The 56,267-nt window shown below is 65.1% G+C and carries 53 protein-coding genes, 1 tRNA gene and 1 pseudogene (1 of these 55 running past the window's edge); 17 read left to right on the plus strand and 38 right to left on the minus strand.

Translation table 11 applies throughout. The features are described from left to right. The 14 genes from BM118_RS38990 to rpoZ form a co-directional block, all read right to left on the minus strand. Positions 1-250 (minus strand): transposase (locus BM118_RS38990; RefSeq protein ID WP_143099596.1); only part of this gene is annotated, 250 nt, incomplete at its 3' end. 117 nt (positions 251-367) lie between these two features. Further along, on the minus strand, positions 368-1,912 hold the full coding sequence (locus BM118_RS38995; protein WP_092193202.1) for a GMC family oxidoreductase: 1,545 nt from the start codon (positions 1,910-1,912) through the stop codon (positions 368-370). A gap of 4 nt (positions 1,913-1,916) precedes the next feature. Continuing rightward, the gene (locus tag BM118_RS39000) at positions 1,917-3,467 is read right to left on the minus strand and encodes an ABC transporter substrate-binding protein (protein ID WP_092193204.1); all 1,551 of its coding nucleotides are present in this window, start codon (positions 3,465-3,467) and stop codon (positions 1,917-1,919) included. A 253-nt stretch (positions 3,468-3,720) separates the two neighbouring features. Beyond that, on the minus strand, positions 3,721-5,976 hold the full coding sequence (gene parC / locus BM118_RS39005) for a DNA topoisomerase IV subunit A (RefSeq protein ID WP_092193206.1): 2,256 nt from the start codon (positions 5,974-5,976) through the stop codon (positions 3,721-3,723). A 59-nt stretch (positions 5,977-6,035) separates the two neighbouring features. After that, positions 6,036-6,320, minus strand: coding sequence for a hypothetical protein (locus BM118_RS39010; protein WP_092193208.1), 285 nt, complete (start codon positions 6,318-6,320; stop codon positions 6,036-6,038). Between the two features lie 99 nt (positions 6,321-6,419). Continuing rightward, positions 6,420-7,172: a DNA repair protein RecO gene (gene recO, locus BM118_RS39015; RefSeq protein ID WP_092193210.1), complete on the minus strand. Its 753-nt coding sequence runs from the start codon at positions 7,170-7,172 to the stop codon at positions 6,420-6,422. A 169-nt stretch (positions 7,173-7,341) separates the two neighbouring features. Further along, positions 7,342-7,722, minus strand: coding sequence for a hypothetical protein (locus tag BM118_RS39020; RefSeq protein WP_027547161.1), 381 nt, complete (start codon positions 7,720-7,722; stop codon positions 7,342-7,344). Positions 7,723-7,743: 21 nt separating this feature from the next. Beyond that, positions 7,744-8,670, minus strand: a complete 927-nt coding sequence (era, locus tag BM118_RS39025; protein ID WP_092193311.1) for a GTPase Era — start codon at positions 8,668-8,670, stop codon at positions 7,744-7,746. Next, on the minus strand, positions 8,660-9,481 hold the full coding sequence (rnc, locus tag BM118_RS39030) for a ribonuclease III (protein WP_011087822.1): 822 nt from the start codon (positions 9,479-9,481) through the stop codon (positions 8,660-8,662). The genes era and rnc overlap by 11 nt, the downstream gene beginning before the upstream one ends. Next, positions 9,478-10,242, minus strand: a complete 765-nt coding sequence (lepB, locus tag BM118_RS39035) for a signal peptidase I (protein WP_092193212.1) — start codon at positions 10,240-10,242, stop codon at positions 9,478-9,480. The genes rnc and lepB overlap by 4 nt, the downstream gene beginning before the upstream one ends. Before the next feature lie 249 nt (positions 10,243-10,491). Then, positions 10,492-10,911, minus strand: coding sequence for a holo-ACP synthase (gene acpS / locus BM118_RS39040; protein ID WP_092193214.1), 420 nt, complete (start codon positions 10,909-10,911; stop codon positions 10,492-10,494). Continuing rightward, positions 10,908-11,660, minus strand: coding sequence for a pyridoxine 5'-phosphate synthase (locus BM118_RS39045; protein WP_092193216.1), 753 nt, complete (start codon positions 11,658-11,660; stop codon positions 10,908-10,910). Before BM118_RS39045 ends, acpS begins: the two co-directional genes overlap by 4 nt. 97 nt (positions 11,661-11,757) lie before the next feature. Next, positions 11,758-14,046 carry a RelA/SpoT family protein gene (locus BM118_RS39050; RefSeq protein ID WP_092193218.1) on the minus strand — a complete coding sequence of 763 codons (2,289 nt, stop codon included), beginning with the start codon at positions 14,044-14,046 and terminating at the stop codon, positions 11,758-11,760. Between the two features lie 209 nt (positions 14,047-14,255). Beyond that, positions 14,256-14,648 carry a DNA-directed RNA polymerase subunit omega gene (gene rpoZ, locus BM118_RS39055; RefSeq protein ID WP_008133017.1) on the minus strand — a complete coding sequence of 131 codons (393 nt, stop codon included), beginning with the start codon at positions 14,646-14,648 and terminating at the stop codon, positions 14,256-14,258. 326 nt (positions 14,649-14,974) lie between these two features. Between rpoZ and BM118_RS39060 the strand changes: the two genes are divergently transcribed. After that, complete coding sequence (locus BM118_RS39060; protein ID WP_092193220.1) at positions 14,975-15,619, plus strand: LabA-like NYN domain-containing protein; 645 nt, start codon at positions 14,975-14,977, stop codon at positions 15,617-15,619. Beyond that, positions 15,600-16,274, plus strand: coding sequence for a uracil-DNA glycosylase (locus BM118_RS39065; RefSeq protein ID WP_092193222.1), 675 nt, complete (start codon positions 15,600-15,602; stop codon positions 16,272-16,274). Before BM118_RS39060 ends, BM118_RS39065 begins: the two co-directional genes overlap by 20 nt. 8 nt (positions 16,275-16,282) lie before the next feature. Here the strand turns inward: BM118_RS39065 and BM118_RS39070 are convergent, their stop codons facing one another. The 4 genes from BM118_RS39070 to dapA are packed head-to-tail and all read right to left on the minus strand — an operon-like array spanning position 16,283 to position 18,766. Next, positions 16,283-16,864, minus strand: coding sequence for a peroxiredoxin (locus tag BM118_RS39070; protein WP_092193224.1), 582 nt, complete (start codon positions 16,862-16,864; stop codon positions 16,283-16,285). Between the two features lie 4 nt (positions 16,865-16,868). Beyond that, complete coding sequence (gene smpB / locus BM118_RS39075) at positions 16,869-17,342, minus strand: SsrA-binding protein SmpB (protein ID WP_092193226.1); 474 nt, start codon at positions 17,340-17,342, stop codon at positions 16,869-16,871. A gap of 59 nt (positions 17,343-17,401) precedes the next feature. Next, entirely contained in the window at positions 17,402-17,818 is a 417-nt protein-coding gene (gene mscL, locus BM118_RS39080; RefSeq protein WP_177235087.1) for a large conductance mechanosensitive channel protein MscL, read from the minus strand. A gap of 57 nt (positions 17,819-17,875) precedes the next feature. Further along, positions 17,876-18,766: a 4-hydroxy-tetrahydrodipicolinate synthase gene (gene dapA, locus BM118_RS39085; protein WP_177235081.1), complete on the minus strand. Its 891-nt coding sequence runs from the start codon at positions 18,764-18,766 to the stop codon at positions 17,876-17,878. Between the two features lie 281 nt (positions 18,767-19,047). On the opposite strand from dapA, the gene BM118_RS39090 reads away from it, so the two are divergent. Together BM118_RS39090 and BM118_RS39095 are read left to right on the plus strand one after the other, a co-directional pair. After that, on the plus strand, positions 19,048-21,447 hold the full coding sequence (locus tag BM118_RS39090; protein ID WP_177235088.1) for a transglycosylase SLT domain-containing protein: 2,400 nt from the start codon (positions 19,048-19,050) through the stop codon (positions 21,445-21,447). Positions 21,448-21,603: 156 nt separating this feature from the next. After that, entirely contained in the window at positions 21,604-21,882 is a 279-nt protein-coding gene (locus BM118_RS39095; protein ID WP_092193234.1) for a DUF3551 domain-containing protein, read from the plus strand. Between the two features lie 72 nt (positions 21,883-21,954). Here the strand turns inward: BM118_RS39095 and BM118_RS39100 are convergent, their stop codons facing one another. From BM118_RS39100 to BM118_RS39115, 4 genes are all read right to left on the minus strand, one after another. Continuing rightward, entirely contained in the window at positions 21,955-22,224 is a 270-nt protein-coding gene (locus BM118_RS39100) for a DUF3551 domain-containing protein (protein ID WP_092193236.1), read from the minus strand. A gap of 160 nt (positions 22,225-22,384) precedes the next feature. Further along, complete coding sequence (locus BM118_RS39105) at positions 22,385-23,902, minus strand: porin (protein WP_092193238.1); 1,518 nt, start codon at positions 23,900-23,902, stop codon at positions 22,385-22,387. Positions 23,903-24,473: 571 nt separating this feature from the next. Then, positions 24,474-27,086, minus strand: coding sequence for an O-linked N-acetylglucosamine transferase family protein (locus BM118_RS39110; RefSeq protein WP_177235082.1), 2,613 nt, complete (start codon positions 27,084-27,086; stop codon positions 24,474-24,476). A 380-nt stretch (positions 27,087-27,466) separates the two neighbouring features. Then, positions 27,467-27,560, minus strand: a tRNA-Ser gene (locus BM118_RS39115). A 344-nt stretch (positions 27,561-27,904) separates the two neighbouring features. On the opposite strand from BM118_RS39115, the gene BM118_RS39120 reads away from it, so the two are divergent. Beyond that, complete coding sequence (locus BM118_RS39120) at positions 27,905-29,926, plus strand: O-linked N-acetylglucosamine transferase, SPINDLY family protein (RefSeq protein WP_092193242.1); 2,022 nt, start codon at positions 27,905-27,907, stop codon at positions 29,924-29,926. A 54-nt stretch (positions 29,927-29,980) separates the two neighbouring features. Here BM118_RS39120 and BM118_RS39125 read toward each other — a convergent pair whose 3' ends face one another. Both BM118_RS39125 and gatB read right to left on the minus strand, forming a co-directional pair. Then, a complete protein-coding gene (locus BM118_RS39125; RefSeq protein WP_092193244.1) occupies positions 29,981-30,247 on the minus strand; it encodes a hypothetical protein in 267 nt (88 codons plus the stop codon). 1,566 nt (positions 30,248-31,813) lie between these two features. Then, positions 31,814-33,298 (minus strand): Asp-tRNA(Asn)/Glu-tRNA(Gln) amidotransferase subunit GatB, encoded by a 1,485-nt coding sequence (gene gatB, locus BM118_RS39145; protein ID WP_092193246.1) that lies wholly within the window; start codon positions 33,296-33,298, stop codon positions 31,814-31,816. A gap of 194 nt (positions 33,299-33,492) precedes the next feature. Between gatB and BM118_RS39150 the strand changes: the two genes are divergently transcribed. Then, entirely contained in the window at positions 33,493-34,932 is a 1,440-nt protein-coding gene (locus tag BM118_RS39150) for an FkbM family methyltransferase (protein WP_210189082.1), read from the plus strand. A 4-nt stretch (positions 34,933-34,936) separates the two neighbouring features. On the opposite strand, the gene BM118_RS39155 is transcribed toward BM118_RS39150, so the two are convergent. The 6 genes from BM118_RS39155 to BM118_RS39180 form a co-directional block, all read right to left on the minus strand. Then, positions 34,937-35,242: a hypothetical protein gene (locus BM118_RS39155; RefSeq protein WP_092193250.1), complete on the minus strand. Its 306-nt coding sequence runs from the start codon at positions 35,240-35,242 to the stop codon at positions 34,937-34,939. Beyond that, positions 35,233-36,708: an Asp-tRNA(Asn)/Glu-tRNA(Gln) amidotransferase subunit GatA gene (gatA, locus tag BM118_RS39160; RefSeq protein WP_092193252.1), complete on the minus strand. Its 1,476-nt coding sequence runs from the start codon at positions 36,706-36,708 to the stop codon at positions 35,233-35,235. The genes BM118_RS39155 and gatA overlap by 10 nt, the downstream gene beginning before the upstream one ends. After that, the gene (locus tag BM118_RS39165) at positions 36,705-36,917 is read right to left on the minus strand and encodes a hypothetical protein (protein ID WP_027547180.1); all 213 of its coding nucleotides are present in this window, start codon (positions 36,915-36,917) and stop codon (positions 36,705-36,707) included. The genes gatA and BM118_RS39165 overlap by 4 nt, the downstream gene beginning before the upstream one ends. 24 nt (positions 36,918-36,941) lie before the next feature. After that, complete coding sequence (gatC, locus tag BM118_RS39170; RefSeq protein WP_092193254.1) at positions 36,942-37,229, minus strand: Asp-tRNA(Asn)/Glu-tRNA(Gln) amidotransferase subunit GatC; 288 nt, start codon at positions 37,227-37,229, stop codon at positions 36,942-36,944. Positions 37,230-37,316: 87 nt separating this feature from the next. Beyond that, a complete protein-coding gene (locus tag BM118_RS39175) occupies positions 37,317-38,393 on the minus strand; it encodes an NAD(P)H-dependent flavin oxidoreductase (RefSeq protein ID WP_092193256.1) in 1,077 nt (358 codons plus the stop codon). Positions 38,394-38,496: 103 nt separating this feature from the next. Continuing rightward, on the minus strand, positions 38,497-39,522 hold the full coding sequence (locus tag BM118_RS39180; RefSeq protein WP_092193258.1) for an NAD(P)H-dependent flavin oxidoreductase: 1,026 nt from the start codon (positions 39,520-39,522) through the stop codon (positions 38,497-38,499). Positions 39,523-39,619: 97 nt separating this feature from the next. On the opposite strand from BM118_RS39180, the gene BM118_RS39185 reads away from it, so the two are divergent. Beyond that, on the plus strand, positions 39,620-40,510 hold the full coding sequence (locus BM118_RS39185) for a LysR family transcriptional regulator (RefSeq protein ID WP_092193260.1): 891 nt from the start codon (positions 39,620-39,622) through the stop codon (positions 40,508-40,510). Here the strand turns inward: BM118_RS39185 and BM118_RS39190 are convergent. After that, positions 40,497-40,712 carry a hypothetical protein gene (locus BM118_RS39190; protein ID WP_092193262.1) on the minus strand — a complete coding sequence of 72 codons (216 nt, stop codon included), beginning with the start codon at positions 40,710-40,712 and terminating at the stop codon, positions 40,497-40,499. The genes BM118_RS39185 and BM118_RS39190 overlap by 14 nt on opposite strands. A gap of 46 nt (positions 40,713-40,758) precedes the next feature. On the opposite strand from BM118_RS39190, the gene ruvX reads away from it, so the two are divergent. Next, positions 40,759-41,244, plus strand: coding sequence for a Holliday junction resolvase RuvX (gene ruvX / locus BM118_RS39195; protein ID WP_177235084.1), 486 nt, complete (start codon positions 40,759-40,761; stop codon positions 41,242-41,244). 4 nt (positions 41,245-41,248) lie between these two features. After that, entirely contained in the window at positions 41,249-42,172 is a 924-nt protein-coding gene (locus BM118_RS39200; RefSeq protein ID WP_092193266.1) for an AEC family transporter, read from the plus strand. Between the two features lie 132 nt (positions 42,173-42,304). Here the strand turns inward: BM118_RS39200 and BM118_RS39205 are convergent, their stop codons facing one another. From BM118_RS39205 to BM118_RS39215, 3 genes are all read right to left on the minus strand, one after another. Continuing rightward, the gene (locus tag BM118_RS39205; protein WP_092193268.1) at positions 42,305-43,075 is read right to left on the minus strand and encodes a CPBP family intramembrane glutamic endopeptidase; all 771 of its coding nucleotides are present in this window, start codon (positions 43,073-43,075) and stop codon (positions 42,305-42,307) included. A gap of 76 nt (positions 43,076-43,151) precedes the next feature. Next, entirely contained in the window at positions 43,152-44,795 is a 1,644-nt protein-coding gene (locus tag BM118_RS39210) for an acyl-CoA dehydrogenase family protein (protein WP_092193270.1), read from the minus strand. A 190-nt stretch (positions 44,796-44,985) separates the two neighbouring features. Beyond that, positions 44,986-45,735 carry a M15 family metallopeptidase gene (locus BM118_RS39215; protein WP_244550343.1) on the minus strand — a complete coding sequence of 250 codons (750 nt, stop codon included), beginning with the start codon at positions 45,733-45,735 and terminating at the stop codon, positions 44,986-44,988. 241 nt (positions 45,736-45,976) lie between these two features. Here BM118_RS39215 and BM118_RS39220 point away from each other — a divergent pair, with 241 nt between their 5' ends. From BM118_RS39220 to BM118_RS39235, 4 genes are all read left to right on the plus strand, one after another. Beyond that, complete coding sequence (locus BM118_RS39220) at positions 45,977-46,924, plus strand: aspartate carbamoyltransferase catalytic subunit (RefSeq protein ID WP_092193274.1); 948 nt, start codon at positions 45,977-45,979, stop codon at positions 46,922-46,924. Beyond that, complete coding sequence (locus BM118_RS39225; protein ID WP_092193276.1) at positions 46,924-48,231, plus strand: dihydroorotase; 1,308 nt, start codon at positions 46,924-46,926, stop codon at positions 48,229-48,231. Before BM118_RS39220 ends, BM118_RS39225 begins: the two co-directional genes overlap by 1 nt. Positions 48,232-48,335: 104 nt before the next feature. After that, positions 48,336-48,932: a glycerol-3-phosphate 1-O-acyltransferase PlsY gene (gene plsY, locus BM118_RS39230; protein WP_092193278.1), complete on the plus strand. Its 597-nt coding sequence runs from the start codon at positions 48,336-48,338 to the stop codon at positions 48,930-48,932. Positions 48,933-49,082: 150 nt separating this feature from the next. Next, positions 49,083-50,297 (plus strand): patatin-like phospholipase family protein, encoded by a 1,215-nt coding sequence (locus BM118_RS39235; RefSeq protein ID WP_092193280.1) that lies wholly within the window; start codon positions 49,083-49,085, stop codon positions 50,295-50,297. Here the strand turns inward: BM118_RS39235 and BM118_RS39240 are convergent. Then, positions 50,289-51,533, minus strand: coding sequence for an amidase (locus BM118_RS39240; protein ID WP_092193282.1), 1,245 nt, complete (start codon positions 51,531-51,533; stop codon positions 50,289-50,291). The genes BM118_RS39235 and BM118_RS39240 overlap by 9 nt on opposite strands. Positions 51,534-51,824: 291 nt before the next feature. On the opposite strand from BM118_RS39240, the gene BM118_RS39245 reads away from it, so the two are divergent. Beyond that, entirely contained in the window at positions 51,825-52,250 is a 426-nt protein-coding gene (locus BM118_RS39245; RefSeq protein ID WP_092193284.1) for a DoxX family protein, read from the plus strand. A 106-nt stretch (positions 52,251-52,356) separates the two neighbouring features. Further along, positions 52,357-53,468 (plus strand): annotated as a pseudogene (dprA, locus tag BM118_RS39250) (DNA-processing protein DprA). Between the two features lie 235 nt (positions 53,469-53,703). Here the strand turns inward: dprA and BM118_RS39255 are convergent. Continuing rightward, positions 53,704-54,126, minus strand: coding sequence for a winged helix-turn-helix transcriptional regulator (locus BM118_RS39255; protein WP_092193286.1), 423 nt, complete (start codon positions 54,124-54,126; stop codon positions 53,704-53,706). Between the two features lie 83 nt (positions 54,127-54,209). Here BM118_RS39255 and BM118_RS39260 point away from each other — a divergent pair, with 83 nt between their 5' ends. Next, entirely contained in the window at positions 54,210-54,818 is a 609-nt protein-coding gene (locus BM118_RS39260; RefSeq protein ID WP_092193288.1) for an FMN-dependent NADH-azoreductase, read from the plus strand. Between the two features lie 61 nt (positions 54,819-54,879). On the opposite strand, the gene BM118_RS39265 is transcribed toward BM118_RS39260, so the two are convergent. After that, a complete protein-coding gene (locus tag BM118_RS39265; RefSeq protein WP_092193291.1) occupies positions 54,880-55,062 on the minus strand; it encodes a hypothetical protein in 183 nt (60 codons plus the stop codon). 175 nt (positions 55,063-55,237) lie between these two features. Beyond that, positions 55,238-56,011 (minus strand): SDR family oxidoreductase, encoded by a 774-nt coding sequence (locus tag BM118_RS39270; protein ID WP_177235085.1) that lies wholly within the window; start codon positions 56,009-56,011, stop codon positions 55,238-55,240. A gap of 121 nt (positions 56,012-56,132) precedes the next feature. Between BM118_RS39270 and BM118_RS39275 the strand changes: the two genes are divergently transcribed. Further along, positions 56,133-56,267, plus strand: the beginning of a protein-coding gene (locus tag BM118_RS39275) for a winged helix-turn-helix transcriptional regulator (RefSeq protein WP_092193295.1). 336 nt of this gene lie beyond the right edge of the window; only the first 135 of its 471 coding nucleotides appear in the window; it begins with the start codon at positions 56,133-56,135; its stop codon lies beyond the right edge, outside the window.

Raw genomic sequence — 56,267 nt, forward strand, 5'->3', positions numbered from 1 at the left:
CGTAAAAATAGCCCTGAACCGTCGAGTATGGCGGGAACTCCTTCGGCAAGGCTCGCCACTGGCAGCCGCTCGACAGAATATAGAAGATCGCCTGCACGATCTCGCGCAGATTAACCTCCCGCGGCCGGCCCAATCGCCGTCGCGGCGGCATCTTCCGGGAGATCAACGCCCACTCTGCATCGGTCAGATCACTTGTGTAACGCAGTCCACTGCGCTGATACTTGATACGAGCGGCTTTGGTCCACGGCATGGTGTCCTCCCTCGAATCTTTGCAAATCCGAAGGAATCACAGGCCAGCTAAAGCCGCTCACCTTTTTCGGTCAGGCTCTCAGGATGACGGGATAAGTGGAATTTGACGCAGTAGAAACTATCGCATCATCATCCGCGCAATCGCTTCCCCGATCACCACCGTCGTGAAGTGGGTGTTGGCCCGGCAATCCGAGGGCATGATCGAGGCGTCGGCGACGCGCAAGCCCGCGATGCCCTTCACCGTGCCGTCGGGGTTGACGACACCGTCGGCATCGTTGACGCCGCTCATGCGACAACTGCCGGCGGCGTGCTGGATGTCTCCGGTCTCACGGCGCAGCAGCGCATCGAGCTCGTGATCCGGCAGCGCCGCGGCTTGCGGAAGCGTCAGATCGGTGTCGGTCAGCCTGATCCAGTCGGCAATGCCTGATAGCGCCGGCTGGGACGTGATCACGGCCAGTCGCTTCACCGCATCCATCATGCGCAGCATGTCGCGGGGATCGGCCAGCATGTTCTCCTCGACAACAGGATCGATCGCGGGATCGGTCGAGGCCAATTTGAGCGTGCCCCGCGAATACGCGTTGAACAGTCCGGCGCCGATCGCGCCGGGCACACCGATGCCGCGGTGGTTGAAGGCAATCAGGATCATGTCGCGCTTGCCGCCATTGGCGAGGCCGGACGAATAGGTCACGCAGCAATTGGTATGGCGGGTGTCCGGGTCGGCGGGACGCAGATTTTCGTGGAGCTGGATCGTGGCGCGAAACAGCGGATGGTCGAAGAAGTGGCGGCCGACCGGCAAATCGCGCTCGACCGCAATCCCCATCGCCTTCAACTCGTCGGCCGGGCCAATGCCCGAGCGCAGCAGGATCGCCGGGCTGTGGATCGCGCCAGCGCACAGCACGATCTGGCGCGCACCGATATCGCTCGTGCCCTGCCCCTCGATGTGGACGCGGACGCCGGTCGCACGGCCGTCGCTGATCAGCACGCGATCGACCAGCGCATGCCCGCGAATTTCCAGATTGGCGCGGCCGCGCGCGGGCTCGAGGTAGCCTTCATTGGTCGTGATGCGGCGGCTGTCGCGGCTGTTGATGGGATAGCAGGCGACGCCCTCGCCATCAGGGCCGTTGACATCTGCGCACCAGGGATAGCCGCTTGCCAGCGCGGCATCGCGCAAGCCGCGATCGATCGGTCCCCACTTCTCGGGTGGCGCGCGATAGACCGGCAGCGGTCCGCCGCGTCCATGTCCCTCGGCGTCGCCGAATTCCATGTCGTCCTCGATCACCGAGAACAGCGGCATCACCTCCTTCGCCGACCAGCCGGTGCAGCCATTGGCCGCCCATTCGTCGAACGCATCCGCAACGCCGCGGATGGCGATCTGGCCGTTCATCATCGACGAGCCGCCCAGCCCCTTGCCGCGCCAGTAGAAGCGCGGCTCCTGCCCGGCCACGCGGCGCGTCAGGAGATCAGGCCACTGCCATTTCTCCTGATACTCGCGCTTGTGGATGATCGGGATGGGATTCGGCGTCATCACCTCCCAGGGCGCCTCGTCGGCGCGCCAGTCGAGGCCCGCTTCGAGCAACAGGACGCGACGTGCGGGATCCTCGGAGAGCCGTGCCGCAACAGCGGCGCCGGCGGAGCCTCCGCCGACAACAATGACATCGTACATCGTGTTACTTCTCAACGTTCCAGAACACCGGGATGGCGGACGGTATCAGATTGCGAAGCGCCGCGCGAGAAAGCGCCGGCTGGGCGAACTGGCCCCACGGAATCCCGGGCGCCTGATCGTACATCACCGTCTGGATCTCGGCCGCGATCTTCTTGCGATCCTCCTCGGCGGGCGCCTTGGCGAAGGCTTCCATGAGTGGTGTGATGCGCGCATCGCATTGCCAGCCGGTGAAGTCGGCGCAATTGAAGGCGACCATGACGTTGGTCAGCGGCGAGCCGAGATCGAAGCCGCCGGCGTGAACGCCATAGACGCTCCAGCCCTCCTTCTTGGCGCGGCGCGCCAGCACGCTCGCCCAATCCATCACCTGGAGATCGACGTTGAAACCGGCCTGCTTCAGCCGCTCGGCCAGCACCTGTGCCGAGACGCGCGGGGCTTCGAGGTCGTTGGCCTCCATGACGACAACGGGCTCGCCGGCATATTTCGTCGCCTTCAGCGCGGCCTTCGCCGCTTCGATCGACGGCTTTGCGGCGGCTTCCGTGCCGGCCTTGCTGTCATAGGTGGTGCCGCATGTGAAGAAGGTCGCGCAGGGCGTGGCGTATTTGGCATCGAGACCGAGCGCATCCAGCACTTCGCGCTGGTCGACCAGCTTCCACAGCACGCGCCGGATCGCGGGATCGTCGAACGGTTTCGAAGCAGCGTTGAGGCGATAGGCGCCGGCGAACATGTTGCCGCCGGTGAAATTGACCAGTTTCACGCGGGAGTTCTTCTCGAGCGTCGGCAGCAGATCGAACGGCGCGTATTGCATGAAGTCGACCTCGCCGGCCTGGAGCGCGGACGCCGCGGTCGCACCGTCCGGAATGACGCGGATCTCGAGCGTGTCGACATTGACGCGCTTGCCGCCGGCGAGGAAGTCGGCGGGCTCGGACCGCGGCACATAGTCGGCGAATTTCTTCAGGATCATGCGGTCGCCGGTGCGGTGATCGGCCTTGCTGTAGATGAACGGGCCGGAGCCGACGATCTCGGTGATGCGCTGGTCGCCGGGCGTCTTGGCAATGCGCTCGGGCATCATGAAGGCGACCGGGCTGACGGGATTGCCGAGCGCGTCGATGACGAGGCCGGACGGCTCCTTCAGCGTCAACACGAACGTCTTGGCGTCCGTCGGCTCGAGCGAGGCCGTGATGGCGAAGATGCGGCGGCCGAGCGCGCTGCGGGTGCCCCAGCGGCGCAGTGACGCCACGCAATCGGCCGCCGTGACCGGCTGGCCGTCATGCCACTTCAAGCCGTCGCGCAGCGTGAAGCTGTAGGTCAGGCCGTCGGGCGAGACCTTCCAGTCCTGCACCATCTGCGGCTTGACGTCGCCCTTGGAATCCTTCGCGAACAGCGTGTCGAACACCATGTAGCCGAACGTGCGCGAAATATAGGCCGTGGAAAAATGCGGATCGAGCGTGACGATCTCCGCCTCGAGCACCGCAACGAGATTGCCCGCCGCATGCGCCGGCGCCGCAACCAGCGCGAGGGCAAACAGCGCCGGAATGAAAGACTTTGGTTTGAACATTGGTGCCTTTTGCTGCTTCTTGAGAGTTCGTTTGCAGCCGAAGAAAAAGCAATGTTCGTGCCCGATCAACGGAGACACTTATGCGCTCATGACTATCAGCCAAGCGTTTGCGCGCCACACCGTCAGTGTCATCGCCCGGCTTGACCGGGCGATCCAGTATTCCAGAGACGGCGGAGGGATACGGAGAAGCTGCGGCGTACTGGATGCCCCGCCTTCGCGGGGCATGACACCAGTGCTGTAGAAGTAGCCCGCCCTACTCGATCCCCCGGCTGAACTTGTTCGACTTCGGGAATCCCTTCGGCGGCAGGCGGCCGGCGTCGGCGCGGGTGCCCTGCCACTCGGCGAGCTCCTTCATGGTCGCGGAGAATTCGCGGCCCGCGGAGTCCTTCCAGGTCAGGCCTGCCTTGGCGTCGAACACGACGACGTCGGAGAGACCACCGTCCTTGTACTTCTGCAAGCGGACGCCGCGGCCGCGGGCCATCTCCGGCACCTGGTCGAGCGGGAACACCAGCATCTTGCGGTTCTCGCCGATGACCGCGACGGTGTTGCCGACCACCTCGGTGACCGTGCGTGCCTCGTTCGGCATGTCGACGTTGAGGACCTGCTTGCCCTTCTTGGTGGTGCCGACGCAGTCGTCCTCGTTGACGACAAAGCCCTGGCCCTCGTGGCTCGCGACCAGGAATTTGCGTCCACCCTTGTTGACGAACAGCGCGACGGGCGCCGCCTCCTGCTCGAGGTCGATGAACAGGCGGATCGGCTCGCCGTGACCGCGCCCGCCCGGAAGTTTCGCGACATCGAGCGAGTAGAACTTGCCGTTGGTGGCGAACAGCAGCAGCTTCGACGTCGTCTCCGCGAAGAACGCGAAGCCGAGCTTGTCGTCCTGCTTGAAGGCAAGGCCCGAGAGATCCTCGACATGCCCCTTCATGGTGCGGATCCAGCCCTTGTCGGAGACGACGACCGTCACCGGCTCGCGCTCGACGAAGGCCTCCTCGATCGCGGCGAGATCGTGCTCGGGCGCATCGGCAAAGGTGGTGCGGCGCTTGCCGAGCGGCGTCTTCGGCCCGAACATGTCGCGGACCTTGCCGACCTGCTCGCCGACCTTCTTCCACTGCTCGGCTTCCGAGGCGAGCACCGCATTGATGCCCTTGAGCTCGTTGCGCAGGTTCTTGTCCTCGGTGCGGATCTCCATTTCCTCGAGCTTGCGCAACGAGCGGAGCCGCATGTTGAGGATGGCTTCGGCCTGCACCTCGGTGAGCTTGAACGCCTTCATCAGCGCCGGCTTCGGCTCATCCTCGGTGCGGATGATCTTGATCACCTTGTCGATGTTCAGATAGGCGATCAGGAAGCCGCCGAGAACTTCCAGCCGATGCTCGATCTGCGCCTTGCGGTAGTTGCTGCGCCGGATCAGGACGTCGCGCAGATGGTCGAGCCATTCACGCAGGCACTCCGCGAGCCCCACGACCTTGGGGATGCGGCCCTTGATCAGCACGTTGAGGTTCAGCGGAATCTTGTTCTCGAGCTCGGTCAGCCGGAACAGCGATTCCATCATCAGCGCCGGATCGACGTTCTTCGACTTCGGCTCGATCACGATGCGGACGTCTTCGGCCGATTCGTCCCTGACGTCGCCGACCAGCGGCAGCTTCTTCTGGTCCTGGAGCTCGGCGATCTTCTCGATCAGGCGCGACTTCTGCACCAGGAAGGGGATCTCGGTGACGACGACGACCCAGGTGCCGCGCGCGCCCTCTTCCTGCTCCCACCTGGCGCGAACGCGGAACGAGCCGCGGCCGGTGGTGTAGGCTTCAGCGATGGCCTGCTTGGAATCGACGCAGATGCCGCCGGTCGGAAAGTCCGGGCCCTTGACCCACTTCAGCAGCGCCTTGGACTTCGCGTCGGGCTTCTCGATCAGATGCAGCGCGGCGTCGCACAGCTCGGCGGCGTTGTGCGGCGGGATCGAGGTCGCCATGCCGACCGCGATGCCCTGCGCGCCGTTGGCGAGCAGGTTCGGGAAGCCGCCGGGCAGAACGACCGGCTCCTTCGACTGGCCGTCGTAATTGGGGCGGAATTCGACGCCGTCCTCGTCGATGCCCTCGAGCAGAAGCCGCGCGACGTCGGTCATGCGCGCTTCGGTGTAGCGGTAGGCGGCGGGGTTATCGCCGTCGATATTGCCGAAATTGCCCTGGCCGTCGACCAGCGGGTAGCGCGAGGAGAAATCCTGCGCGAGGCGCACCATGGCGTCGTAGATCGCCTGGTCGCCGTGCGGATGGAACGAGCCCATCACGTCGCCGACGATCTTGGCGGATTTCTTGAAAGCCGTGCCGGGGTCGAGCCTGAGCAGGCGCATGCCGTAGAGGATGCGCCGGTGCACCGGCTTCAGGCCGTCGCGTGCGTCCGGCAGCGCACGATGCATGATGGTGGAGAGCGCATAGGCGAGATAGCGCTCTTCCAGCGCCTCACGCAGCGGCACCTCATGGATTTCGGCCGGTTCCGGCGGAATCAATCGTTTTCCCATGCCGCCCGGTTAAACCGTGGAAGCGAATCGGGCAAGGATGGATTGGTTCCGCGGGCGGCTTACTGCCCCGCCCAGCCTGCGGTCACAGTCTGGGTCGTATGGGGATTTTGGGCCTGAGTCGTGGTCGGCGCGTTGGTCAAGCAGCGCCGGGCAGCCTCGATCTCCGCTTCCGTCGCGCCCTTGGACCGGGCCCATGCCTCTGCGGCTGCTGCCGAATATTTGGCCACATAGAACCTGACGACCGTGCAGGAGGCACGGCGGACCAGTCCTGTTTGTTCGCCTGCGAGGGCGTCCGGCGCCAGCGCAATCAGCGCTGCCGACACAATAAGTCCCTTGATCAGCATCAGGTTATCCCCGGGTTGGAACCCCACGGGCCAATCCGGGAAACCCGGTTTGGTTCCGGGATATTTCGCCTGATCAGGCAATACAGAGCCGCGCTGACGTCATGGCGCCGGGATCGCCGCCCTCGCCTGCTGCCGCATCAAGGCGTTGATGAAGCCGGCCCGCGCGTCGGAATGGACTTGCCCGCGCGGCTCCAGCACGTGGCGCAGCAGGAACAATCCGGTCAACCGAAAGCCGTCCTGGAGATCCTGGTCGGTGAGCTCGCTCGCGGTTTCGCCCTGGCGCAGGAACGGCGGCAGGCGCAACAGCCGGTCGCGCCATGGCTCGCCCGCGCCCCGCGACACCGCACCACCGGATTTCGGCGAAACGTAGATCAGGTCCGTGGTCTCCCCGGTCACCGCGCAATTGTCCAGCGCGAGCCCGAAGCCGAGCTCGGCGAGCATCGCCAGCTCGAAATGGATCACGTGGACGGCGGCGCTGCCGATGTCGTCGAAATCGTCGAGCGAATGTTCGAGCCGCGCAAAGATCTCCTCGTGCGGATCGCGCTCGGGAAGAAGCCGCGCAATCGAGGCGAGATGGGTGATGCCGTAGACGCCGTGGGACGAGGCCAGCAGCGTGGCCGCACGCAGCTTCAGGCCCTCGACCGCGTAGGTGCCGAGATGCTCGTCGAGCCGCGCCCGCCACACCGCGCAGACGCTGTTGCCCGGTTGCAGCAAGGGCCGCATCCGCGAGCCGGCGCCGCCGCGGACGAGGCCGAGATGGCGGCCGTGTTCGCGCGTCAGCAGCTCGACGATGGCGCTGCTCTCGCCATGCCGCCGCACCCCCAGCACGATGCCTTCGTCGGTCCATTCCATGGGATGAAGCTTACAGGATTTCAGCGCCGATCGCACTCACTCGTGCCCCGGACAAAACGCGGCGCACAAGCGACGCGTTGCCGAGCCGGGGCCCATCGCTCCGCACCGACTGGGTCCCGGCTCTGCGGCGCAGCGCTCACGCGCCGCACCTTGTCCGGGACACCAGAACTCACGCGTTGAACCAGCCCTGCGCGTCGCCGCTGAAGGAGAAATACAGGCCCATCGTCGTCAGCACGCAGGAGACGATCTCGATGGCGCTGTCGAGCTCCATGCCCTTCTCGCCGATGATCTGGCCGAGCGAGATCACCGACAGCACCAGGGCCGCGGCCAGCACCCAGCGCGGCCAGTTCTTGCGCCAACGCGCAGCCAGCCAGACGAAATAGACCAGCAGCAGGATCATGCCGCCGGCGAGCAGCGTCGCCGTCATGATCATCTGCTCGGTCATCTCGGCATTGGGCGTACGGTCCTGCACCGCCACTGACAGCGCATCCAGCATCAACGACGCATAGAGCAGCGCTTCGAAGCGCCGGACGTTCGTGGGCACGCTCATCGGATACCGATCTGTTCTTGCTTATTCTTTGGGAAATTCCAGGCCCATCTCGCGATAGCGATCGGGATCGTCGCCCCAGTTCTCGCGCACCTTGACGAACAGGAACAGGTGCACCGGCACGCCGAGGATCTCACTGAGCTCCTTGCGCGAGTCCGCGCCGATCGACTTGATGGTGGCGCCGCCCTTGCCGAGCACGATCTTGCGCTGGCTTTCGCGCTCGACGAAGATCGTCTGCTCGATCCGCACCGACTTGTCCTTGCGCTCCTCCCACTTGTCGGTCTCGACCGTGGACTGGTAGGGCAATTCCTGGTGCAGCTTGCGATAGATCTTTTCGCGCGTGATCTCGGCCGCCAGGTGCCGCATCGGCGCGTCCGACATCTGGTCCTCGGGATAGAGGAACGGTCCCGGCGGCACCATCTCGGCCAGCGTAGAGCGGATGTCGTCGACGCCGTCGCCGGAGATCGCCGCGATCATGAAGGTTTTGGCGAACGGCATGCGCTCGTTGGCGGCCTGCGCCAGCGCCAGCAGCTTCTCGCGCTGGACCAGGTCGACCTTGTTGATGACCAGGATCTTCTCGTGATTGACGCTGGCTGCCTTGGCGAGGATCGCCTCGGCCTCCTCGTCGATGCCGGTCTTGGCATCCAGCAGCACGCAGACGAGATCGGCGTCATGCGCCCCGCTCCAGGCGGTCGAGACCATGGCCCGGTCCAGCCTGCGCTTGGGCGAGAAGATGCCGGGCGTGTCGACCAGGATGATCTGCGCGTTGTTCTCGATGACGATGCCGCGGATCAGCGCGCGCGTGGTCTGCACCTTGCGCGAGACGATCGTGACCTTGGCACCGACCAGCGCGTTGACCAGCGTGGACTTGCCGACATTCGGTGCGCCAATGAGCGCAACGAAGCCGCAGCGCGTCGCGGCGGGCGCCTCGCCGCTTGCTTCAACCGTCATTGCCGCCGCCAACGCCTTCACGTTCGATCATCACCGAGGCCGCCACCTTCTCTGCCGCGCGCTTGCTGCCGCCGATGCCCTCGGCCGGCGCCAGTCCCGGCAGGTCCACCGCGACGCGGAACTGCGGATCGTGATGCGGGCCGGTGCGCTCGACCTCGCGATAGACCGGCGTCGGCAGTCCCTTCCCCTGCGCCCATTCCTGGAGCACGGTCTTGGGATCGCGCAAGGGACGCCGCGGCTTGTGCATGCGCTCGGTCCAGTTGCGCTTGACGAATTCGGCCGCCGCCGCATGGCCGCCGTCGAGGAAGATGGCGCCGATTACGGCCTCGCAGATGTCGCCGAGCACGCTCTTGCGCAGGCGGGCGTCGGCGCTGGGGCCGACCGAACCGAGCTTGATGTCGTCGAGCAGCCCGAGCGATTTGGCGACGTCCGCGCAGCTCTCCTTGCGCACCAGTTCGGCGAGCCGCTTGGACAGCTCGCCTTCGTCGGCGTTCGGGAAGGCGTGGTAGAGCATGTCGGAAACGACCAGCCCGAGCACGTGGTCGCCGAGGAATTCCAGCCGCTGATAGCTGTCGCCGCGCTTGCGCCCGGACTTCAGCGCCGAGACATGCGTGATCCCCTGCATCAGCAGGTTCGGGTCGGCGAAGCTGTGGCCGATGCGCGCCTCGAGCGCCGCGTTCGCATCCGTGCCCTTGGCCTTGCTGCTCCGCGCCCGCTTCTTCTTGGCAGGCGTCTTGGTCACAGCTTCGCCGTCAGGAGCGGCTTGCGCTTCGGTCGGCTGGGTCGTGATGTCCTTGGCTTCGTCTTTCATCGGACGATTTTGAAGAAGCGATTCCAGCGCACCGCCCACGGCCAGCGCCAGAACATCCAGGCATGCTCGCCTTCGGCGATGGAGAAGAAGATCATTTGGGCGCGGCCGATCAAATTCTCCTGCGGCACATAGCCGACCTGGCCGAGGAAGCGGCTGTCGGTGGAATTGTCGCGATTGTCGCCCATCATGAAGAAATGGCCCGCTGGCACCGTGTAGACGTTGGTGGTGTCCATGTAGCCGTTGTCGGCGCAATCTAGCGTCTCATAGGACACGCCGTTCGGCAGCGTTTCCTTCCAGCGCTTCACCCGGGAGATACCGCCGCCTTCGGAGCCGCACGGATCCTCGCCGACATATTCGCTCATGCGCTGCCGCTCGACCGGGGTGTCGTTGATGTAGAGCAGCCCGTCCTTCATCTGGACGCGGTCGCCGGGAAGCCCGATCACGCGCTTGATGTAGTCGGTGGAATCGTCCTTGGGCAGGCGGAACACGACGATGTCGCCGCGGTTCGGGTCCGAGCCCCAGACCCGCCCCGAGAACAGCGGCGGCGAGAACGGGATCGAGTAGTGGCTATAGCCGTAGGAATATTTCGAGACGAACAGATAGTCGCCGACCAGCAGCGTCGCCTTCATCGAGCCGGACGGAATGTTGAACGGCTGGAACAGAAAGGTGCGGATCACGAGCGCGATCAGGAGAGCGTGGATCACGACCCGGATCGTTTCGCCGACGCCGCTTTCAGTTTTCGTTCCCGAAGTCACGCTCATTGCTCTCTCAATTCCGGCCGGCGGTCACAGAGCGCCCTCCTCCCGCGAACAGCCCATTGCTTCGCGGCCCAAGGAGATTGTCCTGATTCTGATAATGAGGGCCAATTCCGGCGTAAAGCCGAATTCGCCCAGCCTGATTTGCGTCCGCGGACTTTTAGACGGTTGTCGGAGACCACGCAATCAAGGATCGCATCAAAACTGTATAAGATATTGATTTTTAATAAGAATTATAAAATGAGCCTGGAACGGTCAGGACTTGGCCAGCGGAACGGCTGAAATGATGACGAAGGCCTGTGCGAGCGGCCAGTCATCGGTGATCGACAGGTCGATCCGTGCCTCGAAGCCGGCAGGCGTCAGGGCCTGGAGCCGGACTAGGGCGCCGCCGGTCAGCTGCATGGTCGGCCGTCCTCCCGGCAGGTTGACCACCCCCATGTCGCGCCACCAGACGCCGCGCCTGATCCCGGTGCCGAGCGCCTTCGAGCAGGCCTCCTTGGCGGCAAAGCGCTTGGCGTAGGTCGCCACCACCATCTTCTCGTTCTTGGCGCGCCGCTCCGCCTTGGCCCGCTCGGCCGCGGTGAAGATGCGGTCGAGGAAACGCTCGCCATGGCGCTCGATCACCTTGCCGACGCGGGTGATGTCGATCAGGTCGGAGCCGATGCCAATGATCATGCCCGGCTCCGTCCGCGGTCCATCGACGCGCGCATGCTGCGCACCGTCTCGGCAAGACCGACGAACAAGGCTTCGCCGATCATGTAGTAGCCGATGTTGAGCTCCATGATGTCAGGCAGAGCTGCGATCGTCTCCGCCGTCGCATAATCGAGCCCGTGGCCGGCGTGGACCTCCAGCCCCGCTTCCTTCGCCAGCTTCACGCCCGCCACGATCCGCTGCCATTCGGCCCCGGCCTTCTCGGTGTGGCCGTCGACGACGGCGTCGCACCAGGCGCCGGTGTGGATCTCAATGACAGGCGCACGCAGCCGCGCCGCCATCTCGATCTGCGCGGGGTCGGCGGCGATGAACAAGGAGACGCGGATGCCGGCATCGTTCAGCCGGGCGATGTAGGGCGCGAGCGCATTGTGCTGGCCGACCACGTCCAGTCCGCCCTCGGTCGTCACCTCCTGCCGGCGCTCCGGCACGAGGCACACCGCATGCGGCCTGGTGGCGAGCGAGATGCGCATCATGTCGTCGGTCGCCGCCATCTCGAAATTGAGCGGCATGGAGATCTCGGCCTTCAGCCGCGCCATGTCCTCGTCGCGGATGTGCCGGCGATCCTCGCGCAGATGCGCGGTGATGCCGTCGGCGCCGGCCTCGATCGCCAGCAGCGCGGCGCGCACCGGATCGGGATTACGGCCGCCGCGCGCGTTACGCAGGGTCGCGACATGGTCGACATTGACGCCGAGGCGGAGCGGAGAAGCGGGCATTCTAGAACTCTCTCAACTTGTCATGCGCGGGCCTGACCCGCGCATCCATCCTCTTCGAAGAGATGGGTTGCCGGGTCAAGCCCGGCAACGACGAGCTTCATCCATTAACACGTTCGACGCGGGCGACGACCGCCTTCGCACGCAACTGGGCCAGGATCGCGCTCAGGTGCTTCAGGTCGTAGACTTCGAGATCGATCGTCGTCTCCGTGAAGTCAGGCGAGCGGCGCTGCATGCTGATATTGTCGATGTTGCCGTCATGCTCGGCGATCACCGTCGCGATCTGCGCGAGCGCGCCGGGCTCGTTGACGTTCTCGACCCTGATGCGGGCCGGGAAGCGCTGCGGCGCGGTGTCCTCGATGTCCCAGCGCACGTCGAGCCAGCGCTCCGGCTCCTCCTCGAAATCCTTCAACGCCGGCGCCTGGATCGGATAGATGGTGATGCCCTCACCCGGCGTGACGATGCCGACGATGCGGTCGCCGGGCACCGCGCCGCCGTTCGGCGCGAACTTCACCGGCAGGTCGGAATTGATGCCGCGGATCGGGATCGCGACCGGGGTTCGCGGCGGCTCGGAGGCCGCCTTCTCCTTGAGCTTGGCGGCAAGCCCCTTCTTGATGCCGTAGCGGGCGACGCGCTCCTCCTTGTAGTCGGGATACATCGCGCGCGCGACGTGGGAGGCCTTGATCTCGCCGCGCCCCACAGCCGCCATGACGTCCTCGATCGAGGTACGCGCAAGCCGCGGCAGCGCGCCCTTGAGTTTGTCGTCGGCGTATTCGATCTTGGCGCGCTCGAACAGGCGCTCGACGATGCGCCGGCCGAGACCGACATATTGGTCGCGCACGGCGGTGCGCGTGGCGCGGCGGATCGCGGCGCGCGCCTTGCCGGTGACCGCGAGCGTCTCCCAGGCGGACGGCGGCGCCGATTGCGCCTCCGAGGTCAGCACCTCGACCTCGTCACCGTTCTGGAGCTCCGAGGACAGCGGCGAAAACTTGCCGTTGATCTTGCAGCCCACCGCGCTGTTGCCGACGTCGGTGTGCACCGCGTAAGCGAAGTCGATCACATTGGCGTGGCGCGGCAGCGCGATCAGCTTGCCCTTCGGGGTGAAGCAGAACACCTGGTCGTGGAACAGCTCGAGCTTGGTGTGCTCGAGGAATTCCTCGGGGTTGGCACTCTCCGAGAGGATTCCGACGGTGTGGCGCAGCCAGGCGAACGCGTTGGATTCGCGCTTGAGGAACTCGGTCGGCGAGCCCGCGCCTTCCTTGTAGAACACGTGCGCGGCAATGCCGCGCTCGGCGATCTGGTCCATCGCCTCGGTGCGGATCTGGAGCTCGGCGCGCTGGTTGCCCGGACCGATCACGGTGGTGTGGATCGAGCGGTAGTCGTTCTGCTTCGGCGTCGAGATGTAGTCCTTGAAGCGCCCCGGCACGACCGGCCAGGTGGTGTGAACGATGCCGAGCGCGCGATAGCAGGCCTCGATGTCGTTGACGACGACGCGGAAGCCGAAGATGTCGGACAATTGCTCGAAGCCGACCGATTTGCGCTCCATCTTGGTCCAGATCGAGAACGGCTTCTTGCGGCGGCCATAGACCCTTGCGCCAAGGCCCCGGTGGCGCAGATTGTTGGAGAGCTGGGCCTCGATCTCGCCGATCAGATTGCGGTTGCGCTCGGCGAGCGCATCGAGCCGCTGCATCACCACCGAATAGGCCTCGGGGTCGAGCGTGCGGAAGGACAGATCCTCCAGCTCCTCGCGCATTTCCTGCATGCCCATGCGCCCGGCGAGCGGCGCGTAGATGTCGAGCGTCTCCTCGGCAATGCGCCTGCGCGATTCCGTCGGCACGAATTCCAGCGTGCGCATGTTGTGCAGGCGGTCGGCGAGCTTCACCAGGAGCACGCGGACATCGTCGGCAATCGCCAGCAACAATTTGCGCAGGTTCTCGGCCTGCTTGGCCTCGCGCGACACCAGTTCCAGCCGCTTCAGCTTGGTCAGGCCCTCGACCAGCGCGCCGATCTCGGGCCCGAAGATCTGGTCGATCTCGGCCCGCGTCGCCTCGGTATCCTCGATCGTGTCGTGCAGCAGCGCAGCCACGATGGTGGCGTCGTCGAGCTTCAGGTCGGTGAGAATCGCCGCCACTTCGAGCGGGTGCGAGAAATACGGATCGCCCGAGGCCCGCGTCTGCGAGCCGTGCGCCTTCATGGCGTAGACATAGGCGCGGTTCAGCAGATCTTCGTTGGTGTTGGGATTGTAGGACCTGACGCGCTCGACGAGGTCATATTGACGCATCATGCGCGTACGCGGCTTGGCCGGGCGCGCCACCGACGCAGTCGGGGCCACGGCAACCGATTCGGTTGCGGCCTGCATCTGCGTTGATCTGCGGCGTCGATACACCATGCCGTCCTGCCTTCAAACGGACCTCGATGCGGCCCGTTGTATACATCTTAGCTCCGATCCCGCGCGCGTCCGATCAATTCGGTGACAGGTGCGCGGCGCGAACCGACAACACTATGGTAACCACGAAAACGCCAACAAAAGCAAAGGCCCGAACACAGGTTCGGGCCTTTGATAAGATCACAAGAATTCGACGATTGCGACGGGACGATTTACTCGTCTTCCTCGGGCTGCTCTTCCGGCGGCGCGAGGCCCTCGAGGCCCTTCAGGAGCTCCTCTTCGGTCATGCGCTCAACCGCAACTTCGGTGTCGTCCGCATCGACGCTGGCGCCGGCGGAACCGATCAGCGGCACCGTGTCGGGCTCGGGCTCGTCGACCTCGACGAACTTCTGGAGCGAGTGCACCAGCTCCTCGCGGAGGTCCTCCGGAGAGATGGTCGTGTCCGCAATTTCACGCAAAGACACAACAGGGTTCTTGTCGTTATCGCGGTCAACCGTTAGTTGTGACCCTGACGAAATCATGCGGGCACGGTGGGCGGCCAGCAGGACCAGGTCAAACCGGTTATCGACCTTGTCGATGCAATCTTCTACGGTGACGCGAGCCATGGACTGTCGCTCCGTTGTGGGTGGGACGAAATATGTGGATGATTGGGGCTAGTTATAGGGGCCAAGACAATTTCGCAAGGCCAATTTGTGATTTGGCCTCGCCAAATGGCTCTGCTACCCCCACATTGGGGCTGGGATGGGCGATTTCCAGGGCTGCCATTGAGGGCGGCTCCGGGTGTTTGAGTGTTCGCCATAACTATACCTTGATTGCCCCGACTTCTCCGGATTTGCGGTTTCGACGGGTTTCGGCGGCACTCTAGAACTGCGCGGCCTGCTGCCGCGCCAACAATAAACGATCAATCACGAGCACTTCGCGAGCAAACTGAATGTCACCTTCTCCTACCAACAAGATCGCGCTCTTCATCGACGGGGCCAATCTCTACGCGACGGCGAAAACTCTGGGCTTCGACATCGACTATAAGCGCCTGCTGAAGGAGTTTCAGAGCCGCGGGACGCTGTTGCGGGCTTTCTACTACACCGCCATCATCGAGGATCAGGAATACTCCTCGATCCGCCCGCTGATCGACTGGCTGGACTACAACGGCTACACCGTCGTCACCAAGGCGACCAAGGAGTTCATCGACGCCTCCGGCCGCCGCAAGGTCAAGGGCAACATGGACATCGAGCTCGCCGTGGACGCCATGGAGCTCGCCGAGCACATCGACCAGATGGTGCTGTTCTCCGGTGACGGCGACTTCCGCTCCCTGGTCGAGGCCGTCCAGCGCCGCGGCGTGCGGGTCACGGTGGTCTCGACCATCGCCAGCCAGCCGCCGATGATCGCCGACGAGCTGCGCCGCCAGGCCGACGTCTTCACCGACCTCGTCGAGCTGCAGTCCAAGCTCGGTCGCGACCCGTCCGAACGCCCCGCCCCGCGCGATCGCGGCGATCGCGAGGCCCGCCACCACGCCCCGCAATTCCTCCAGCGCGCGACCACGATGGCGCCGAGGGGCGATGACGACTTTGAGGAGTGAGGCGACCCGGTCAGGCCGCCAGCCCCCCACCCTCGTCCCCGATCGTGACTGTCCGCTCTGTCCGCGCCTGGTCGCCTTTCGCGAGGCGAACCGCGCGCGCGAGCCGTCCTGGCATAACGCTCCGGTCGCGCCCTTTGGAGACATCAAGGCGCGTCTCCTGATCGTCGGCCTCGCGCCGGGCATGCAGGGCGCCAACCGCACCGGCCGTCCCTTCACCGGCGACTATGCCGGCGACCTGCTCTACGCCACGCTGCTCGAATACGGCTTTGCCAAGGGCGCCTATCAGGCGCGTCCCGATGACGGGCTGAAGCTGGTCGACTGCCGCATCGCCAATGCCGTGCATTGCGTTCCACCGCAGAACAAGCCGCTGCCTGCCGAGATCAACACCTGCCGCCAGTTTCTCGCGGCTACTCTGGCGACGATGCCGAACCTGCGCGCGATCGTCGCGCTCGGACGGATTGCGCACGACACCGTGCTCAAGCCGCTGAATCTGAAGGGCTCGCAAGCCCCTTTCGGCCACGGCGCGGTGCACCAGGCCGGCGCGTTCAGGCTCTACGACAGCTATCACTGCTCGCGCTACAACACGAACACCGGCGTGCTGACGCCGGACATGTTCCGGTCCGTGTTCGCGAAGGTGAAGGCCGACCTCGACTAGCTCTTGGACTAGCCTTTGACGGGATTGGCCTTCAGCCAATCCAGGACATCGCCGGCGTTCCGGTCGGGCGGAAACACCGGATAGAACACGTGCGAGACCTTGGCGTCGTCGATGATCAGCGCGAGGCGCTTGATCAGCGTCAGGCCTGCGACCTCCATGGTCGGCAGATTGAGGGCGCGCGTCAGCGCCAGCTTCTCGTCCGACAGCACCGGGAACGGCAGATGCAGGCGCGAGGCCATCTCGGTCTGGTACGCGTTGCTCTGGGTCGAGAGGCCGAACACATGAGCGGCGCCGGCAGCCTTCAGCTCGGCGAACAGGTCGCGAAACGCACAGGTCTGCGGCGTGCAACCGCGCGCGCCCGGGATCATGTCCCAATCGTCGACCAGCGAGATCTTGCCGGGCTCCCCGGTGCGGGGATAGGCGAACACCACGGTACGGCCGGAGAGCGCCGACAGCATCACTGACGTGTCGTCGGTCGCGAGCAGGCCGATCGCGGGCAGCACCATGCCCGGCAGATGCGCGGCGCCTCCATCATCGGCCGGCGCCGGAATCCTGCTCCAGTCGACCTCGAGCAGGTTCTTCTGATTCATCCCGCTATCCCCTCGCCCGCAGCAGGCGGCCCTTCTCCCGGCTCCAGTCGCGCTTCTTCTCGGTCTCGCGCTTGTCGTGCAGCTTCTTGCCCTTCGCAACCGCCAGCTGCAATTTCGCGCGGCCGCGCTCGTTGAAGTAGAGCTTGAGCGGGATCAGCGTCATGCCCTCGCGGTCCACCGCACCGATCAGCTTGTTGATCTGCCGGCGATGGAGCAGCAGCTTCCGCGGCCGCTTGGGCTCGTGGTTGAAGCGGTTGCCCTGGAGATATTCGGGAATGGTGGCGTTGATCAGCCAGATCTCGCCGTTCTTCGAGTCGGCGTAGGATTCCGCGATCGTGCTCTTGCCGTTGCGGATCGACTTGACCTCGGTGCCGGTCAGCGCAATGCCCGCCTCGACCGTATCCTCGATCGCATAGTTGAAGCGGGCCTTGCGATTTTCCGCCATGACCTTGATCGGTCGTTCATTCTTGTCGGCCATGGCAAAAAAACCCGAGTGAGATACGCGCGGACGCTAACAGTTTGGGTGAAGCTTGCGCGTCAAGACTTCTTGAGGAGATCGCGGATCTCGGTCAGCAGCTCGACCTCGGCCGACGGCTTCGGTGGAGCGGCCGGTGCCGCCTCCTCCTTGCGCTTCAGCGTGTTGATGGCGCGGATCACCAGGAACAGCACGAAGGCAATGATGATGAAGTTGATCGTCAGCGTGAGGAAGCTGCCCCAAGCCAAGACCGCGCCTTGCTTTTTGGCGTCTGCTAAGTTGGTGGCGGTGACTGTCTTCGACAAGGGGGTGAAGTAGTTCGAGAAGTCGAGCCCGCCGGTGACGGCGCCGATCAAGGGCATGATCACGTCGCCAACCAGCGACGTGACGATGGCGCCGAAGGCTGCGCCGATGATGACGCCGACCGCGAGATCGACGACGTTGCCCTTCATGGCGAACTCGCGGAACTCCTTGAGCATCCGCCTGCCCGTTTCGTCGACCCCGCTCATGAAAGGCTCCCCGGAAAGGCTACCGCGTCAGTTGATCAGGCCGGCATGCACCATGGCGCTGCGCACGGCAACGCGCGTCGGCTCGGACACCGGCACCATCGGCAGCCGCAGCGTCTCGTCGAGCTTGCCGAGCAGCGACATCGCGTACTTGATCGGCGCCGGATTGCTCTCGATGAAGAGGTTGTTGTGCAGCGGCATCAGCTTGTCGTGCAGCTTCAGCGCGGTGGCGTGATCGCCCTTCTGCCAGGCGGTGTGGAACTCCGAGCACAGGCGCGGCGCGACGTTGGATGTCACCGAGATGCAGCCATGGCCGCCATGGGCCATGTAGCCGAGGATGGTCGCGTCCTCGCCCGAGAGCTGGTTGAAATCCTCGCCCATCGCCGCACGCTGCTGCGACACGCGGACCATGCTGGCGGTGGCGTCCTTGACGCCGGCGATGTTCTTCAGCTCCCACAGCCGCGTCATGGTGTCGACCGACATGTCGATCACCGAGCGCGGCGGGATGTTGTAGATGATGATCGGAATCCCGATCGCATCGTTGATCGCCTTGAAGTGCTGGTACATCCCTTCCTGGGTCGGCTTGTTGTAGTAGGGCGTCACCACCAGCACGGCGTCCGCGCCCGCCTTCTCGGCGTGCTGGGCCAGCTCGATCGCCTCCTTGGTCGAGTTGGAGCCGGCACCGGCAACCACGGGAACGCGGCCCTTGGCCTCCTCGATGCACCACTCGACGACCTTCTTGTGCTCGTCATGGCTGAGCGTCGGGCTCTCGCCTGTCGTGCCGACCGGGACCAGGCCGTTGGTGCCCTCGGAAATCTGCCAGTTGACCAGGGAGCGGAACGCCGCCTCGTCGAGCGCGCCGTTCTTGAACGGCGTGACCAAGGCGGTGAACGACCCCCGGAATTTCGTCTTGGCTGCCATGGACTTCCTCCGTACGCGGCGAGTTTTGAGAGCAAGCCCCATTCATATCGGGTCTATCCCGCCGGTAAAAGGGCCGCTCCCGCGCCACGCACCGTTTAGGCCGCGATTTTGCCGCGGTGATGGTGCAAACCCGCCCGCGGTAAGCGGCTGTTGGTATTTTGTCCGCATATTCAATCAAATTCAGCTAGATCTTGAGCCACTTGACTGATTCGGGGCGACGAAACGCCGTGACCTCATTTCCTCGTGCCACATGGCGATCTACCGGTCTGGTCGTCTGCCTGATGGCAGGCCTGTCGGTCGGCTGCGCCGCCTGGGCCAAGTCCAATGAGACACCTGCGGAAGGGGCCAAGGACACCGCGAAGCCAGCCGCCAAGGACGTCGCGAAGGGATCCGGCAAAGGATCGGCCAAGGAAAGTCCTAAGGAAACTCCTAAGGAAGCAGCCAAGGGAACCGGCAAGGACGCAGCAAAGGGCGCGAGCAAGGGGACGGCTGGCGCCCCGGCCAAGGATGCCGCGAAGAAACCCGTCCAGAATGCCGGCAAGGAGCCCGCGAAGGACAAGCCCAAGCCTGCGGCAACGGCGACCGCGCCAAAATCGCAGCCGACCGCCAACGGCTCACCCCCCAAAGCCGCACCCGCGCCGGCCGCGACGGCCACCGTCAGACCTGCCGCCGCTCCGGCCGCCAAACCGATCGCAGCTCCCGTGCTGGCTCCCGCAACCCGCCAGCACGCGGCACCTCGCAGGCCGGTCACGCCGGCCGCGGTCGCGGCGACCTCGTCGACGCCGCAAGCCGACAAGGACACGCTGGAGAGCGTCATCGACCTCGTGCGCAAGCGCAAGGGGGGCGACGCCACCAATGCCGCGGCCACGATCTCGGATCCCGTCGCGCGAAAGCTCGCGGAATGGATCATCCTGCGCAGCGAGGACAATGGCGCGACCGTCGAGCGCTACCGTGCCTTCCTCTCCGCCAATCCGAGCTGGCCATCGCAGACCTTCCTGCGCCGCCGCCTCGAGGCTGCGATGTGGGACGACAGGCGCGACGATTCAGTTGCGTGGTCATGGTTCGAGAACGAATCCCCAGTGTCCGCCAAGGGCCGCTTCACGCTCGCCAAGGCGATGCTGGCGCGCGGCGACCGCGCCAATGCCGAGCGGCTGGTGCGCGAGGCCTGGCGCAGCGATCCGATGTCGGAGGACACCGAGAACAACGCGCTCGACCAGTTCGGCGCCCTGCTGACGCCGGGCGACCAGAAGGCGCGGATGGACACCCTGCTCTACGGCAGCGAGAACGAGGCCGCGCTGCGCGCCGCAAAACGTCTCGGCGCCGGCTATGTCGCGCTCGCCAAGGCCCGCATCGCCGCCGTCAAGAAGGCGCCGAACGCGCACGCCTTGCTCGACGCGGTGCCGCGCGAGCTGCACAACGATCCCGGCTTCATCTTCAGCAAGATCCAGCTCCTGCGCCGCGAGGAGAAGTTTGCGGAAGCGGCCCAGCTCATGCTGTCGGCGCCGAAGGATCCGAACCGGCTCTACAATCTCGACGAATGGTGGATCGAGCGGCGCCTGCTCGCGCGCAAGATGATCGACACTGAGGAATTCCGCAGCGCCTATCTGATCGCGCGCGACGCGGCGCTGCCCTCGCGCGACATCTACAAGACCGAGCAGGAGTTCACCGCGGGCTGGATCGCGCTGCGCTTCCTCAACGATCCCGCCACCGCCACCCAGCATTTTGCCCGCATCGGCGTCGGCAGCGTCAATCCGACCACGCTGGCGCGCGCCGGCTATTGGCAGGGTCGCGCGGCGGAAGCGGCGGGCCGTCCGCAGGAGGCGCGCAATGCCTATGCGCGAGCGGCCGAGCAGTCCACGAGCTATTACGGCCAGCTCGCACGCGCGAAACTCGGCCTGCCGCAGATCGAGCTCAACAGCCAGCCGCGCGGCCGCGGCGCCGAACGGCTGGAGATCGTGCGCGCCGCGCAGCTGCTGTACGAGCTCGACGAACGCGAGATGGCGGTACCCATGCTCGCCGACATGGGCGAGAACGGAGATCCCGAGGCGCTGGCCGGCCTTGGCGAGCTGACCCAGCGCCACAGCGACGCGCGCGGCATGCTGCTGCTCGGCAAGGCCGCGCTCAACCGCGGCCTGCCGTTCGACTTCTACGCCTATCCCGTCAACGGCATCCCGCAGTTCACGCCGATCGGCCCCGAGGTCGAGCGCAGCATCGTCTACGCGATCGCGCGGCAGGAGAGCGCGTTCAATCCCTCGGTGGTCTCGCCGGCGCAGGCCTACGGGCTGATGCAGGTGACACCGGACGCCGCACGCTATGTCTGCAAGCGGCACGGCGCGACTTACGATCTCGGGCGGCTAAAGAACGATTCGATCTACAACGCCACGCTCGGCTCGGCCGAGCTCGGCGGCCTGCTCGAGGATTATCGCGGCTCCTACATCATGACCTTTGCCGCCTACAATGCTGGCCGCGGCAGCGTGAAGAAGTGGGTCGACCGGTACGGCGATCCGCGCGACCCCAAGGTCGATGCGGTGGACTGGGTTGAGCTCATTCCATTCTCCGAGACGCGCAACTACGTGCAGCGCATCATGGAGAACCTTCAGGTCTACCGCGCCCGCTTCGGCGGCGGCACGCGGTTGCAGATCGAGGCCGATTTGCGCCGCGGCACCGGCAGCGTGGAATAGCGGGGGCTTGATCGACCGGCTTTGTCCTGAGCCGTGGCAGCGATGCGGCAAGGCTTCGGTGTAGAATGTCGCGAGGGTGCGGACGGCCTCGCGATAGGGCTGGAACAAGCATCACCAATAGCCGTTGGTTAGCCCTCAAGAACCCGGAGAGATCTCATGTCCCGCGTGGTCGGTGTGCCCATGTTCGCAGCCGTGGCCTTGTCCGGCTTGGTCGTTGCCGGCTCGCCCGCCCACGGCAAGAATCGTCACCATTCCCAGCCACAGGCAACCGGCATTCAGGATCGTTATTGCCTGCAAGGACGGCGTTGGGGATACCCTGGCAACTGCCTGTTTTCCACCTACAGCCAGTGTATGGCGACTGCTTCGGGCACAATCGATTCCTGCGGTTTGAATCCAACCTACGCCTTCAAGGAGTGGAAGGGACCCAGGTGGTAGTCTGATCGCTCTCGTTGAAGGGTCAGACCGCACAGAAGCTGCGGGGCCCGATTCCGCAGAGGATTTCGCTTCTCACCCGGCCGGAGCGGACCGGCCACGGGGAGCGCGAGCCGGACCGGCTGAATCCGGCGGGGACCAATATGGGTTGGCCATGCACATCGCCGACAACCCCATCGCGGCAGCCCTGCAGTCTTCCCATGACAGGTAGCTGCAATAAATCCTGCTGCTGCCGCCCCACTCCCATTTCTGGAGGCACACGGGATAGCGGGGATCCAAGGGTTCGGCAGCCGCCGGCGCGAAAAACGGGGTGAGCGCAGCGACCATGGATGCCGCACCCAGCATGCCCAGCCCCCGTCTCCATATCCTCGAAAAATTCACGCTCAGAAACTCCCGTACCGCGTGCAGACGAACGGTCTGCCTTTTAGACGGTCTCCGCGAGACCCACAAAGAAAAACCCCGGCAGTTTCCTGCCGGGGTTCGCTGATCAGTCAGACGACCGACCTTAGAAGTTGCGCTGAGCGCGGAGGAGCAACTGGAGGTTGCCCTGATCCTTCAGCTCGTAGGTAGCGACCGGCTTCGCAACCGCGGCATTCGCCGTGGCCGCACCCGTGATCGTGCCCGAGTACTTCTGGTCGAGCCAGACGTAGCTCAGGTCGGCGGTGAAGGCCAGGTTCTTGACCGGGGTCCAGACCACGTTGCCGCCGATAACCGCGAGGTTGAAGTCGGGGTTACACGTGGCAGTGGCGGCGCCGTAGGCGGCGACGAAGTTGGCGCAGATCAGAGCCTTGCCCGTGTCGCCGTAGCGAAGCGAAGCATAAGCACCGTAGATCGACGAAGCCCAGTTCGGCGACCAGTTGTGGACGTAACCACCACGGAAGCCCCAGGTCTTGACCGTGTCGATACCGGTACCGGTACCGAAGACGCCGTCAGCCATACCGACGAAGCCGAGGCTCTGGTAGGCGATGCCGCTGCCACCGTAGATGAACATGTTCTGCGGCATCAGGCTCTGGAAGTTGTAGCGGGTCGCACCGTCGGTGTAGACGGCCTGCAAGTTGATCGAGTCACCCGCACCAGTCGGGATGTTCTTGATCGACAAGGCACCCTGCACCGCAAAGCCCCACTTGTCGTCGGGATGGCCGGTCGGCTCCGTCGTGCCGTAGTAGGCAGTGTGGAGTTCGTGCGCGGCAACCGACACCTGGGCGAGACCCCAAGCCTGGTCGACGCGAACCTGACCGACGATGTCGGGCGTACGCGTGCCGCCCCAATCGTTCGTGCCGTAGATGCCCTGGATGAGGGCAGCGCCAGCAGCCGAAGCCGAAGTGAAGCCGCTGAGACCACCAGCAGTGATGCTGGCGTTATAGAGGTTCGACTGACCACCTGCGGCGGTCGTCAGGTCCTGCAACGCCACCGAAGCGGTGATGCCCTGGCCGAAATCAGCAGTGTAGGCGACCTGGTTCACACCGGTCACGTTGTTGCTGCCGCCCGGAAGGAAGTCGGGACCACCAGCCGGATAGCTCTGCCACGGCGTATCGAAGATCGAGACGGTGCGGCCGAAGGTGAAACCAGCGAACTGGATGAACGCATGGTAGAGGCCGAGCGTAGCGGAGCCGGTCGAGAACGCCGACGGGTTGCTGGCGGTGGTCGCCTGGCTGTCCCAGGAGAAGACCATATCGGCGTAGGTGCGCACCACGCCATACTCGGTCGCCGTCCGCGTATCGACGTTGAAGTCCATACGAGCGCGGCTCTGGTAGTAGTTGTCCAGACGGTTGTTACCACCGGCGGGAGCGCCCTGGCCAATGCCGTAGTCGCTGTTCGTGTTCCCCAGCATGTCCGCACGGACGTAGCCGCCGAACTTGATGCAGGTGTCAGTGCCCGGCATGTAGTAGAAGCCGGCACCGTACAGGGAGCAGATCTTCACGTATTCGACCGCCTTGGCCTTCACGGGAAGATCGGCTGCCTGAGCTCCGCCAACGGCGATCAGACCCGCCGCCGTACCGAGCAAAAGGCTCTTAAAGTTCATGGTAAACCTCCAAGTTTGCTCTATAGGGAAGGTTCCGGATCCGCTGGGTGACAACACCCTAAGGTTGGTTCCCTTGTCCCTTGTAACCACCGCTTAGTCGCTTCGCGCCTTCGGACACACCCGCTGAAACGCGAGGGACTTAAGCGAACCACCTAGAACGGGACGACCTCGGGATGCCCCCCTCCGTCGCTCAGTCACAATTACTGAACGTCTTTGCACACACAACAAAAGAACGCTTCGGACCGGGCCTCCAACGCGTGTTTTCCGATGGGTGTTGCACAAATAACACGCAGTTGTGATCGAGGCGCTCGCGTAACCAATTGAGAGATATAGATAAATTTCTGAGGTTCCCGTCGCCTTGAAAAATCCCCGGTTTGGGCACCGCTCTCCATTGGCGCGACTGCGCCTCCCTCCCCCTCGAATCGAGCGCGCGAATCCCCGCCAATCTGAGTGGCCGCTCCTTCAGGCAAAAAGCCGGATAGTCACATGGAAACGGCTGGGAACTTCGAGAACCCGGCATCGGCTGCTCGCGGCTCGATCCGGATCGACCGATCGGCCGGTGTTCCAACCATCAGACGGATCGTATCGAGGGCACCTCGATGTGATCGGGCGGCAATCCGGCACGATACTGCCGAACCATGGCCTCAAACGCCTGTTCCAGGTTTCGGGCAAGCAGAGGCGTATCGAAGAGCGGCATCGTATGACGACGCTGTTCCAGAGTTTCCCTGATGCCGCAGAGCTTCTCGCGATCTAGAGCCAGTTCAATCGCGCGTTCCTCATATTCATCGCGAGAACGGGTGATGAGTTCGGCCAATCCGAGAGCATGCAGCAGGCTGGCTGCGACCCGGCCCGCATAGGTTTCTCCGGCCAGCGTCAGCACGGGCAGGCCGGCCCAGAGAGCGTCGCCTGCGGTGGTGTGAGCATTGTACGGCAGCGCGTCCAGGAACAGGTCTGCCAGGCGGTGACGCGCCAGATGATCCGCCGTCGAGGCAACGCGCGTGGCAAAGACCAGGCGCTGGGGATCGATGCCGCTTGCCTCGGCCGCTCTCCGCAAATTGGATCTTGCGACATCCGGGAGATCGGAAAGCCAGACGACGGAGCCGTCGACCTCCCTCAGGATGCGCATCCAGCTCCCAAAGGTCGCAGGATTGAGTTTGTAGGCGTTGTTGAAAGCGCAGAAGACGATGCCTTCGGCAGGCAATCCCTGCGCTCGCCTGTCGAGCCCGGCCTGCGAGATCGCGCGTCCCTCGGCATCGTGAGGCATGAAGCAATGCGGCAGCCAGACGACCTTCTCTGAAAAGTGCTTGCGATGCTCGGCAGGAATGACCCGCTCGTCGGCGATCACATAATCCAGCAATCCTCCGCCGACGGTGCCGGCAAAGCCGAGATAACCTGCGAGAACTGGAGCCGGCCGCTGCGCGAGAACGGCGAGCCGTGCTCCGAGCGTATGCCCCATCAGGTCCACGAGGATGTCGATTTTGGCCGCCTTGATGCAGCCCATGACTTCATCATCGCTCCGCCCGAAGAGATCGGTAAACTGGTCGAAGCTCCTCTCCAATCGCGCGCGCAGATCGCTGTTGTCGGTCGGGCCGATCGAGAAACCATGCGTTTCAAATCGGGTGCGATCGTGGGCCTCGAAAAGACCTGCGGCCAGATAGCTGACCGGATGGGTGCGAAAATCCCCCGACAGGTAACCGATGCGGATCTTGTCAGCCTGAACGGGGACAGCATCGACGGATTTGCGCGCGGCAAGACCAAGCATCCTGTCGATCCAGAAATCGGCGCTTCGTCGCTGGTCCTCGGCCGATGCCGCAATCGAGAGCAGCGCAAACGGCTGACAGCCCTCCTCGCCCGCGCGAATGGAGGCGATCAAGCGCGTTCTTTCAGCCTCGATCTCCGTCCAGTCGCAGCAATTCAGCTTCGAATAGAGCCTCGCGCCTTCCACCCCGGGCAGGCCGCGATTGAGCGAGAACGCCCTGTCGAAGGCCGCGAACGCGTCGTCGTGGCGACGAAGGTCGGCGAAGATATTCCCTCGCCCGAACCAGGCCTCCGCCAGGTCGGACCTGATGGACAGCGCCTTGTCGTAGCCGTCGAGCGCCTCCCCGTAGCGCTTGACGTCGGCGAAAACGTTGCCCCGGCCCAGCCAGGCTTCCGCCAGGTCCGGCGCGATGGAGAGCGCCTTGTCGTAGGCGGCGAGCGCATCATCGTGACGCCGCAGATCCAGGAAGACATTGCCGCGGCCGAGCCAGGCTTCGGCCGAATTCGCTTTGCTCGAGAGCACCGCGTCGTAGAGCGCGAGGGCATCGTCGTGGCGCTTGAGGGCCGTGAAGACGTTGCCGCGGCCAACCACGGCCTGGATCGAATCCGGCTTGATCGAGAGTGCTTTGCCGTAGGCCGTGAGCGCTTCGTCATAGCGCTTGAGATCCGCGTTGACGTTGCCCCGGCCAAGCCAGGCGGCCGCCGATTCAGGAGCGATGCCGAGTGCGCGGTCGTAGGACGCGGCGGCATCCGCGTAGCGCCTGAGCTCGTACAGGACATTGCCCCTGCCGATCCAGCCCTCCGCCAGATCGCCCCTGATGGAGAGTGCCCTGTCGTAGGCGGCAAGAGCCTCGTCGCGGCGCCCGCCACGAGCCAGCGCCGTGCCGCGGCCGAGCCAGGCTTCCGCCAGTTCGGGCCTGACGGAGAGCGCCCGGTCATAGGCGGCCAACGCCTCGGCATGGCGCTCGAGCTCGAGCAGCGACTTGCCTTTGTTCGCATGAGCGTCGGCGTAGTTCGGATCGAGGGCAATCGATCTGTCGAAGTCTGATATGGCGGCTTCGTATTGGCCGAGATCGTTGCAGGCTGCGCCGCGGTTGTTCCAGCTCTCGCGCACATTTGGATTGAGCCGCAAGGCCCTGGTGAATTGCTCGTGCGCGAGTGCGGGCTTGCCAAGCTGCTTCGCGATCAGCCCGTAATTATAGAAGGAAACATCCGATCCCTGATTGAGCTTGACCGCGCGCGCGATGAATGGCTCGGCCTCGGCGAACCGGTTCGTGTTCAACAGAACGATTGTCAGCAGGTTGAGCGCAGGCACATGCGACGGCTCGAACTTGATGACCCGCCTGAAGCCCTCTTCGGCCTTCTTGAGATCGCGCGCATTGAGGGCCGAGAGCGCCTCATTGAAGATTGCTGCGATGTTCTTCATCGACGGGAACCCACCTCTTGCACGGCGTCCCACTACGTCCATGGACCGACATCGCGCTCAGCACCCAAACCATGCCCATATTCACCCAATCGAGCGAAAGACCGGTGAAGTAGCTCACGCCGGCTCGGTTGAACATACGCCGGGCGCCATGTTTTCTCGGCCAAGGTGCAGGGGATATGGTCCATTCGGCTGGGAGGACCTCAGCGGAGCCGGATTTGACGGTTCCGGGACTTCCTTACGGCGACTCGCCGAGCTGCAAGCCAGCCGCCGCGGACCATGTGGGACGGCTAAGGCCGGGGATGCTCTGCCTTCAGCCCATCCGGGCCGCCGAGCGCACGGCCAATCCGCGAAAAATGGAAGAGATTTCAATTGGATACATCTGGCGGAGACGGAGGGATTCGAACCCTCGATAGGCCTTTACAAGCCTATAACGGTTTAGCAAACCGCCGCCTTCAGCCACTCGGCCACGTCTCCAACGCGCCGGGTATGCCCGACACGGCGGCGGGCTGCAAGCGGCAGAATTGGGACCAGCGGGTTTCTTTACACATGAAACCTCCGACAGGGACGGAATAAGGACGGGCGGGACTGGCTGACGTCCCGGGCCGGCTCGCCGTCCTCACGCCCGCACAGCGGGCAGCCCCCGCATCGGTTGGCCGGCATCGATACTCTCATGCGCGAAATCTCGGCCCGAGCGCGATGGTTTCGTGCCTCGAAGCGCGAGCGGCGCGGCCGTTGTTCTCCCCGGCAAAGGCGGCTAGAGTTTTTGCACCAATTCGCCAAGGCACGGCCCCGTCATCGGGGTCCAGAAACCCAATCACATGTCGCAGCAAAGCCGCAACAAGGGAGCTTCGGCCCCCTCCTCACTCCATACGTCGACTGTTCTGGACAAGGCCATTGCGGCGCACCGTGCGGGCAATGTGTCGGATGCGGAGCGGGCCTACACGGCGATCCTGAAGGGAAGCAGAACGCACCCCGTCGCGCTCCACATGCTTGGGCTGTTGCACGCACAGCGCGGCAATTTCGCGGATGCCGAGCCATTGCTCAAGAAAGCTGCCCGCGTCGATCCCGGCAATCCCGACGTCCTCTTCAACTATGCCAACGTGCTGCGTGCATTGGACAAGACCGACGATGCGCTCGGCTGGCTTGCGAAAGCGATTGCCCTGGCGCCGAAATTCGCCGGTGCGCATCTCAATCGCGGAGCGATCCTGATGGCACGCAAGGAGCTTCACGATGCCATCACGGAATTTGATCGCGCCATTGCGATCGCGCCGTCGAGCGCGGCGTTCGCAAACCGAGGTAGTGCGTTTCACCAGCTCGGTCGGCTCGACGAAGCGCATGACAGCTACCAAAGGGCCGTCGAGCTCGCACCGTCGAATCCACAGAACCATTTCCTCTTGTCTGAAGTCCTTACCCAGATGGGTCGGCACGACGAAGCGATCGGAGCGCTCGAAAGAACGGTCGCGCTGGACAAGGCTTTCCCGTTCGCATTCAGCAAGCTCGTTGGTTCCAGGCGGCAGCGTGCCGACTGGCGCAGTTTCGAAGTTGAACAGGCCGCTCTGGACGAGGCCGTCGAAGCCGGCGTGGCGGTCGACCCTCTTACCTTCTTTCATGCCTCGTCGTCTCCCGCACATCAATTGACCTGTGCGAAGACATTTGTCGCCAAGGTCGCTTCGGAACGAGGTGCCGCGATCCCCAGAGCGCCGTCACCGGTTTCCCGGCTGCGGGTCGCGTATCTGTCTGCCGATTATCGCAATCACGCCACCGCGAATTTGATGGCCGGAGTTTTCGAGGAGCACGACCGCGAGCGCTTCGAGGTCAGCGCCATCTCCTACGGACCGGATGACTGCAGCGAAATGCGCAATCGCCTGAAGGCGGCGTTCGAACGCTTTGAAGATGTCCGCGATCTTGCAGACGAGGACGTGGTCAAGCTGATACGCCGGCTCGACGTTGATGTTCTTGTCGATCTGGGAGGCTTCACCACCGGTGCGCGGCCAAAAATCCTTGCGTGCCGGGCGGCTCCGCTCCAGGTCAGCTATCTCGGCTTTCCCGGCACGATGGGCGCGTCATATATCGACTACCTCATTGCCGACAGGATCGTCATCCCTGAAGCAGAGCAGAAGTATTACACCGAGAAGGTGGTTTATCTCCCCGACAGCTATCAGGCGACCGACGCGAGGCGACCGCTCCTGCCAGATGGTCCGGCCCGGAGCGAGGTCGGACTGCCGGAAGATGCCTTCGTCTACTGCGCGTTCAACAGAGCGTCCAAGATCACGCCCGTGCTGTTCGATGTCTGGATGAGGCTGCTGACCAGGACCGCAGGCAGCGTCCTCTGGCTGCTTGATGGGGACCCCATCGCCAGGGAGAACCTGAGGCGTGAAGCCGTTGCGCGCGGCGTCGCTGCCGAGAGGATCGTGTTCGCCGCGCCCGTCCCTGCCTACGAACACTTGGCGCGCCACCGGCTCGCCGATCTCTTCCTCGACACGTTGCCCTACAATGCCCATACCACGGCCAGCGACGCCCTCTGGGCCGGCTTACCGGTCCTGACCTGCCTCGGCACTGCCTTCGCGGGACGTGTCGCAGCCAGTCTCCTGAATGCTGTCGGCCTTCCCGAGCTGGTGACGCGATCGCTGGACGAATATGAGGTTTTGGCGCTTCGCATCGCGCACGATGCTGAACTTCGCACCGCCCTCAAGAGCAAGCTGGCGACGCATCGGACCTCTTGGCCTCTCTTCGATACCGTCGGCATGACGCGACACATCGAAAGGGCCTTCAATGAAATGTGGCGCCGGCATTGCGCCGGCGAAGCGCCGGCCTCGTTTGCCGTCCCAATCTCATCGTGAGGCGCCTTGGCGCTAATCGCGCCAGTTCGGTTCCCTACGGCGGAGTAAACCGGGTCAGTGGGTGGAAACCCACGCCCTCGCCTCGCGCTGCGCGGCCGAGATCTCGGCGTCCGACATCTGCCCGGCGACTTCCTGGCGCAGCGCCACGGCGTCCTTGCGGCCCTTCAGGGCGGCGAGGTTGAACCATTTGTGCGCGGCGACGAGATCGACGAGGCCGGAGCGGCCGCTCGCCCAATAGATCCCGCGCTCGAACAGCACGTCCGACAGCGCGCTCGCGTCGATCGGCGTCGCGGTCTCCAGATCGAAAGTACCCTGAAACATAACGCATCCCCTGTTTCTTATGCCGCCTCGTTCCCCCGAGCGCGGCTCCCGTCCAACTCTGATTTGCGTGATCCCTTCTGGGATCATGCGCCGTTCAACTCTCCCCATGCCGTTTGCCGGCTTGTTGGAGGCGATGATGGCGGGCAAATTTGAATGGCAGTTTAAGTATCGCGATGAAGCAGACGTAAACGCGGGCGCCCGGCGCCCGCATGAAGAATGCAAAAAGCCTCCGTTTTGCAGGCACTTTTGCGATTCGTCAGATTCGGTTTACCTTGGGATTTTCGGACAACGATAACCATCGCGCGCGGTGGCGGGTCGCTGCGGCGTACATTCCGCCACTGATTGTCGTCACCCGCGACCCGGCCACGCCGGGGTTTGCGGTCCTGGGACGCTGAAGCTTCAGCCGACGGCAGGCGGGTGACCCGGTACTCCGCAGACGCCAGTCATCCATCAAGAGCCGCGGCGCGCTGGATCGCCCGGTCGCAGCCGGGCGGATGACACCGCAAATGGGGAAACGGCGCACGGACGCCACGTAACGACAAAGCCGCAGCCCTCGCCTGCCCCGAGGCAGTGCACAGCGGCGGCACGGTCACGCTACGACCAGATCGGCAATGTATGGAAAGGGAATGCCGGCAATACCCCGGCCTCAGGAGAACGAGGGCGTCGGCGAACACGTCAGGACCAGATTCCACTTTGACCGCGAGGCCACTCGTGAAATTGCAGAACCGGAAGAACCGGCCCCGCACCGAACGAAGAAAACTCGTTTCTTCTGCCGGACCGTGAAGAGAACGATCCGACCGTTGACCTGATGTCTCGCCGACACCCTCTATCGTCGACCAGAACCTTCTAGGAGGCGCTGATGACGTGCCGGCTGTCTAGCAGCCGGCAACTTCAGAAGTCGAAGTTACTTCTTCTTCTTCGCGACCTTGCGGGTCTTCTTCGCAGTCTTCTTCACTGCGCTCTTCGCCTTCTTCGCCTTCTTCGCTTTCTTGGCCATGTTGCCCTCCGATGTGTGAGATGGCTTTAATCGCTGCGTGCACTCGGGGATCGAGATGCACACTCATCCCGAATACACCAACACGACGAAAAAAACAGCTTCTCGCTTAAAGAAGTGTTGACGCAGCAAGGCGCGTGCGCTTGGCCGGCGCGATGCAAGCACACTGCATGACGTGTTCGTGCGATCGCGCAGAGCGGGCGCATCATCGGTGTTTGCGAGAGTAATGATTGCAAGAAAACACTATGCAGAAAGTATTTTCCTGCACGCACGCATTGCGCATGACCGACGCGATGACGCGCGTCGCGACGCGCGGGATCGCCTCGCGAAGGCGTTTCGCGGACTCTGAGTCGGAGATTTTGGCAACGAAAATATTTTCATGCTTAACGGCGCGAACGCTCGTCGGAGCGCGTGCAAGCCGCCGTTTTGCGCGAATCGCGTGACGGCGATTCGGTCGCCGCGGAGCTGTCGATCGGGATGAAGTTTGCCGCCGAGGACGCGCGCGAGCGTCGCATCGCGAACCGAAAGCGAGGTGACGACGCGTGTCCGTCACCTCGTCCGAACGCGTGAGGCTAGACGCCGAGCTTGGACTTGAGCAGCTCGTTGACGCTTTGCGGGTTGGCCTTGCCGCCGGACGCCTTCATCACCTGGCCGACGAACCAGCCGAGCGACTGCGGCTTGTCCTTGACCTGCGCGGCCTTGTCGGGATTGGCCGCGATGATGTCGTCGACCACCTTCTCGATCGCCGAGAGGTCGGTGACCTGCTTCATGCCGCGGCTTTCCACCAGCGCGCGGGGATTGCCGCCCTCCTGCCAGACGATCTCGAACAGATCCTTGGCGATCTTGCCGGAGATCGTGCCCTCGCCGATCAGGTCGATGATCCCTGAGAGTTGCTCGGCGGTGACGGGAGAGCCCGTAATATCCCGGCCTTCCTTGTTGAGACGGCCGAACAGCTCGTTGATCACCCAGTTCGCCGCCATCTTGCCGTCGCGGGCGCGATTGCCGAGCCTGTCGAGCACGGTCTCGTAGAACACCGCGCTCTCGCGCTCGGCGACCAGCACGCTCGCGTCGTAGGCCGACAGGCCGAAATCGGCGACGAAGCGCGTCTTCTTCTGGTCCGGCAGCTCGGGCAGCTTCGCCTTCAGCTCGTCGACGAAGTCTTGCGAGAACTCCAGCGGCAACAGATCGGGATCGGGGAAGTAGCGGTAGTCATGCGCCTCTTCCTTCGACCGCATCGAGCGCGTCTCGCCCTTGTTGGGGTCGTAGAGCCGCGTTTCCTGGTCGATCTGGCCGCCATCCTCGAGGATTTCGATCTGGCGCCGCGCCTCGTACTCGATCGCCTGTCCGATGAAGGTGATCGAGTTCATGTTCTTGATCTCGCAGCGGGTGCCGAGCGGCGCGCCCGGCTTGCGCACGGAGACGTTGACGTCGGCGCGCAAGGATCCCTTCTCCATGTCGCCGTCGCAGGTGCCGAGGTAGCGCAGGATCGAGCGCAGCTTGGTGACATAGGCCTTGGCCTGCTCGGCGTCGCGGATGTCGGGCTTGGAGACGATCTCCATCAGCGCCACGCCGCAGCGGTTGAGATCGACAAAGGACATCGCCGGCGACTGATCGTGCAACAATTTGCCGGCGTCCTGCTCCAGATGCAGCCGCTCGATCCCGATGGTCGCGGTCTTGCCGCCGTCCAGTTCGACAACGACCTCGCCCTCGCCGACGATCGGCGACTTGTACTGGCTGATCTGGTAGCCCTGCGGCGAGTCCGGATAGAAATAGTTCTTGCGGTCGAACACCGAGCGCAGATTGATCTGCGCGTTGAGGCCGAGCCCGGTGATGACAGCCTGCCTGACGCATTCCTCATTGATGACGGGCAGCATTCCCGGCATGGCGGCATCGACCAGCGACACGTGGCTGTTGGGCTCGCCGCCGAACGCGGTGGACGCGCCCGAGAACAGTTTCGAGTTCGACGTCACCTGGGCGTGGATCTCCATCCCGATGACCATCTCCCAGTCGCCGGTTGAGCCTTTGAGCAGTTTGTGGGGTGTCGCGTCAGCTTTCATGGCGAAGATGTCGTTCTGTGCTGGAGGATGCGGGTCGGACCCGGCCGGGCGGGAGCTACCACGCCCAACTAATTAAGCCGGGGCGGTAAGCGATGCAACCTGGCCCCCCCGTCCCCGATCGGCCGAATTGGGCGTGAAACTGCACGCAATCCGTGTCATGACAACCGCAAAAGGATCGACACGGGAGGGACATGATGGGCGAGCTATCGCTCCGGATGACTGACGGGACGCATATCGTTGTGCCGGCCACGCTCGGCGCCGTCACCACTTATGTCATCCTCGAGCAAGAATCGTGGTTCGAGAAGGAGACGGCATTTCTCGCAAGCTGGCTGAAGCCGGGCATGACGGTGCTCGACATCGGGGCCAATCTCGGCGTCTACAGCCTGCCGATGGCGCGGTTGATCGCGCCTCATGGCCAGGTGTTCGCCTATGAACCAGCCAGCGAGCCGCGCCGCCTGCTCGCGCTCAGCAAGGCCAAGAACGAGGCCACCAACCTGCATGTCGTCGCCGCCGCGCTGTCCGACGGTGAGCGCGAGGGTCAGCTGGTGCTGGGCAGCTCCAGCGAGCTCAACTCGCTGCAAGGCAGCGGTCCCAGCGAGAAGGTTCAGATCACGTCGCTCGACGCCGAACTGAAGTCGAGGAACTGGGGCGCCATCGACTTCGTCAAGATCGACGCGGAGGGAGAGGAAGAGCGCATTCTGGCCGGCGCGCAGGCATTTTTCTCCGAGCACTCTCCCCTGGTGATGTTCGAGATCAAAGCCGGTGAGAAGCAGAACGACGGCCTGCCGGCAGCGTTCGCCAGCATGGGCTTCGGCATCTACCGGCTCCTCGGCGGCGCGCCTCTCCTGGTACCGGTCAAGGTCGGCGAGCCGCTCGATCCCTACGAGCTCAACCTGTTCGCGGCCAAACCCGAGCGCGCCGCAGCACTCGCAGGCGAGGGTTTCCTGATCGAGACCATTCCGGTGTGGGAGCCCGACGACACCGCACGCGACTGGGCGCTTGCGCAGTTCAAGGCGCAATCCTTTGCGCCGATTTTCAATGCGCTGGCCGGCGGCGCCGCGGCTCAAGACCCGATCTATCGCGACGCTCTTGCCGGCTATGCGATCTGGCGCTCCCGGGAGCACGCATGGCCTCAGCGTTACGCGGCGCTGAAGTTCGCTTGCGATACGCTCGGCGCGCTCTGTCAGCAGCAAGCTTCGCTGTCGCGCCTCTCGACGCTCGCCCGCATCGCCGCGGACATCGGCAACCGTGCGATGGCTGTCAACGCACTGCGGTTCGCGGCGGAGGTGCTCAAGGGCGGCAAAGGCCGCATCCTGGAACCATTCTGGCCGGCAAGTCCGAGGTTCGATCATCTTGCGCCCGGGGACAACGTCGTCGGCTGGTTCGTGGCTGCAGCGCTCGAGCGGCTCGAACAGCTCGCGTCGTTCTCCTCATGCTTTGCACCGCCTTCCGTCGATCTCGACTGGCTGGCAAAGCAGCCGCTGGTTGCCACCGAGATCGAACGCCGCCGTGTTCTCCAGCGGGCGCGCGCAGGTCAAAAGGTCGCGGTCCCATCGCGTCTGCGCAAGGCGGCGCCGGACCACCTCAACGCCGCGGCCTGGCGCGCCGGCGCAGTGCCCAACACGAGCCTGTGAAGGCTCAGGCGCCCCCCGCTTCGAGCAGCGCCGTTGCGATCCGCTGCCACTCCGCCTCCAGTGAATCCTTTGCCGTGGGCTGGCCGGCCTGGCGATACCAGTAGCCGGCATTGCCGAGATCGCCTTCGACGCGGTGCAGGTACGCATGCACCCAGGCGGCCTCGCGGCTGCTCTCGTCCTGGACGATCTTGTGCGCGCGGTCCCAGTCGCCCTTCGCCGCCCACCAGAGACCGGCGAGCGGCGCGTTCAGGTCCGGCGCCGGCGCCGCGCCGTCGAGGCTCGCGATGAACGCGGCGACATTCACCACCACCTCGCAGGCGTGAAGCGGCCGGCGGCCTGCTCGATCACCTCGCCGAGCGAGAACAGCGTCTCCTCGTCGAAGGGACGGCCGATCAATTGCAGGCCGAGCGGCAGGCCCTGCGCGTCCTTGCCGGCGGGCACGGCGATGCCGGGCAGGCCCGCCATGTTCACCGTCACCGTGAAGATGTCGTTGAGATACATCTCGACCGGGTCGGCGCCGCCCTTCTCGCCGATGCCGAAGGCCGCCGACGGCGTCGCCGGCGTCAGGATCGCGTTGACGCCCTTGGCGAAGCAATCCTCAAAATCCTTCTTGATCAGCGTGCGCACCTTCTGGGCACGCAGGTAATACGCATCGTAATAGCCGGCCGAGAGCACGTAGGTGCCGATCATGACGCGGCGGCGCACTTCCGCGCCAAAGCCCTCGGCGCGGGTGTTCTCGTACAGCTCGATGATGTTACGGCCCTGCTCGCGCAGGCCGTAGCGGACACCGTCGTAGCGCGCGAGGTTCGAGGACGCCTCCGCCGGCGCCACGATGTAATAGGCCGGCAGCGCATACTTGGTGTGCGGCAACGACACTTCGACCAGCTCGGCGCCGGCCGCCTTCAGCCAGGCTGCGCCCTCACTCCAGAGTTTCTCGATCTCGGCCGGCATGCCGTCGAGACGATACTCCTTGGGGATGCCGATCTTGATGCCCTTCACGGACTTGCCGATCGCGGCCTCATAGTCCGGCACGGGGATGTCAACCGACGTCGTGTCCTTCGGATCGTGCCCGGCCATCGAGCGCAGCAGCATCGCGCTGTCGCGCACGCTGCGCGCGATCGGACCTGCCTGGTCGAGCGAGGAGGCAAAGGCGACGATGCCCCAGCGCGAGCAGCGGCCGTAGGTCGGCTTGATGCCGACGGTCGCGGTGAACGCCGCCGGCTGGCGGATCGAGCCGCCGGTGTCGGTCGCGGTCGCGCCCATGCACAGCAGCGCCGCCACGGCCGAGGCCGAACCACCGGACGAGCCGCCCGGCACCAGCGTCGTGTTGCTGCCGTCACGCCGCCACGGATTGCCGACGGGACCGAAGCACGAGGTCTCGTTGGCCGAGCCCATCGCGAACTCGTCATTGTTGAGCTTGCCGAGCATCACGGCGCCGTCGCGCCAGAGCTGCGAGGTCACGGTGGACTCGTAGGTCGGCACGAAATTGCCAAGGATTTTTGAGCACGCCGTGGTGCGCACGCCCTTGGTCGCGAACAGATCCTTGATGCCGAGCGGGATGCCGGCGAGCGGGCCGCCCTCGCCCTTCGCGATCTTCTCGTCTACGGCCTTCGCCATGTCGCGCGCGCGATCCGGCGTCTCCATCACGAAGGCATTGAGCACGCGCGCGGCTTCGATCGCGTTCAGATGCGCGTCGGTCAGCTCGAGGGACGTGAAAGTCTTGTCGGCGAGACCCTTGCGGGCCTCGGCGAGCGTCAGCGATGTCAAATCGGTCATTTATTGATCGGGCTGCAGAAGAACGGAGACAGGGTTTTGTCGTTGGCCGGATCGTCCTTCTTGGCGGCCGCTTTCGCGGCGGCTTCGATCTCGTCGAGCACGGCATTGACGGCGACATTGGGATCGGCAGCCTTGCCCTGCCGCTCCATCTTGTCGAGATAGTTCATGTAGGCCTGGTAGGCCTTCTCATCGTCGCAAAGCAGGCACATCGGACAACGTCCTGAATTAGAGGCTTACTCGACGACCTTCGGCACCAGGAAGAAGTGACCTTCGGTCGCGGGCGCGTTGGCAACGATATCGTCGTCGATCTCGCCGTCGTTGACCACGTCCTGCCGCTTCTTCATCTGCATCGGGGTGACCGAGGTCATGGGCTCCACGCCCTCGACATTGACCTCCGAGAGCTGCTCGACAAAGGCGAGCATGGCATTGAGCTCGCCCTGCAGATGCGGAACCTCGTCCTCGGAAACCGCAATGCGCGCCAGATGCGCGATGCGGCGGACGGTAGCGGCGTCGACGGACATTATATAAGGCCTCTCACGGCAAAACCTATGTGCCGTATAGCAGAGGCCGCTTTTGCGCCGCAACCGGCGCTCCCCGCCTATCTCCCCCTATCCAGCGAGCGCCTTAAGGCGAGCCAAGGCCGATTTGGCCAGATCCCGGGTCAATTCGGCCGCGGGGACCTCGCGGCCCAGGGCGATGGCCTGGCCGGCCCAGAGATTGGTGAAATCCACCCTGCCCTGCTTTTCGGCAGCCGCCTTGAGCGGCCCCAGTGCGGTCGCGGCATGGGGAAAGGGAGGCGCATCAGGCGAGATCGGGCCGGCCTCGCGCATCAGGCGGTTCTGCACGCCCCGCGCCGGACGGCCGGTCATGACATTGGTGATGACGGTGGAATCGTCCCGCGCTTCAGCGAGCGCCTTGCGGCCGCCCGCGCTGACCTTGGATTCCGGGCAGCGCAGATACGCGCTGCCGATCTGCACGCCGGAGGCACCGAGCGCAATGGCCGCGGCAATGCCGCGCCCGTCGGCGATGCCACCGGCCGCGATGACCGGCACCTTCACGGCATCGGCGACCTGCGGCACCAGTGCGAAGGTGCCGGGCTGCTCGGCAATCTTGTCGGTCAGGAACATGCCGCGATGGCCGCCGGCCTCGGCGCCTTGCGCGATCACGGCGTCGGCGCCGCGCTGCTCGAGCCAGACCGCTTCCTTCACCGTGGTGGCGGAGGAGATGACGAGACAGCCGGCCGCCTTGACGCGCTTGAGCAGCGCCGCGTCCGGCAGGCCGAAATGGAAGCTGACGACTTCCGGCTTCAGCTCCTCGACGACTTCGCAAAAGGCCGCGTCGAATGGCGCACGGTTGGCCGCGGCGATCGGTGCCGCCGGATCGAGGCCATGCTCGGCGTAATAGCCCGTGAGCCGCTGCTTCCAGCGCGCTTCGGCCTCGGTCGTGAGCTCGACCGGCGTATGGCAGAAGAAGTTCATGTTCACCGGCGCCTTAACGCGCTGGCGGATGAGACCAACCTGCTCGCGCGCCTTCTCCGCCGAGATCATCGCGCAGGGCAGCGACCCCAGCGCCCCGCCTTGCGCGGCCGCGATCACCAGCTCCGCATCCATCACGCCGGCCATCGGCGCCAGCACGATCGGGAATTCGGTCTTGAAGAGGTCGATCAGTCGACGGTCAGGCCACATGGTGTGTCTCTCTCGTTCTTACCCTCTCCCCTTGTGGGAGAGGGTGGATCGCCGCGATAGCGGCGAGACGGGTGAGGGGTTTGCATCCGCGGAGACAGACCCCTCATCCGGCGCGGATTGCATCCGCGCCACCTTCTCCCACAAGGGGAGAAGGAAAAGAAGAAACCGAGTTGCGCCGGCCGGCGAGATGTTGCTCGGCTTCGATGGCAATCCGCTCGACGAGCTCGGCCGCGGGTGGAATATCATGAATCAATCCGACCGCCTCGCCCGCGATCACCGCGGCGATGTCGAAATTGCCGGCCGCCTTTGCCGCGGCATACTCCGCCGCGACCGTGGCGACATTCTGCATCAGCTCGACCTCGCGGCCGATCCAGCGCCTGGCGTGGTCGTTGACCAGGCACCGGCCGGTAAACGGCGCCGGCCAGACGTTGTTGCGTGACAGGTCGAAGATAATGCCGCGCACGGTCGAGCCGCTGCTTGCGGCGCAGATGCGCCGCTTGGCCTCCTCGGCGCCGTCGGCCTCCTGGCTCGCATAGAAGCGCGTGCCGAGCAGCACGCCGCTCGCGCCCAGCATCATCATGGCGGCGAGACCGCGCCCGTCGGCGATGCCGCCGGCCGCCACCACGGGCACACGGCCCGCTGCGAGATCGACGATGGCAGGCACGAGATCGACGGTAGTGCGTGACGCGCCGTGACCGCCCGCCTCCGTGCCCTGCGCGACCAGGATATCGGCGCCGGCGTCGAGCGCCTGCCGCGCCATCGCCTCGTCCTGCACCTGGCAGATCAGGTGCGCTCCCGCGGATCTGATCTTGGATGCGAACGGCGCGGGATCGCCGAAGGACAGCATGATCGCGGATGGTCTGGCGGCGAGCGCAATGTCGAGCAACTCGGGCCGCTTGGCGAGGCTCCAGGTGATGAAGCCGACACCGAACGGCGCGCGCAGGCCGGCGAGCTTTGCGGTCTCCTGCTCCAGCCACGCCCTCTCGCCGTAGCCGCCGCCCAGAATGCCGAAGCCTCCGGCGCGGCTGACGGCCGCCACCAGACGGCTGCCGGCGACGACATCCATCGGCGCCAGCAGCACCGGATGCCTGATCTCCAGCAAGCTCGTCAGCGGCGTCGTAATGGGCATGGCTTCTCCCCGATCTGGACAGCGAGGGTAAGCGCGACTAGCATTCTCGAAAAATGAATTGTTGCGAACGCTATCATCTCAAAAACGAAACGGCGCCATGGAACTCAGCGATATCCAGACCTTCGCCGCGGTCGCCCGCACCGGCGGTATCACCCGCGCTGCCGAGGAACTCAACACAGTGCAGTCCAACATCACCCAGCGCGTCAAGGCGCTGGAGGCGGAGATCGGCACGCCGCTGTTCGAACGCCACAGCCGCGGCATGACGCTGACCGGCGCCGGCAAACGCCTCCTGCCCTATGCGCAACGGATGGCCGCGCTGTCGCGCGAGGCCATGCTCGCCGCACGCGACGACGGCGAGCCGAAGGGACCGCTGGCGATCGGTTCGATGGAAACGACAGCCGCCGTGCGGCTGCCGCCGCTGCTCGCCGATTTCCACCGCCGCTTCCCGGCCGTCCGCCTCTCCTTGCGCACGGCAACGACGGCCGACCTCGTCGCTGGCGTGCTCGAAGGCACGCTCGACGGCGCCTTCGTCGCGGGTCCCATCGCGCATGCCGACCTCACCGCGACCAGCGCCTTCCGCGAAGAGCTGGTGCTGGTCAGCGCGCGGCGCTGGGCCTCGCTCGCCGAGCTGCGCGCCGGCACGCCGGAGTCCGGTCCGACGGCGCTGGTGTTCCGCACCGGCTGCACCTATCGCCAGCGGCTTGAGCAGATTTTCGTCGAGTTCGGCTGGCCGTCGGCCGCACGCTTCGAGCTCGGCACGCTCGACGGCATGATCGGCTGCGTTGCCGCCGACATGGGCGTGACGCTGCTGCCGCGCACGGTGGTCGAGCGCAGCGCGATGAACGGCAGCGTGTCGATCCACCCGCTGAGCACCACGCACGCGCGCGTCGAAACGCTCTTCATCCAGCGCAGCGCCGGACATCAATACAGCGCGCTTCAAGGCTTTGCGGCCTGCCTGAAAACGGATGACGACGTCATCGCGGCCTGAGATGCCAGCGCCGGAGCGCCACCACCGCCCAGATCGCCTCGACCAGCCCGAACGGCCAGGCGCCTTGCAGGAAGCCGTAGGCCGAGCCGAGCGCGCAGGACATCGCGAACAGCAGCACGAACCAGTGGCTGCGATCCTCCATGGCGTAAGTGACCAGCATCGCGGTGACGGCAAACAGGCCGAATAGCGTCAGCGTATCCATGTTCCGGGTTCACTCCGCAGCGCGACGCATGCTATGCGCTGATGCCATGCCGGCTCTTATCCTGCCCCTCGTCGATGCTGCAACCCACTGGCCCGAACGCGGCGGGTTGATCGGCCTTGATCTGGGCACCAAGACCATCGGCGTCGCCGTGTCGAACCAGGACCGGCGGTTAGCTACCGGCGTCGAGACCATTCAGCGCAAGGCGTTCAAGCAGGACGCCGCCCGGCTGCTCGCGATCGCCACTGAGCGCAAGGTGGTCGGCTTCGTGCTTGGCCTGCCCATCAACATGGACGGCAGCGAGGGCCCGCGCGCGCAATCGACCCGCGCCTTCGCCCGCAATCTTGCCGGGCTCACCACGCTCCCCATCGGCCTCTGGGACGAGCGCCTCTCGACCGCGGCGGTCGAACGCGAGTTGATCGGCATGGATGTCAGCCGCGCCAAGCGCGCCGAGGTGATCGACGAGCACGCCGCGATCTTCATCCTGCAGGGCGCGCTCGACCGTCTCGCCAACTTGCGCGCCGGAAACGGCTGACCCCATGGCCGTCGTGATCGCGGCGCTGCTGCCGGTCTTCATCCTCATCGTGCTCGGCGGCGTGCTGAAGCACAGCCTGATGCGGCTGGACACGCAATGGCACGGGCTGGAGCGGCTGACCTATTTCGTGCTGTTTCCGATGCTGCTGATCCAGACGCTGGTGAAGGCCGACCTTTCCAAGGTGCCAGTCGCCGGCGTCGGCGGCGCGCTGCTGCTCTCGGCGCTGGCGATGTCGCTGCTCTGCCTCGCGCTGCGCCCCGCGCTGGCGCGGTTCGACATCGACGGGCCGGCCTTCACCTCGATCTTCCAGGGCGCGACGCGCTGGCAGACCTATGTGGCGCTCTCCGTCTCCGCCAACATGTTCGGCGATGTCGGGCTGGCGCTGGCATCCGTCGCGATGGTCGCGATCATCCCGCTGGTCAACGTGTTCAGCGTCGCCGTGCTCGCCCATTACGCCGCGCCGGAAAGACAGTCCGCACGCGCGATCGTGACGACGGTGATCCGCAATCCCCTGATCTGGGCCTGCGCGATCGGGCTCGTCGTCAATCTGACGCACCTGCCGCTGCCGAAGATCTGGCATGAGGTTGCGGATGCGCTGAGCCGGTCATCCCTGGCGATCGGGCTGCTCGTCACCGGTGCGGGCCTGCATCTCAAAGGCCTCCTGCATCCCAGCCTGAGCGCGACGATCGGCGTCGCCTTCAAGCTGGTCCTGATGCCCGTGCTGGCGCTCGCGCTTGCGGCCTGGTTCGGGCTATCAGGCAACAGTCTGGCAATCGTCGCGATCTGTGCAGCGGTGCCGACCTCCCCCAGCGCCTATGTGCTGGCCCGTCAGATGGGCGGCGATGCGCCGCTGCTGGCACAGATCATCACGCTACAGACCATCCTGGCGGCGGTCACGATGCCGATCGCGATCGCGCTGGTGGCTTGAGGCTCGTCATTGTGGGCGCCTCCCTCTCCTCGTCATTGCGAGGAGCTCTTGCGACGAAGCAATCCAGAATCCCTCCGCGGAAAGATTCTGGATTGCTTCGCTGCGCTCGCAATGACAGTGTGGGTCTACTTCCTAGCCCCCCAGCCACATCGTCAGCACCACCGCAGTCATGTTGTTCAGCGCGTGCAGCACGATCGTGAGCCAGAGCGAATTGGCGCGATGGCGCATGTAGCCGAACCACAGGCCGATGGTGAAGACCTCGGCGAGGAAGTACATGTCGTACTGAAGATGCACGACCGTCCACACCAGCGACGACAGGATGATCGCGCCGGGGACGCGCAGGAAGCTCGCCGACCAGCCGCGATAGAGGAAGCCGCGCGCCAGTACCTCTTCCGACATCGGCGCCGCCACGCTGAAGGCGAACAGCAGCAGGATGGCCGCGCCCTTGTCGCGGCCCGATTTCAACAGATCGGTCATGAAGCCCGGTGTCGCCTCGCGGCCGAGGCTTCGCGACATCGTCTCCCAGGCCACCACGATCAGGATGAGACCGACCACGCCGAACAGAAGCTGCTTCCAGGACGGCCAATGCAGCGCGAGATAGTCGACGAAGGAGGCCTTCTTGATGCGGATGGCAAGCCATACCGCCGCCAGCGTCGCCGGCAGGCCCATGATGACCGACAGCGCGAGCGCCGCCGGCTCGCGGCCGACCGACTGGATCGAGGCCATATCGATCGGAAGGCCGCGCAGCGCGGCCAGCAGCAGGATCGCCCCGACCTGGCCGACGAACATCGCGACGAAGATGAGAAGGCCCCACAGCGCCGTGCCCCAGAACTTCCAGACGCGCGGCGCGTGATCCGCGGGCGTCATGGTGAGTGGCGGATGCTCGGGATTGAGGGAGTCCATCAGGGGGCTTTCGTTAGAAGATCACCGTCATTCCGGGGCGGTCCGGAGGACCGCCCCGGAATGACGGAACAAAAAATCACGGCAGCGCCCTCTGCAGCAGCGCGCGCACGTCACTGCTCTCCAGCTCCACCGCGCCGTACATGCTGGCGTGGTTCGCGGCGAGGCGCGTGGCGGCAAACAGTTCGGCATGGCGCGGCGACACGCCGTTGAGTGCCGCGGCCGCGGCAAGCAGCGCCAGCTTCTCGACCGCGAGCCGCGCGACGCGCTCGCCGTCGGCGCGGCGGAAGGTCTTGCCGATGAACGCCGCCGCCTCGCCTGCGCCCGGCAGACCTTTGGTCTCGGCGGCAAGCGATTGCAGCACCGCCATCGCCGCCTCCGGCTCGCGCGACAGCGCGCGCAGCACGTCGAGGCACATCACGTTGCCCGACCCTTCCCAGATCGCGTTGACCGGCGACTCCCGGTAGTGGCGCGCCAGAATTCCGTCCTCGACATAGCCGTTGCCGCCGAGGCACTCCATCGCCTCGTAGAGGAAGGCGGGCGCGCTCTTGCAGGTCCAGTATTTGATCGCGGGCGTGAGCAGCCGCATATAGGCGGCCTCCGCCGCATCGTGCGGGGTGCGATCGAAGGCGCGGCAGAGCCGCATCACCAGGGCGACGCTGGCCTCCACATGCAGCGCCATGTCCGACAGCACCGCCTGCATCAAGGGCTGATCGGCCAGATGTTTCTGGAACACGCTGCGGTGACGCGCATGATGCAGCGCATGCGCGAGCCCCGAGCGCACCAGGCCGGTGGAGGCAATCGCGCAATCCTGCCGCGTCAGCTGCACCATCTGGATGATGGTGCGGATGCCCTTGCCCGCCTCGCCGACCGCTTGCGCATAAGCGCCGACGAACTCGACCTCGGAGGACGCATTGGAACGGTTGCCGAGCTTGTCCTTCAAGCGCTGGAACTGGATCGCGTTGACCGACCCGTCGGGCGCAAAGCGCGGCATGAAGAAGCAGGTCAGCCCCTCGTCGGCCTGCGCCAGCACCAGGAACGCGTCGCACATCGGCGCCGACATGAACCATTTGTGGCCGGTGATGCGATAGGCGTCGCCGTCACGCACCGCGCGCGTCATGTTGGCGCGCACGTCGGTGCCGCCCTGCTTCTCGGTCATGCCCATGCCGAGCGTCATGCCGCGCTTGTCCCACCACGGCGCGAATGTCGGATCGTAGCTCCTGGTCGACAGCACCGGCATCACGCGCGCCAGCAGATCCGGCTGCATCGCCAGCGCGGCGACGGAGGCGCGCGTCATCGTGATGGGACAGAGATGCCCGGTCTCGACCTGCGAAGCGATGTAGAACTTTGCCGCGCGAATGACCTCGGCGGCATCGCCCGCAGGCTTCCCCTCCGCCGTCCAGGTCGAATTGTGCACGCCCGCATGCGCGCTATGCGCCATCAGCTCGTGATAGGCGGGATGAAACTCGACCTGGTCGCGGCGATTGCCCTTGGCGTCGAAGCTGCGCAGTTTGGGCGTGTTCTCGTTCGCCGCGCGCCCGCGATCGGCCATCGCGGCCGAGCCCCAGTGCTTGCCGAACTCGGACAGCTCCCGCTCCGTCGTAGCGCCGCCATTGGCCTTGACCGCCTCGACCAGCGGCCGGTCCACGGCGAACAGATCGACATCCTCGAACGGCGGCGATTGGTTGAAAACCTCGTGAGTTGCGAAGCTGGGCTGGGTCATGTGCGCTTCCGATCAAGCCTATCTCAGCACGGGCGCTACCACCTCTCCCGACGGGAGAGGTCGCGCCGGAGGCGCGGGTGAGGGGTTACGCTCGACCGAGGGACCAGATCCCCTCACCCGGCGCTTCGCGCCGACCTCTCCCCTTGGGAGAGGTGATCCGACTCGCGGCTGCTTCCGGCTCAATTGAACTCTACCTCGTTCGCGGCTGGATCGGGAAATCATAGGCCGCACCGCCTGCCCCCGGCAGGGAAAAATGCCACCACTCCTTCGAATAGTTCACAAAGCCTTGCTTCGCCATCGCGGCCAGCAGCCGCTTGCGCCAGGCGCGCTGGTCCGGTGTGATCGACGGTGCTGCGGTATGGCCCTTCGTGTCCGTACAGTCGTAGCCAGTGCCCATGTCCACGCTGCCCTCCGGCGGCCGCGCCTCGACCGGCGCCGTGCAGTCGGCATAGGTTTTCGACGGATCATACTTGCCGGAATTATCGGCTTTGAGATCGACCAAGGTGAGATCGAGCGCCGCGCCCGTCGAATGCTGCGAGCGGCTTGCGATATAGCCGAGGCGAAACAGCTCGGTCTTGGGTATCCTGGGATTGTAGCGCCGCTCGGCGGCCGTCTCACGGCCGTTCTGCGACCATGCGACCATGTCGAGCGAGGCCCGCGCCGGCCGGTAGCAGTCGAACATCTTGAGCGACAGGTTTTGCGCGGCGAGGTCCTGCTGGACCGACTTCAACCGCAGCCCGACCTCGCGCTTCACCACGCACTCGCCGGCGCCGTAGCCGGCGAGCGGACGGCCGACGAAATTGTTGGATGTGGCGTAGCGGATGTCCTGGATGATGGTTGGATCGATGTCGCGCAGATAGGCGAAGCCGCCGGGGAGCGATTGGGCGTGGGCATCGCCAACAAATGCGACGACCAAGAGCGCTGTCAGAGTTGTCTTCAACGGAAGCCTCCACATCGTCATGGCCGGGCATAGCCGTCTGAAGGACGGCGTCGCTTCCGCTCGCCTATGTCCCGGCCATCCACGCCCATTTGCGTCAAATGCGATAGAAGAACGTGGATGCCCGGGACAAGCCCGGGCATGACGGAGAGGATGAGCCTGCACCGACAGATCAGGGGATAACTCCCCGCCCCGGCATTGGCCCTTGCCCCCCCAGCCATCCCCGCCTATAGCTCTCGTTTTAATGACATCGAAATCGACCTTCGTCCTCGGCCACCGGCATTTGCTGGGCATCGAGGGCCTTTCCGTGGCCGACATCACCGGCCTGCTCGACCTGTCCGAAGAATATGTCGAGCTCAACCGCCAGGTTGACAAGAAGCGCACCGTCCTGCGTGGACGGACGCAGGTGAACCTCTTCTTCGAGGCTTCCACCCGGACCCAATCCTCGTTCGAGCTCGCCGGCAAACGGCTCGGCGCCGACGTCATGAACATGTCGGTGTCTTCCTCGTCCATCAAGAAGGGTGAGACGCTGGTCGACACCGCGATGACGCTCAACGCCATGCACCCGGATATCCTGGTGGTCCGGCATCACGCCTCGGGCGCGGTGGAACTGCTGGCCCGCAAGGTTGACGGTTCCGTGATCAATGCTGGCGACGGCGCGCACGAGCATCCGACCCAGGCGCTGCTCGACGCCCTGACCATCCGCCGCAACAAGGGCCGGATCGAGGGCCTGGTGGTCGCGATCTGCGGCGACGTGCTGCATTCGCGTGTGGCCCGCTCCAACATCATCCTGCTCAACACCATGGGCGCCCGCGTCCGCGTCGTCGGCCCCTCCACGCTGCTGCCGCCCGGCATCGAGCGGATGGGCGTCGAGGTTGCGCGCGACATGCGCGAGGGGCTCAACGGCGCCGACATCGTCATGATGCTGCGGCTCCAGCGCGAGCGCATGAACGGCTCCTTCGTGCCGTCGACCTCCGAATATTTCAACTATTTCGGGCTGGACCAGAAGAAGCTCGCTTATGCCAAGCCGGACGCTATTGTCATGCATCCCGGCCCGATGAACCGCGGCGTCGAGATCGACACCGCGGTCGCCGACGGCGCGCAATCGCTGATCCGCGAACAGGTCGAGATGGGCGTGGCGGTGCGCATGGCCGTGCTCGAAGCGCTCGCCCGCAATTTGCCGAACGCGTGATGCTCATGCTGACTGACCGCCGTCCCATCCTGCTCGCCAACGCCCGCGTCGTCGATCCCTCCAGGGATTTCGACGGCCCCGGCGATGTCCTGATTGCCGACGGCATCATCCGCGAGACCCGCCGCGGCATCGGCGCCGCCGGCGTCCCCGAGGGCACCGACGTCGTCAACTGCGCCGGCAAGATCGTGGCCCCCGGCCTGATCGACATGCGCGCCTTCGTCGGCGAGCCCGGCTTCAGCCATCGCGAGACATTTGCTTCGGCGAGCCAGGCGGCGGCGACCGGCGGCGTCACCACCATCATCTGCCAGCCCGAGACCGAGCCTGTCATCGACAATTCCGCGACCGTCGACTTCGTGATGCGCCGCGCCCGCGACACCGCAATCGTCAACATTCTGCCGATGGCGGCGCTGACGAAGGGAATGCGCGGCGAGGAGATGACCGAGTTCGGCCTGCTCAAGGCCGCTGGCGCCATCGCCTTCAGCGACGGCGACAGAAGCGTCACCAACGCCCAGGTGATGCGCCGGGCCCTGACCTACGCGCGCGATTTCGACGCGCTGATCGTGCATCACACCGAAGATCCCGATCTCGTCGGCGAAGGTGTGATGAACGAGGGCGAGTTCGCCTCGCGGCTCGGCCTGATGGGCATTCCGAACGCAGCGGAAGCCGTGATGCTGGAACGCGACATGCGCCTCGTCGCGCTGACCGGCGGGCGCTATCACGCCGCCTCGCTGACCTGCGTCGACTCGCTCGAGGTCCTGAAGCGCGCTCGCGACGGCGGCCTTGCCGTGACGGCCTCGGCCTCGATCAACCATCTTGCGCTGAACGAGAACGATATCGGGCCCTACCGCTCGTTCCTGAAGCTGTCGCCGCCGCTGCGCACCGAGGACGACCGCCGCGCGCTGGTCGCAGCCGTCGCCTCCGGCCTCATCGACGTCATCATGTCCGATCACAATCCGCAGGACGTCGAGGTCAAGCGCCTGCCGTTCGCGGAAGCAGCTCCCGGCGCCGTCGGCCTTGAGACCATGCTGCCCGCCGGCCTGCGGCTGATGCACAATGGCGAGCTGGACCTGAAGACGCTGATCCGGGCGATGTCGACCCGGCCGGCCGAGATTCTGGGGCTGCCAGGCGGAACCCTGCGCACAGGCAGCCCGGCGGATGTGATCGTGATCGACCCCGACGTCCCCTGGGTGGTCGATCCTGCCGAGCTCAAATCGCCCTGCAAGAACACCCCGTTCGACGAGGCCCGCTTTACAGGCCGCGTGGTGCGCACCATTGTCGGCGGACGGACGGTCTACGAGCATGTCTAGGGTGACGGTTTTGGCTGTCGCCCTGCACCGCAACAGCGGATCGGGACGGAATCATGCGTGGCGTCGCAGTTCAGCATGGAGATGCGGCCAAGGGATTTGCAGCCATGGGTCTTGAAGCTTTTTTGCCGGTAGCGCTCGTCATTGGCTACCTCCTCGGCTCGATTCCGTTCGGGCTGGTCCTGACCAGGCTCGCCGGCACGCAAGATATCCGCTCGATTGGCTCCGGCAGCATCGGCGCCACCAATGTGCTGCGCACGGGACGCAAGAGCCTTGCTGCGGGCACCCTCTTGCTCGATGCGCTCAAGGGCACGGTGGCGGTCGTGATCGCCGGCTACATCGCCGGCCCCAATGCCGCGATGGTGGCAGGCCTCGGCGCCTTCCTCGGCCATCTCTTCCCGGTCTGGCTCAAGTTCCGCGGCGGAAAGGGCGTCGCGGTCTATATCGGCATCCTGCTCGGCCTGTTCTGGCCGGCCGCATTGGTGTTCTGCCTGCTTTGGTTAGCTACCGCCTTCACCACCCGCTATTCCTCGCTCTCGGCGCTGGTGGCGTCCTTCATCACGCCAATTTTCCTGTGGTGGTTTGGCCACCTCGCATTGTCTGCGCTGTTCGCCGTGCTGACGCTGCTGCTGTTCTACGCGCATCGCGAGAACATCAAGCGGCTGCAATCGGGCAAGGAAAGCCGGATCGGCGAGAAGGCGTAACGCCGGGAAAAAGTACGAATACCGCCGCGCCCCTTCCGCATTATATGCCAAATCCTGTTCGCAACTCGAAAGCCAATCGTGGCCAGAGTGGCGAACGAGTTCCATGCCTGTCATCCTGACTGCGGACATGGCGTTACGCGGTAGCTCAGAATGAGCGAGAAGATTGTCGGCGCGCATATCGACGGCGGTTCGCAAGGTGCGACGCGCACCGCGGCGAGCCGCCTGCTGTCCATGACGGACATCTGGTCCGATGCGCCCTCGCCGCCGCCGGCTCCAGAGCCCGCCGCCGTCCGATCGCCAGCGCCGCCGCCCGCTCCCGTCGCGCAAACGCCGCAGCGTATCGAACTCGCGACCGTCGCAGCGCCGGTCGCGCGCGATCAGGTCCCTTCAAGACAATGGCCACCGCGAAAACTCTCGCTGGCGCTTCAGGGCGGCGGCACCTTTGCCGCCTTCACCTGGGGCGTGCTGGAGCGGCTCTTGGAAGAGCCCGATATCGAGATCGACTCGATCAGCGGCGCCAGCGCCGGCGCCGTCAATGCGCTGCTGCTCGCTTGCGGCCTCGCCGAGGGCGGCCGTGAGGCTGCGCGCTCGCGGCTGAACCGGTTCTGGGTCCGCCTGATGCATGAGGCCTCGTTCCGCTCGCTGATGCTGGTCGGCGGCTTTTCGCCGGCGGGAAGCTCGGTCGCGTTCGGGCCGACGCTGCGCTCCGGCCAGTTCGATCCGTTCGATCTCGATCCGCTGCGGCAGGCGCTGTCGCGCGACATCAATTTCGCGGCGCTGCGCGCGGCGAGATCGCCCAAGCTCCTGATCGCGGCGACTCGGATCCGCGACGGGCAGCAGCAGATCTTTCGCAATGACGCCATCACGACCGACGTCGCGCTGGCCTCGACCTGCCCGCCCCTGGTCCACTGCGCCGTCGAGATCGACGGCGAGGCCTATTGGGACGGCGGCTTCGGCGGCAATCCGCCACTGCTGAAGCTGGCGCAGGAGACGGCGGCGACCGACATGCTGCTGGTCCAGCTTACCCCGTCCCGCGACAGCTACGTGCCGATCACGCTCGCCGCCATCGACCGCCGGCTCGACCAGATCACCGCAAACGCCGCGCTCAATGCCGAGGTCGCGGCGATCGCATGGGCGCAATCGCACGCCGGATGTTCGCTGCGGCTCTCCACGATCGCGGCGGAAGACTCGATTGAAGGCCTGGCGCAGCGCAGCTCGGCCGATCTCGGCCGCGGTTTCATCCGCCTGTTGCACCGGAGCGGTCGCGAAGCCGCCGGGCGCTGGCTCGGGCAAGGCGCAACGATCAGTGCAGCTCCGCCTGCATCCGATCAGCGCCCCGCCTCCGCAGAACCCGCGCTAGCCTGATTTCGCCAGCGCATCCTCCAGGAACCACGCCGTCGCAAGCGCATGCGCGTCGTTGCCGAAGCGCGCGATCACCTGCACGCCGATCGGCAGGCCATTGACCTTCAGCACCGGCACGTTGACGCAAGGATTGCCCATCAGCGTCCAGAGCCGGTTGTAGCGGGGGTCGCCGGTGCTCGCGAGTTCCTTGGCCGGCGCCGTGCCCGGCGCCGAATAGGTCAAGAGCACGTCGACGCCCTCGAACACTTCGCCGAGCTCGCGGCGGCCGCGGCGACCGGTCCGGCGCGCCTCGTCATATTCCTTCGGCGTCAGCCCGACCGTCGCATCGAGACTGGCGCGCAGCATCGGCGCGATCTCGTCGTGATGCTCGGAAAACTCCCAGGCGAGCGCGCGATGTGCCTCGAAATCCTGAATGATGGGATGGATGCGCCAGGCCTCCCGCACCGACTCCGGCAGATCGATGGTCTGCACACTGGCCCCGGCCCGCTCGGCCACCTTGATCGCGGCTTGCAGCCCCTGCTCGGCCGCCGGCTCGACAGCGCCGGCGAACTCCTGCCTGACCACGCCGATCCGCGGCGCCTTGGCCGGGACGATGCCGGAGAATTCGCTGCGACCGGTCATCGCCAGCAGTCCGCGCGCGAGATCCTCCGCGCGCGCGCCGAACAGGCCGACCGTGTCGAGCGCCCACGAATAGCACTTCACGCCGACGGTCGGCAGCATCCGGAACGACGGCTTGATCGCGGCCGTCCCGCAATAGGCGGCGGGCCGGATCACCGAGCCGCCGGTCTGGGTGCCCAGCGCCAGCGGGATCATGCCGGCACCGACCGCCGCCGCCGAGCCCGAGGACGAGCCGCCCGGCGAATGGCCGGTATTGTGCGGATTGAGCGTCGCCGTAGGATCGCGCGAGGCGAACGCCGTGGTGGTGGTCTTGCCGATGATGGTGGCCCCTGCCCGCTTCAGCATCATCACGACCGGCGCGTCCGAGCGCGGCTGCCAGCCGCGATAGATCTGCGAGCCCATCTCGGTCGGCATATTGGCGGTGTCGATGATGTCCTTGATCCCGACGGCGATGCCGCGCAACGGGCCGGAGGCTTGCGCTCTTGCCGATTTGTCGTGGCGGACGAAGGCATGGACCTCCTTCTCCCGCGCCTCGATCGCCGCGTGCGACTGCGCGATGGCGGCATCGGGCGAAAGCTCTCCGCCATCGATGCGGCGCTGGAGGTCGGCAAGTGAGATCATGGCAAAACCCTTCTTATTGGAATCGCTTTTAGCATCGCGACGAGGTCGCGCAAGCGCACGGGAGGCGACCGATCCATGCGTGCGGTCAACCGAAGCCAACGGCTCGCCCCGCGCATTCGCCTCCGCGGCGCCGCCGCCGCCAAGATCAAAAATGGAAACAGTACCTTTCAATCATTTCTATTTCGGTCGCAATTCGATCGGGCCAGGTTGAGGACACAACGCAGGGCCCTCGGCGCGCACCTTCTTCGCGCCACCGCCGCCGGACCCCAAACAAGCACAGGAGCGACTATCATGGATACGACCCGTTATGCTTCCCTCGTTGGCCGGCTGCTGATTGGCCTCCCGTTCGCAATGAGTGGCTTCAGCAAGCTCGCCGCTTATGGTGCGACGACCGCTTACATCGCCTCTGCAGGACTACCGGTGCCGCCGGTGGCTTATGTGATCGCAGTGCTCGTCGAACTCGGCGGCGGTCTCTTGCTCATCGCCGGCTATCAAGCCCGCTCGGTCGCGCTGGCACTCGCCATATTCTCGCTGGCCGCAGCAGCCTCGTTCCACAACAACTTTGCCGACCAGAATCAGATGATCCATTTCCTCAAGAACGTGATGATGGCAGGCGGCCTGCTTCAGATCTTTGCCTTCGGCGCCGGTGCGCTCAGCCTTGACGCTCGCGTCTCGCGGGGCGGCGTCGGCGTTACTCAAGCCGCGCACGCTCGCTGAGCGGACAAGCTTGCGGAAGACCCGCCGACTGCGGCGGGTCTTCCGGTCGTGCGTTTGACCGTGACCTCTGCGCACGCCGCTGTTGCCCACGCCTTCAGGTTGTTCCATTCTGCGGCTACAAGGAGACGCCGTGGACGCCATCAATCCCAGTGTGGAGCTGACCGAAGCCGAGCGGATCGACCGCCTGCGGCTGATCCGTTCCGACAATGTCGGGCCGCGCACCTTCCGCTCGCTGGTCGATCATTTCGGCACCGCGCGCGCCGCGGTGGCGCGGCGCGGTCGGGACGGATCTGTAGCGCGGACGAGGCCAAGGCCGAATTGGCTGCCAGCCGCAAATTCGGCATCGCCTGGCTCGCGCCCGGCGAGGACGGCTATCCGGCGCGGCTGGCGACGCTCGATGACGCGCCGCCGCTGCTCGCCGTGCGCGGCGATGTCGCGACCTTGATGCGGCCGATGATCGCCATCGTCGGCTCGCGCAACGCCTCCGGCGCCGGGCTGAAATTTGCTGGTCAGCTCGCGCGTGAGCTTGGCGAGGCCGGCTTCATTATCATCTCGGGCCTCGCCCGCGGCGTCGACCAGGCCGCGCATCGCATGAGCGTCGAGAGCGGCACGATCGCGGTGCTCGCCGGCGGCCATGACTGCATCTATCCGCCCGAACACGGCGATCTGCTCGCAGCGATCCTCGACCACAATGGCGCGGCGATCTCCGAGATGCCGCTCGGCCACGAGCCGCGCGCCCGCGACTTCCCCCGCCGCAACCGGTTGATCTCGGGCGCTTCGCTCGGCGTGGTCGTGGTGGAGGCGGCGCACCGCTCGGGCTCGCTGATCACCGCGCGCATGGCGGCCGAACAGGGCCGCGAGGTGTTCGCGGTGCCGGGCTCGCCGCTCGATCCGCGCGCCGCCGGCACCAACGATCTGATCAAGCAGGGCGCAACGCTCGTCACCGAAGCGGCCGACATCATCAACGCGGTCGCACCGATCATGGAGCGGCCGCTGATGCATCGGGCGCGCGAGCCCGACAGCGAGCCGTTCGAAAGCGATCCGCAGACGCACGACCGCGACCAGATCATCGGCCTGCTCGGCCCCGTGCCGATCGGCCTCGACGATCTCGTGCGGATGTCCGGCGCCTCGCCGGCGATCGTGCGCACCGTGCTCTTGGAGCTGGAGCTGGCCGGCCGGCTCGAACGCCACGGCGGCGGATTGGTGTCGCTGCTATAGAACGAGATGGGTGTGGGCTGAGTTGGTACGCGCCCATAACTCGGATCGCCTCTCCCGCAGGGAGAGGTCGGAGCGCATCGAAAGATGCGATCCGGGTGAGGGTTTACGGTCTCACCGAATGCTGCGGCCCCTCACCCGGATTGCTTCGGACGATGCTTCGCATCGCCGGGCGCAATCCGACCTCTCCCCGCTGGGGAGAGGTGACGCCCACTGACGGCCGACTGACCCCAACGCTTTAGCCGTCGCCGCGCTTGTCGAACTTCGTCCGTGCAGCCTCGATCTGCGCCAGATGCTCCATCGCCCACTTGCCGAGCGCCTCCACGGGCCGCGACAGGCCGCGGCCGAGATCGGTCAGCTCATAGTCCACGCGTGGCGGAATGGTCGGGAAGATCGTGCGCGTGACGAGGCCGTCGCGCTCCAGCCCGCGCAACGTGAGGGTCAGCATCCGCTGCGAGATGCCGTTGATCATGCGCTTGAGCTCGTTGAAGCGCTTCGGTCCGTCGCCGAGCATCATGATGACGAACACGCTCCATTTGTCGCCGACGCGGGACAGCACGGAGGCAACCCCGCGGCAGTCCGCATGGTTGGGATCGGGCCTTTGATCCGACCTTGGCGAAGCAGGCAGATCGATGTGCGCAGGTTTCAGGGATGTGCCCATGGCTCAAAAAAGTGCGTTCTTGCGGGGATTTCGGCAGTCACTCATGTAGTCCTGGTTACAAACATATACCATGGGTGACCTCAATGAAACTCCTCCATATCGACTCCAGCGTGCTCGGCCCCCACTCCGTCAGCCGGCAGGTCTCCGCCGCCATCGTCGACCGTCTCAGGCAGGCGACGCCCTCGCTGGACATCGTCTATCGCGACCTGACCCAGACCCCGCTCGCCCACCTCTCCGGCTCGCATCTGGCGGCCGCGCAAGGCGCCCCTGCGCCGGCGGAGCTCGGACCGGACCTTGCCGCGAGCGCAGCCGCGCTGGACGAATTCCTGACCGCCGACATCGTCGTGATCGGCGCGCCCATGTACAATTTCACCATTCCGAGCCAGCTCAAGGCCTGGATCGACCGCGTCTTGGTGGCGGGAAAGACCTTCAAATATGACGCGAACGGGCCGCAGGGCCTTGCCGGCGGCAAGCGGGTGATCGTTGCGATCTCGCGCGGCGGCTATTACGGCGCCGGCTCGCCCGCGGCGGCGCTGGAGCATCTCGAAACCTATCTGCGCGGCGTGTTCGGCTTCATGGGAATCCAGAACCCCGAATTCATCATCGCCGACGGCATCCAGGTCGGCCCGGAGCACCGTGAGAAAGCGCTGGCCGGCGCACTTCAGGCAGCCACCAGCCTTCAGGCGGCGTGAGGCTCACGCCGATCGCAACAGCCGCTGCCGGATTCCGGCGGCGGCTGCCAGATCGCACTGGCTAAAACCAGGCGCCCTGAATGCCCAGGATGACGGCCACGAGCGAAATGAACAGGCCGATGCCGGCGAAAAGGGCCACCCCGATGAGCTCCGATTTGTCGGAGCGTCTGGCGGGAATGGCGGAACGTTCGGTGAAAATACGCGGTGCTGAAATCGACGAAAAAATGCGAGCTGCCTTTGGCATCACGGGCTCCCTGAAAATGAGTCTTGTGACCCCTGCCCGTAAAAGGGTCTTGGCAGCTTGCGCCAAGGTTCAACCACATCACGCAAGGTTCAGAAAATACATCCTTCAAGACCAGGGATCCGGCCGGCGCAACCGATGTGGTCGCACCGACCGATTCAATTTGCACTTGATTTGATCAGCCGTGATAGATCGGCGCGCCGCTCGGCGAGGCCACCGCGCCGCCGTCGACGAAGATCTCCTGGCCCTGCACATGCGCGGAATCATCGGAGGCGAGGAACAGCACCGTCTTGGAAATGTGATCGGGTTCGCCGATGCGGCCGAGCGGCGTCGACAGCGCGATCCGCTTCTCGAACGCCTTCTCGGCTTCGGGCGTTGCGATCGCAGCGCCCCAGATCGGCGTGCGGATCGCGCCCGGCGCAACGACGTTGACGCGGATGCCGCGCGGCGACAGCTCCGAGGCCATGATCCGCGCCATCGCCCGCACGCCGGCCTTCGCTGCGCCGTACGCCGAGTAGCCGGGAATGCCGAGCACCGAGATCACCGAGCCGTTGAGGATGATCGAGGCGTTGTCGTTGAGATAAGGCAGCGCGGACTGAACCGTGAAGAACACGCCGGTGAGGTTCGTGCTGATCACCTTCTCAAAGACCTCCAGCGTCGCCGCACCGAGCGGCGTGCTGCCGGGAATGCCGGCATTGGCGAACACGATGTCGAACTTGCCGAACTTCTCGGCGCCCTGCCTGATCGCAGCTTCAGTGGCGGCGATGTCGGTGGCATCAGCGGCAACCGCGAGTGCGTTCGGACCGAGCTCCTTCGCGGCGGCCGCCAGCGTCTCCTTGTTGCGCCCGGTGATCACCACTTTCGCGCCCTCGGCCACGAACAGCTTTGCCGTCGCAAGCCCGATGCCGCTGTTGCCGCCCGTAATCAATGCCGTCTTGTTCTTCAGTCTCACGCTCGCCTCCAGTGGTTGCATAATGAAACTACGTTGCCATCTAGGGCATTCGGTTTTATGATGCAACCACACAAGCGCGTGATCTGCGCCGGGACCCGGCGACTGTTGTGGGATCGAGACGATGGTGAAACGAACCAGCTTCGAGGGCGATACCTGCCCGATCGCGCGCGCGCTGGAGGCGATCGGCGACTGGTGGTCGCTCCTGATCATCCGCGAGGCGCTGTTCGGCCTGCGCCGCTTCGGCGAGTTTCAGAGC

This window comes from Bradyrhizobium sp. cf659 (assembly GCF_900113725.1).
Lineage (GTDB): Bacteria > Pseudomonadota > Alphaproteobacteria > Rhizobiales > Xanthobacteraceae > Bradyrhizobium.

Coding starts and splice junctions, on each gene's coding strand:
- dapA (WP_177235081.1), bottom strand. CDS start 18,766: ATGGCAGCCAAGACGAAATTCCGGGGGTCGTTCACCGCCTTGGTCACG.
- BM118_RS39205 (WP_092193268.1), bottom strand. CDS start 43,075: ATGGACTCCCTCAATCCCGAGCATCCGCCACTCACCATGACGCCCGCG.
- BM118_RS39100 (WP_092193236.1), bottom strand. CDS start 22,224: ATGCTGGGTGCGGCATCCATGGTCGCTGCGCTCACCCCGTTTTTCGCG.
- rpoZ (WP_008133017.1), bottom strand. CDS start 14,648: ATGGCTCGCGTCACCGTAGAAGATTGCATCGACAAGGTCGATAACCGG.
- BM118_RS39175 (WP_092193256.1), bottom strand. CDS start 38,393: ATGTGGCCTGACCGTCGACTGATCGACCTCTTCAAGACCGAATTCCCG.
- BM118_RS39060 (WP_092193220.1), top strand. CDS start 14,975: ATGTCACCTTCTCCTACCAACAAGATCGCGCTCTTCATCGACGGGGCC.
- lepB (WP_092193212.1), bottom strand. CDS start 10,242: ATGAGCGTGACTTCGGGAACGAAAACTGAAAGCGGCGTCGGCGAAACG.
- era (WP_092193311.1), bottom strand. CDS start 8,670: ATGACGGTTGAAGCAAGCGGCGAGGCGCCCGCCGCGACGCGCTGCGGC.
- gatA (WP_092193252.1), bottom strand. CDS start 36,708: ATGACCGATTTGACATCGCTGACGCTCGCCGAGGCCCGCAAGGGTCTC.
- BM118_RS39240 (WP_092193282.1), bottom strand. CDS start 51,533: ATGATCTCACTTGCCGACCTCCAGCGCCGCATCGATGGCGGAGAGCTT.
- BM118_RS39065 (WP_092193222.1), top strand. CDS start 15,600: ATGACGACTTTGAGGAGTGAGGCGACCCGGTCAGGCCGCCAGCCCCCC.
- BM118_RS39020 (WP_027547161.1), bottom strand. CDS start 7,722: ATGAGCGTGCCCACGAACGTCCGGCGCTTCGAAGCGCTGCTCTATGCG.
- BM118_RS39095 (WP_092193234.1), top strand. CDS start 21,604: ATGTCCCGCGTGGTCGGTGTGCCCATGTTCGCAGCCGTGGCCTTGTCC.
- BM118_RS39255 (WP_092193286.1), bottom strand. CDS start 54,126: ATGGGCACATCCCTGAAACCTGCGCACATCGATCTGCCTGCTTCGCCA.
- BM118_RS39125 (WP_092193244.1), bottom strand. CDS start 30,247: ATGTTTCAGGGTACTTTCGATCTGGAGACCGCGACGCCGATCGACGCG.
- parC (WP_092193206.1), bottom strand. CDS start 5,976: ATGGGAAAACGATTGATTCCGCCGGAACCGGCCGAAATCCATGAGGTG.
- BM118_RS39190 (WP_092193262.1), bottom strand. CDS start 40,712: ATGGATACGCTGACGCTATTCGGCCTGTTTGCCGTCACCGCGATGCTG.
- BM118_RS39010 (WP_092193208.1), bottom strand. CDS start 6,320: ATGCTGATCAAGGGACTTATTGTGTCGGCAGCGCTGATTGCGCTGGCG.
- gatC (WP_092193254.1), bottom strand. CDS start 37,229: ATGTCCGTCGACGCCGCTACCGTCCGCCGCATCGCGCATCTGGCGCGC.
- rnc (WP_011087822.1), bottom strand. CDS start 9,481: ATGAAAGACGAAGCCAAGGACATCACGACCCAGCCGACCGAAGCGCAA.
- BM118_RS39045 (WP_092193216.1), bottom strand. CDS start 11,660: ATGCCCGCTTCTCCGCTCCGCCTCGGCGTCAATGTCGACCATGTCGCG.
- BM118_RS39220 (WP_092193274.1), top strand. CDS start 45,977: ATGACATCGAAATCGACCTTCGTCCTCGGCCACCGGCATTTGCTGGGC.
- BM118_RS39050 (WP_092193218.1), bottom strand. CDS start 14,046: ATGGTGTATCGACGCCGCAGATCAACGCAGATGCAGGCCGCAACCGAA.
- BM118_RS39150 (WP_210189082.1), top strand. CDS start 33,493: ATGGGCGAGCTATCGCTCCGGATGACTGACGGGACGCATATCGTTGTG.
- BM118_RS39260 (WP_092193288.1), top strand. CDS start 54,210: ATGAAACTCCTCCATATCGACTCCAGCGTGCTCGGCCCCCACTCCGTC.
- smpB (WP_092193226.1), bottom strand. CDS start 17,342: ATGGCCGACAAGAATGAACGACCGATCAAGGTCATGGCGGAAAATCGC.
- BM118_RS39000 (WP_092193204.1), bottom strand. CDS start 3,467: ATGTTCAAACCAAAGTCTTTCATTCCGGCGCTGTTTGCCCTCGCGCTG.
- BM118_RS39210 (WP_092193270.1), bottom strand. CDS start 44,795: ATGACCCAGCCCAGCTTCGCAACTCACGAGGTTTTCAACCAATCGCCG.
- acpS (WP_092193214.1), bottom strand. CDS start 10,911: ATGATCATTGGCATCGGCTCCGACCTGATCGACATCACCCGCGTCGGC.
- BM118_RS38995 (WP_092193202.1), bottom strand. CDS start 1,912: ATGTACGATGTCATTGTTGTCGGCGGAGGCTCCGCCGGCGCCGCTGTT.
- BM118_RS39105 (WP_092193238.1), bottom strand. CDS start 23,902: ATGAACTTTAAGAGCCTTTTGCTCGGTACGGCGGCGGGTCTGATCGCC.
- BM118_RS39185 (WP_092193260.1), top strand. CDS start 39,620: ATGGAACTCAGCGATATCCAGACCTTCGCCGCGGTCGCCCGCACCGGC.
- BM118_RS39120 (WP_092193242.1), top strand. CDS start 27,905: ATGTCGCAGCAAAGCCGCAACAAGGGAGCTTCGGCCCCCTCCTCACTC.
- BM118_RS39200 (WP_092193266.1), top strand. CDS start 41,249: ATGGCCGTCGTGATCGCGGCGCTGCTGCCGGTCTTCATCCTCATCGTG.
- mscL (WP_177235087.1), bottom strand. CDS start 17,818: ATGCTCAAGGAGTTCCGCGAGTTCGCCATGAAGGGCAACGTCGTCGAT.
- BM118_RS39070 (WP_092193224.1), bottom strand. CDS start 16,864: ATGAATCAGAAGAACCTGCTCGAGGTCGACTGGAGCAGGATTCCGGCG.
- BM118_RS39245 (WP_092193284.1), top strand. CDS start 51,825: ATGGATACGACCCGTTATGCTTCCCTCGTTGGCCGGCTGCTGATTGGC.
- ruvX (WP_177235084.1), top strand. CDS start 40,759: ATGCCGGCTCTTATCCTGCCCCTCGTCGATGCTGCAACCCACTGGCCC.
- BM118_RS39180 (WP_092193258.1), bottom strand. CDS start 39,522: ATGCCCATTACGACGCCGCTGACGAGCTTGCTGGAGATCAGGCATCCG.
- BM118_RS39090 (WP_177235088.1), top strand. CDS start 19,048: ATGGCAGGCCTGTCGGTCGGCTGCGCCGCCTGGGCCAAGTCCAATGAG.
- BM118_RS39110 (WP_177235082.1), bottom strand. CDS start 27,086: ATGAAGAACATCGCAGCAATCTTCAATGAGGCGCTCTCGGCCCTCAAT.
- recO (WP_092193210.1), bottom strand. CDS start 7,172: ATGGAATGGACCGACGAAGGCATCGTGCTGGGGGTGCGGCGGCATGGC.
- BM118_RS39235 (WP_092193280.1), top strand. CDS start 49,083: ATGAGCGAGAAGATTGTCGGCGCGCATATCGACGGCGGTTCGCAAGGT.
- plsY (WP_092193278.1), top strand. CDS start 48,336: ATGGGTCTTGAAGCTTTTTTGCCGGTAGCGCTCGTCATTGGCTACCTC.
- BM118_RS39225 (WP_092193276.1), top strand. CDS start 46,924: ATGCTCATGCTGACTGACCGCCGTCCCATCCTGCTCGCCAACGCCCGC.
- BM118_RS39265 (WP_092193291.1), bottom strand. CDS start 55,062: ATGCCAAAGGCAGCTCGCATTTTTTCGTCGATTTCAGCACCGCGTATT.
- BM118_RS39165 (WP_027547180.1), bottom strand. CDS start 36,917: ATGTGCCTGCTTTGCGACGATGAGAAGGCCTACCAGGCCTACATGAAC.
- gatB (WP_092193246.1), bottom strand. CDS start 33,298: ATGAAAGCTGACGCGACACCCCACAAACTGCTCAAAGGCTCAACCGGC.